Here is a 57288-nt window from a genome sequence, read left to right as displayed (position 1 = left end):
CGTAATCCCACATCAATATAATATTAGTTTAAAACATCAGTATCAATATTTTTACCTACAATTACGTACTTTAGAAGATGCAAGTTATATCCACAGAGCAACCAAAGACTCCTCAACCACCAACATTCACTTCCTTTGCAGATGAACGTCTTTATCGCCAGCAAAGGTTAGCAGCAGCATTGCGTCTATTTTCCCGCTATGGATTTGACGAAGGTATTGCTGGACATATTACTGCCCGCGATCCAGAACATCCAGAACATTTTTGGGTAAACCCTTTTGGGATGCACTTCGGTTTGATTCGAGTCAGTGACCTGATCTTAGTTAACCACCTGGGTGAGGTAATTGCAGGCGATCGCCCAGTCAATCAGGCAGCTTTTGCAATTCATTCCCAAGTTCATGCAGCTCGTCCGGATGTAGTAGCAGCAGCTCATGCCCATTCGGTCTACGGCAAAAGCTGGTCTAGTCTCGGCCGTCTGCTTGACCCCCTCACCCAAGATGCTTGTGCTTTTTACCAAGACCATAGTCTATTTAATGACTATACAGGTGTGGTTCTGGAACTAGAAGAAGGCAAACGTATTGCCCAAACCTTGGACAATAATAAAGCCATCATTCTGAAAAACCACGGTTTACTCACAGTGGGTCACTCAGTTGATGAGGCTGCTTGGTGGTTTGTTGCAATGGAGCGTTCTTGCCAAGCTCAATTAATGGCAGAGGCTGCTGGTAAACCTAGTCCAATCCAACCTGAATATGCTAGTTTGGCACACTCCCAAGTAGGGTCACATTATCTGGGTTGGTTTAGTTTTCAACCGTTGTATGAGATGATTGTGCGGCAAGAACCTGATTTATTGGAGTAAAATTAGACTTTTTTTGTTGGCGTTTTAGCACGCTTCCTGCACCCAAAGCCCCAAGTGCTAACATCCCTAATACAGCTGAAGGTTCGGGAATTGCCGCTAAAGCAGCATCTGCTATTAGACGATGAGCGCCTGTAGTTGGATGAACAGCATCAAAAAATAAAAAGTCGTTTGGATTATTACATATAGTAAAATTACCTGAATTAATGTCCTCGAAGCTACCTACTATACAGGGGGCATTAACATTTGTGAAACCAAATTCTTCTTGATTGTCCACTACCTTGTTAAACAGAGAGTACACGTCAACACTAATGATATTAATGTCAGGTATCGAGTTAAATTGATCCAAATTTTTTGCCAGTTCTGTATTGTGGCTTTTAGTCAAATCAGATAATTGATTGGAACTTCCACTAGCTATTGCAAATGGAGACTTGCCTAAATCTGGCAAGTTAAACACTATGATGTTTTTAGCTCCAGCTTCAGCTAGTAATGCAACTGAATTGGATAAATTACTAACTATTTGACTATAGTCAGAAACATTTTGACCAAATAAGTAATCATTTGCACCTCCCCAAATAGCATAGAGGGCGTTCGGGTCAGCCTGCTTCTGATTTGTTAACAAGCTTTGCCTGAACAGACCGACTTGCGCCAGTATTCCCGGTAATGGATCAGAGACTAAGGTATTACCTAATCCAGAGGAAGAACCTCCGATCGCATAGTTAATCCCTTGGTTAGGAATAGTTGTAGGACTTTGTATATTTGTAAACAAGGTCGGTGTTAAACCTAGTTTGTTTCCAAAATAGTCTACCCAGATTGAACCGTTGGAAAAACGTCCTGGAAAGTATGGCGGGCTAGGTGGGATGGCTGTATTAGGATTTACTAAACCATTAGTAAAGTTAAACACATTGCCATTATCAGATAGACTATCGCCAAACACATAAAGCCCTGTAAAAGCTTCAGCTTTCAGCGGCAGCACGAACGAGAAAAGAACAAATCCTGCCGCCATCAATTGCTTTTTCATACTTATCTAAACGTTGTATGACTTGTGCTGTATCAAAATTAGAAGCGAGGGATGATCAACCTACGAATTGTCTCGGTAAGCGATCGCAAAGCCAAGCACTCTTAATCAGTTTTATTTGCGTAATTTTATTTAATAGAGCTTGAAATATTAATAAGTACTATATAGGGTAAAATTGCTTAAAATCTATAAATTTACTTGATTTTTATTATTCACAACCCTCTTGCAAAGCAAATATAAAGTTTGAATGCCAGAAATACTGAGTAGGGTAGACAAGCAGCCTAACCTACCACTAGTGGTCTATATGAAGAAGGGAAAAGGCGAAGGGGGAAAGGGGAAAGGGAACCCCATATTTAAAAACAGGGGTTTCAAGCATAGACGTTGATTTAGAGAGAAAATAGAGTTAGTTTTGCGGAGTTTTCACCTTCAAAGCTTCAACAGCAGATATACCCTCACCTTGAGTCCCGAAATACCACAAAGCCGCTGCGGCTTCTGCACGAGTCACAGGTTTTTTGGGTTGAAACAATGTTGTGTAGCCGAACACCCGGCGAATATTCGATTGTTCACCATTTTGAAAATCTGCTAATACTGCGCGTAGAGCTTTGGGGTCAATTTTCCCCACATCCTGGAAACCCCAAGTTTGCTTGACAGCATCTAAGTTGGCGCTAGGTAAAGCTTGGCGAGTATCCAGCGGTACTTTCCACAAAATCAACTGCTCCCTTGTCAGGGGGGCATCGGGACGAAACAAAACTGTTGTAGAATCACCCGATAAAGAACTAGGAATTAACCCAGCTTCAGCTAAACCCTGAATTTCTGGAAAATCTGGATCTGTTTTTGACACATCACTAAAAGCAGGTTGAGTAGTTTCCGCAGCTAGACGAATCTGCTTGGCTGGATTACTAGCATACATGGCATTGTTAGTGGCAACTAGCCAACGAGCATATTCTCGGCGGGTAATAGTTTTAGCTGGCTCAAATTGGTTAGTTGGAACATTAGAGTTGCTCTTATTTGTCTGGGAATTTATAGAAAAAACACCTAAGCCTGTTAAGTCTTGGATATATTGCCGTAGCTCTTGCGGTGCTTTGTTCAGATCACTAAATTCTTGAGATGTAGATGTGGCTGTAGTAGTTGTTTGACCTTCAACTGTATTTTCTGACTGTGTGGCTAAATTTGTCTGCGGTATAGGGCCAATGAATTGTGGATCACCTGGTTGGGGAGGGTTATCAGTGGTTTCGCTAGGGCTAGTAGTTGGGTTAGGTTGTGTTGTTGTTGTATTAGGTGTGTACTCAATCAGTAATGTGGTAGCTGTTTGTGGTTGATTGGCTGTAGAGTTAGTGACTGATTGGGGTTGAATAGACACCTTTACCAGCAAATTATTCCGACGCGCCTCAAAAGCACCTCCCGCTTCATCTGGAGGCTGTTGCAAAACCTGCCAATTGTTTGTCTGAAACTGGTTACGATAAAAGCTAGTGATCAAATTACTGGGATCAAAACTCAGCCAGCGAGTGGATACCTTATTTTCTGAGCCGCTGGTAGGTGTCACTTCCTGGAGTTCAGCGTTGGGATATAACGGGATATCTTTGGGAAAATCTGCTGGTAATTGAAGTGTAGGTTGATTTTGTCCTGCTTGTGCTTCACCCTCTTGAGTTTCCGCAAAAATCGCAGGATTGTTTTGCAACCGAGGATCTGCCGCTAAAGACTGTTCTAAGTTTTTAGCGGTTGGAATGTTAGCACAGGCTGTTAAAGAAGAAAATAGAACAGCCAAACTCATTAAGATAGCTGGACGTTTATAGGGAAGCACAGGCAGTCAAAGAACGCGTGTCAATTCCTACCCTAGCGCAGACTGTCGATATTTTATGCAGTTAGATAATTTTTCGCAGAGAGTTGATCACATTTAGTATAAAGCTGTAATCCCTTGCTAGATGTCGTATTTGAAAGCGATCGCCAACCCTCAAAAGTGCTAAACTTAGATTAAATTCCCCCCTTAGCATCACCCAAAGGAGGGAAAAAAGCGCTCACTGACGCTAGATTGCAAACAATCTAAAAAAAATTCAGGGGACATTACTCAGATGGAGATAGCAATACCTGGAAAACTTCAGTGCCAGGCATCTCTACCTATTCAGCGTAAATCTACCATATTTGGGGATCAACGTTGTCAGCAAAGTGGTTGAGTTTTACAGCAGGTTTCCTAGAATTCCGTAAATCGAGTTTCCGAGGAAAATTTTACTTGGGCTGGTGTAAAACTGAAGGAAGTTTTAATAATTTCTGGCTAGAAGTATACAAATAGCAGTAAATTTGTGCTTGTAGCACAGTTAACTAGTCGGGTAAAGGGGAAACGTTTCTCGGTAAGCCTACTAATGTACTCTAAAGCTATACAAAGTTCTAGGACTTTTATACTGGCAGTTAAAAAAATCTTCTGTGGTTGTGGTTGGAACAGTTCATTGTCTACACACAACTTACATCTGATTAATATCTGGCTCAGTTAGTGTTTGTTTGCTATCCAAGTATAAAATCTTTCACCTGTTGACTTATAAACAAAGTTGTAGTTTAGGAAAGATTAGGACTTATATTCAAGAAACAAGGGGTTTTTTGAAGATGATCTGAGCAAAAAGCAAGTAAAAGGCTGAAAAAGATGTATCTCATGTTAAAAACGCAGATCTGATAAGAGTATGAAGAATCTAAAATAGATATTAAATTGAAAAAAAGAACGACCATCGACAACTGTCAGTCCATTTTACTTTCTGCAAAGCGTCGCCAGGTTGTTACCAGTGCTGAAACACGATTACATGCAAGTTTCCCAGGATCAGCCTATTTATTCTGAGGCTCCACTCCAACTGTTGCTGTTCATCGATGGACGGCCTAAGTCACGACAACAAGTACAGCGAATACGTGCTTACTTAAAAGAATTGCAGGCTGAGTATAATTTTGAACTTCAAATTATTGATGTCGGGCAACAACCATATTTGGCGGAACACTTTAAATTGGTAGCAACGCCAGCTTTAATTAAAATCCACCCAGAGCCTAGACAGGTTTTAGCTGGGAGTAATATTATTGCCCAATTGAAAAATTGGTGGCCGCGCTGGCAAACGGCTGTAGATGCCTACTTAAAATTGCAGGAAGATTTACAAGGGCGTATAGATGACAATAGTCGAGTCTCGTCTCCTAAATCAACAATCCGTTCTGTTGCTGTTTCTGCGGAACTCATGCGCCTGTCAGACGAAATTTTCCGTTTGAAACAGGAAAAAGATAAACTCCAAGAGCAGCTGCAATTTAAAGATAGAGTGATTGCTATGCTGGCACACGACCTCCGCAATCCTTTAACGGCTGCGGCGATCGCCATAGAAACTCTTCAATCTAATTACAGTATAGAAACGGGAAATTTTCAACGCTTAAAACCAGCAATGACAGCGCATTTATTAAAGCAAGCCCGTAACCAAACCAAGACAATTGATCGGATGATCGCCGATCTTTTACAAGTGGGTCGCGGCAACGATACAGAGCTTCCTATAATACCGCAAAAAATGGAACTAGGCCAACTCTGCTTTAGTGTACTTGAGGAATTACGCGATCGCTACACCGCTAAATCCCAAGAAATGGAGACAGATATCCCCCAAGACTTACCTTATGTATATGCCGATCAAGAACGTATACGCCAAGTGTTAGTCAATCTGTTAGATAATGCCATTAAATACACACCAGAAGGCGGCAAGATTAGCATTGCTGGTTTGCACCGCACCACCCAAAAAGTTCAGTTTAGTATTGGCGATAACGGCCCTGGTATTCCTATAGAAAATCGCGATCGCATCTTTGAAAACCACTTCCGTTTACAACGAGATGAAAAAACAGAAGGCTACGGTATTGGTCTTTGTTTATGTCAGCGTATTGTTAGGGCACACTACGGCCAAATTTGGGTAGACTCTGCCCCCAATGGCGGAGCATGGTTTCACTTCACCTTGCCAGTGTATCCCTCTTAGTCAGTGGTTAGTGGTCAATGGTCAGTGATCAGTGGTCAGTGGTCAGTGGTCAGTTGCAAAGAAAAAAGCAATTAACGAGACTTAGAGGAAAACTATCTTAAAAATACCTTCAAAAGCTTATGTAGTAAATGTTTAACGTCGATTAACCTGTTTTCTTGACATATCTAGGTTTCAGTAATTTTTAGCCTCCAAAATATCAAAGTCCCACTAACAACTGACAACACTTCGGCAAGCTCAGTGCATCGCTGACAACTAACAACTAACAACTAACAAACACTCAATTGAGAACAATGCGATCGCGCCCTTCTGCTTTAGCACGATAAAGTGCTTTGTCTGCTGCCAAAATCAAATCTGAAGGTGAAGATTCCCAGGTTGGAATAATACTAGATACTCCTATACTTAGAGTTACAGACTGATTTACCGCAGACCCACGGTGGGCAATTTGCAAATTTCTAACTCCAGCTTGTATCGCTTTGGCAACATGAATTGCACCGTTTGCATGGGTATGTGGCATAATCACCGCAAATTCTTCACCACCATAACGTGCTACTAAATCTTGATGTTTCTGTGCTTTATTGCTTAAGATAGTACCCACCTTTTGTAAGCAGAGATCACCTGCCGGATGACCATATTGATCGTTGTAAAATTTAAAGAAATCTATATCGCATAAAATCAACGACAGAGCAGACTCCTCCTGTGCCAAATTAATCCATTGTGTATTTAGATAATTGTCAAAACGGCGACGATTAGCCAACCCAGTTAAGCCATCAACATTGGCTAGTTGCTGTAAAGCCAAGTTTGCCTCTTCTAATTGTTTGTATACTTGCGCTTGCTGCAACAGTTGTCGTAAGCGCTGGCGCAACACCGCCCAGTGAATTGGCTTAGTTACATAGTCAGTCGCTCCTGCCTCAAAAGCACGGTCTACAGATTGTTCATCATCTAAGCTTGTAATCATCAATATTGGAGTACGCCCCCATAACTTTGAAATCACAGTATTGCCCAAGCCAGAATCAGTATCAAGGCTTGCAAGTGCCGACATCAAATTATTTCTAGCAATTTGGAGTAAGTGCTTGCAACAAGTAAAACCATCCATTACAGGCATGACAGCATCCAGCAAAACTATATCTGGTTTGACAGTCTCATAAGCATCTAAACACTGCTTACCATCAGTAACCTCGACCACACGATAGCCTTCTTGTTCCATAGCTTTACGCAACAGCACTCGGATGGCCTTGTCATCATCAGCCACCAGAATTAATGGAGGTTGTTTAGAAAGAGAAAATGGGCTTATGCCTGACATGAGTTGCGTTCCACAGAAAATGAAAGTATCGGGGAGAGACAAACCAGGAAAAACCTGGCGCTCATAGCCAAATTGCTTATAAAAAAGAGTTGTTTACAGTCAAAATCCTACTGAAAGCTCTATTTGCTAGAAAACAAATAGAACATTGTTTTTAAGTGAAAAAATTGCTCGTTTGTTACCAGACGGACACAAACAGGCAAAGTATCCCTCCAAAATTTACTGAGTTTTTGAGTGTTTGATAACACTAGTCTCTGGTTTAACAATTGATTAAACCAAGAAATTGCAGAAATATTTTGAGAATGGCCGATGATGCGATCGCGTAATAATAATTTCTCCCCTATCGAAGTTAGAATTTGTAACAAAGGTGTGTCTGCCTTCATACTCTTCTATTGTTGGACAACAGACTGATTAATTGTTCTGAGCCAAGAAAAAGATAGATAACTAAATTGCATAAACTATTTATTTAAAACTTAAAAGTAATGTTTACCTTTTTTCAGGTATGGTTTTGGTAGAAAATGTTACTCTTATATTTCCCTAGTAAACAAGTGTAATTGCAATTTTGAAGAAAACTGAGCAAAACTTTAAATGTATACCTCAATTCTTTACTTTATAGTTACTTTAGATATAGAAATTCTCACTTAGTTTAGGATATAAACTAATCATCAAACCTGGATACCAAGAGATTTCAACCCTATTCTTTGTTTTCTGTTACCTGTTATACATACTGAGGAGAATATAAGCAGTTAACAAACTGCAATCAGAAAATAACTAATACTCAATTTTGGCGTTACTCGACTGTAACTCATTTAAAGTAATTGCCAGCCTGGAACAGACTTCTGTTTGGGGATAATTACATAAATTGCATTAGGTTAATATTAAGGTGTGTGCAAAACTTTATTATCTAGTGACTGCTCATCCCATTTTTTTATGGCTTTAGACTGAAAGTGAATAAAGTCCAACTTCCCTGGCAATTTAACTTAAAATCTTTATTTTGACCTGATAAAATGCTCAAAATAGTCGCAATATCTCTCAGGTAAGCTGTCTTAGTCCTTGAATGTTTACCTTTAGAAGGTAAATAAATTTTTCTCACAAGCCCCTGTACTGCTTAAAATAAGATAAGAGTTTTAAATTAAGTTTAATCTGCTTCACTTTGTAAAGTACGATTTATTGGCTAGTCAAAACTAAGATTATATATTCTTATACCAAATAGCCAATAAATGATCTGAAATGATATTGGCTGGAATCAAACTATATTTAGATTAACCAAAAATGCCAGATTCATTAATGTACCAGCAGGATAATTTTGTTGTTCTAGAAACAAATCAACCAGAACAATTTTTGACAGCATCAGAATTATTAGAAAAACTAAAAATTGTTTTGCAAAAAATTAATTTTCAGGACTTACCACCAGATTTGCACAAATTTAATTCTGTGGAAGAGCAAGCACAATATTTAATAGATACAACTTGCGAATTGGATATTAGCCCTGGAGAATATTTGCAGTGGTATGCAGTACGTTTAGAAAAGTAGTTTTTAAATCAAAAGTCAATAGTGATTACAAAACTATTGACTTTTGACTAATTACTCTTGTTTAACAGTAATTAATGCTAATTCAATTTTATTTTCACTTGGTTGTGTTATTTGAACTTCCACTCCTGGGCCAAAATATTTAGTCATTTTTTCCTGTTTTTCCTGCCAATCATTAATTGGTATACACGGCGAATCAAATTCTAAAATTAAGGTATAAGCGCCATTAACTTCGATTTCTCGTAAACCTGTGACTATTGGTCGTTCTTCATCTGTCGGACTCAGATTCAGATAAGATAAGGCCATGTCTAAATGAGCCTCTTGACCATAGCAGTATCTGGTAATATCTTTGCGAATTTTATTTTGAGTCACAGTTGCTTGCTGCTTTCGCAAGAGTAATACCGACGGCGTTGTAGTTTGGCTGAAGGGTATAGGTTTCATTTCATTGGCTTTGAGTGCCAATCCTCCCAGCAATAGAGGAAAACCGTAAAAAAAGCCTACAAGGTTTAGTGTGGCATTATTGGCAGCGTAGGCAACAAAACCAACAATGGTTAATATACTGCCAACGGTTAAACCGAGTGTTCCCAAAGAAATTTGGCGTAACATGAGCTGAAAATAGTATGAACTTTTAATACATCAGTTCTACTATCATCGACTATAAGTAACAACTTAGGGAAGAGTAAGAACTCAGAACCTGAGATTTCTCAATGAAGTTACCTAGATTAAGCCAGGAGATACAAGCCTTACCTTTTTTGAGTTAACTTTAAACTTGAGGATATTTTAGGACTGGAAGAAAGAAATGGATTTACAGACTATAAAAGAACGAATCGCCGTAGTTCAAAGTAAACGCGAGTACCTGCTCAGCCTCTTAGAGCAACCTAATTTAGGAATTTTGAGAGTTGATGTAAATCAGGCTCTAGAAGAATTGGATGAGTTAATTGACGAATTTAAACGCACCATCCCGGAAACTGGAAATTAATTTCGTCATTACCAGTGATAGCGAGATAATCACCTAAAACTCTAGGATTACTTCTCACACTACATTCCGGTCGCAGTGACAAATTTTACTCGGCTTAATTCCTGTAATTAAGCGCAACTAAGTAACATCAAGGATAAAAAAACAAGTCGGTGAAATCGTCAATTGGCGGTTCCACCGATACATATTAACAATGCAATAATTTTCATTCTCCAGAGTGTAATTAACCCTGAGATAATCAACCAGCAACTTTGCAGCATGATTTACCCTGCCATAGAAGCATCTCCTGAACGCTTTCCTAGCTGCCTTACTAAAGCGATGAGTTCAGTGGTTGGGACATCTTTCTTGCAAACATCATCAAAACTAGGCATTGCTTTTGTCTGTGCAAAACTCACGTCTTCTACTGAAGAATAAGCTAATATTTGAGTCTGTGGAGAAATAGCTTTGATATGACTAGAAGCACTCCAGCCATCCATGACTGGCATCTGTAAATCTAAAACAATCACATCAGGGTGATGGCGTTTAACCATTTCGATAGCTTCTTGGCCATTACTTGCTAACCCTACTACTTGGATATTTTCCTGACAAGAAAAAGCTAATTGTAAGGTCAAACGAGTTAGCTCGTGATCATCTGCTACTAAAACACGCAAGGTAGAAAATTCACAGGACAACATTAACATTCAAGGAAAATAAAATAATAAAAACGATAGCTTTATATAGCTTACGAGAACAAGCACCAGCAATTACTCTATCCTATGGATGAATAAATCTGCTTCATCCATAGAGATTAATTAATAACTCGTGAAAAATTAAAATTTACTAAAAAAAATCAATTAAATGTTTAGTTGTCTGTATAAGAAGAATTTGTTTTGGCATCAATTAGATTTGAGACCATACCCGTTGAACGTAATGCCATATTCATGAGAGTTTTTTGCGAGTTAGTTTCTGGACAATCCTCACAGGGTTGACGTTGGACATAACTGCCATCAGATTGTAAATCCCAAGCTTGGCGGTTATCTGCTAACATAATTCCCATAATTTCTTGCAAATCTTTTGCAATGTCTGGGTCTTTAACTAAAGTAATTACTTCAACTCTGCGGTCTAGGTTGCGACGCATCCAGTCGGCACTGCCAATATAAATTTCTTCTTGTTCGTTGTTGTAAAAGTAAAAAATTCGTGAGTGTTCTAAAAATCGACCGATAATGCTAATGACACGAATATTTTCGCTGATGTCTTGAAGTCCAGGGCGCAAGCAGCAAATGCCTCGAATTATTAAATCAATTTGCACTCCGGCGCGGGAAGCTTCGTATAAAGTGGTAATAATTTGTGGATCAACCAAAGAGTTCATTTTGGCAACGATGCGCCCAGAAAACCCCTTTTGGACATTCTCTATTTCACGATGAATTAATGATAAAAAGCGATCGCGCATATTTACAGGTGCAACCAGCAATTCTCGATAAGACTTTTGCAAGGAATAGCCTGTTAAAAAATTAAATACATCTGTAATATCAGCACCCAATTCTTCCCGACAGCTAAATAACCCTAAGTCTGTATACAGTCGCGCTGTTTTGGGATTATAGTTGCCAGTGCCAATATGCACATAACGGCGCATCCGGTCTTTTTCCCGCCGCACCACCAAAACTATTTTGCTATGAGTTTTAAGACCCACTAAACCATAGACAACATGAACACCAACTCTCTCTAAACGCCTTGCCCAGTAAATATTATTCTCTTCATCAAACCGGGCTTTTAATTCGACTAATACAGACACTTGTTTTCCATTTTCGGCAGCGGCAATTAAGGCGTTAACTATGGGCGAATCTCCCGAAGTCCGATAAAGAGTCATTTTGATCGCCAATACATTCGGGTCGTGAGCAGCATGGGTAATAAACCGCACTACTGATGCTGAAAAAGATTGATAAGGATGGTGAACTAATAAATCCTTTTCCCGAATCACAGCAAAGAAGTCTTTGCCTTCTTCCACATCCAACGCATCTAGACTTAAACTCGGCTCTCTGAGGCGTTGTAGACGAGGAGGTACTACAGACTGGCGTGGTGGATCTTTGAGTTCTGGCAATGGTAATGCCATAAAATACATCAAATCTCGCAGTCCTAAAAGACCATCGACTTCATAAATATCGCTTTCTGTTAATTCCAAATCTTGCAATAATCTAGAACGGATGGCTTCAGGGGTCTGGGATTGAATTTCTAGCCGGACTGGAGTTCCACCCATGCGGCGTTTTCGCAGTTCTTGTTCGATCGCTAGCAATAAATCATCAGCTTCATCTTCTTCTAAAGCTAAATCGGCATCGCGGGTAATTCGGAAGGGATGATATTCCTGAATATTCATTCCCGGAAATAAAGACTCTAGGTTGTGAGCGATCGCCTGTTCTAAAGGTACACCTGTCCAGTTGGCAGGTTGTTCGTTTTCTTGGATTCCCAACTCTGGCGGTAAAGGCAAAAATCGCGGCAAAACACTGGGGACTTTGACTCTAGCAAAAAATTCTTCTTCGGTATCTGGGTTTTTGACCACAACTGCCAAATTCAGGCTGAGATTGGAAATGTAGGGAAAGGGATGGCTAGGGTCAACAGCCAGAGGAGTTAAAACCGGAAATATTTGGTCTTCATAGTAGTTATCCAAATAAGTCCGCTGTTTTTGAGACAAATTAATGTAATCCAGGATATGAATCCCGTGATTTGCTAGCAGCGGTTGCAACGCTTGGTCAAAGTGCTGGTGCTGTTTTGTGATCTGCGGAACCAGGGTAGACCTAATGTCATCTAGCTGTTGTTGTGGTGTCCGTCCATCGGGAGTTAACAGGCTAACTTTCGCTTCTACTTGTTGCTTCAAAGCCGCAACACGCACCATGAAAAACTCATCTAAGTTGGAACTGAAGATTGCCAAGAACTTAAGTCGTTCGAGTAGTGGCGTTCTGGGGTCACAGGCTTCATGTAATACCCGACCGTTGAACTCTAACCAGCTTAACTCTCGGTTAAGATAATATTGTGGATCGTTTAAATTGATGGGAGTAATGCTCTTTTTCGATTTCGGCATAACGATCGCAGGGTAGCCAGGTGTAGCCCATACAACTGGAGAACAATAAATATAGTAGATGAAATCGGGCGATCGCTTCTAGCCCTGGATTATACATATCTAAGGTTTTTGGGCTGGTTCATTTTCTTTAATTTCTTTAGCTGCGGCTGCGATGGGTAACTTGAGATTTTGGTCGTAGACGAAATCTTTGTTAATCGCTACTTGGAGGTTAGGCAGACTTATGCCATTGGTGATGCCTTCTTGAGCCGGAACCCGTAATGTGTAGTTACCAACAGGAACGCCATCTAGGCGATAAAGACCAAATTGGTCAGTCATGGTTGTAGAAACTCGTTTGCCTTCAGCATTAATTAGTTCTACTTCTACTTCTGACATTGGCTGACCAGTCACATCAGTGATTTTACCTGCCATACCATACTCTAATCTGACGGGGAAATCTAACTTGGTTACAGCTGCACCTGCTACTTCCGCAACTATGGAGGTTTTCCGTAAGGCAATTTCAATAGGTAACTCGTCTGGGTCAAGTTGAACTACATAGTTACCTTCGCGCAAGTTACCAACAAAGAAGTTACCTTGAGCGTCTATTCTTGCACTACCAACATTGCGACCACGGTTATTGTAAACGTGGACTAGACCGCCACTAAGATCTGCACCATTGCTGCCACCTTCAACCATCATTCGCCCAGCGATCGCTCCTCTGTCTTTGCCAACTGAACTATACTCAGCTGGTGATATTCTGCCCCCAGCAAATGATAAATCTGACACTAAGGATATAGTTAGGCGATCGTCCCCAATCCCACCAATAATGTTTCTGTTTCTAGAGGGAATGCCTTGATAGTCAACTCTAGCAAATAGACCTGGTAGAACTCGCATACTAGCACCAACAACCGGCCCAATTTCTCCATCTCGGTATCCTAATCCTAACCGCCAACTCAGCCCTGAAAGGCTAGGAGAGCTATAATTTAGCCCCAAAGTGAAACGAGTTGCTAAATCACCACCAGATTCAGTCCCAAAGGATAGTAGATAATCACGGTTGAGGTTATAGCCAAAATCTGTTGTATAAACATTACCAAAAGAGTTAAAAGATAGCCTGCTGTTGCTTGTTGGTTGATAGAAAGCGTTTAATGAATAGTTACCAAGATAATCAGGTGTACCTCTCAAAGACAAGTTAGACAATGGGCGGAATGAAAAAGTTGGCAAAATGTAAGTGCTTGATTCATTTTGATTTTGATAACTGCGGGCAATAAAACCCAGATTAAAGTTATTACTGAATTTATATCTGACATCTAAAGCATTGTTTGTGCGATCGCGTAATTGATTGTTGTTAATGCTGTTAAAATAGCCTGTTGGATATAATTCAGAAACGCCCAAAATTTGTAACCGATCCAACTGAATATCCAAATTAGCTGCATAACCTAATTCACCGCGAGAAGTACCGACATTCGCTGATAAAATTACAGGATTTGCCAAACGCCAAGCAAAACCTGCTTGTGCCTGTGTTGTTTCAGGTAATAGTTGTACAGAACTTTCTAAGGTTAAGTTATCAGAAATACCCTGACGTACCTGATAAAATCCAGTGAACCGACCTGATTGAGTCGAACTAAAATCGTCTAATAAATTATTTTGGATATAGTTACCAGTTACACCTATACCTGCTAACTGCACATTACCGCCCGATGGTAACAATAAATCGGAAGCATTAAGCCTTAAAGAACGAATTTCCGCAGGTACGCTGAAATTATTACGGTCAAATATGAACAATTCAATTTCATTACTTTGACCAGTAGGCAAATTGATATCTAGAAATTCATATTCTCCACTTAGCCCTACCTGCTGTTGAGCAACCGCAATGCCGCCAACTCTTAACTGCACAAAACTGGCCGGGGGAACTAGACCACGAAATGTTTGTACAGCTTGGGAACGTCTTGGTAAAAGCTCAGTCGCACTGTAATTTGTATTGAACCTATCAGCGGGTAGATTAGTATAACCGATCTGCGCTCCTGTGAAATTGAGGCTAGTAGCTAAAGGATTGAACCCAATTTGTTGGCGACCTATTTGATAAAGCAATTGCCCTGAGCGCTTAAAGTAAAAGTATTCACTGAGCTGGGGCTGGTTAACAAAATCATTCTCTAAACGTAGCCGCCACGCACCACCTGCTAAACGCCCGCCCAAAAGCGTAGAACTACGCCAGTTTGTATTACCAGAATTACTGTAATAATTTAACTCTTGCCGTAAATTTGAAAAACCACTGCTAGGTGGTCTAACTTCAGGCTTGAGGTCAATAGCTTGATTGCTCGATTCTCCACTACCTCTACGCCAAGGTAAATTAACATTCAAGGCTAAATCTGAAGTTTTTAGCTCTATATCAGTGAGTAGTTTTTCTTTTAATAAGATATCGCTAATATAAGTGATACCATTAATTTTTCTCAAGTCTGACTCTATAAGAGTTACTACGCCTAAAGGTGTTTTAAGTTGGGTTTTGCTGCCATCAATACTTTCAACTGTAAATCCAGCAATTTGAGCAAATTCAGACAGGGGAATTAATAAATTTCCGCCTTCTGGAATAACTTGTAAACTACCAACTTCCTGTTGGTTGATGAATACTCCGACTAATAAATTCTTGGCTTCAGCTAATATATTATTAATTGGAGTATTTGGATTAGGATTATTCTTATCTGCTGAAGTTTTTAACGCATCACTGCTAGTAGAGTCTGGAGTAACTACATTTTTAAACTTCTGTTCCTTGTCAGCAAATAGCGTATTTTTTGCATCATTATTATGAGCAGCATCCCTGATATTTCTGAGAGTACTTTTTATATCACTACTCGCTGAATCTTTGGAGACTATTGGTAGTGTCGTACTTTGAGCCACAAGTTGTTTTGTGTAATAATCTAGAGCATTTTCAGTAGTTAAGTTACCAGCCGTGATGTTTTCATTATCTACTTTGCAAGAATGCGCTGAGTCATCCGTAGCAAATTCAGGTGGTAATGTTTCTGGTGGTGAAGGAGTTGCGATCGCCTTGGCAACTGCTTTATGTTCTTGACTAACGCTGGTATCTAACTGCGTTTTACAAGAACTATTCTCTGACTGTATAATTGTGATTGCTGGGGGAGATGTTGAAGGTTGGTAGATCATAAAACTGAAGTACAAAAATTTGTATAGGTAGCCTAAGAAACTTCCCGGCTACAAATTATTGCTGGGAAGATAAAAAACATAGCTAGCGAAATTTCAGCCTTTGTAAATCCAAAAGCTAAAACACATTTAATTTGCACATCTAAATTCCATCAAACTAGTAGGCATATTGCTCAGCCCAGTTAACGCAATTTAGATGTGGAATAGCTTACCTGCGGCGCTGAGGATTTTTGAGAGAATCTCTCAGTTTGTTAGCAGCAGGTTGAGTTTGAGTGCTGACCTTATTCGCTAATGGAGCATCCACTGGTACAGTAAAAGGTATGCCTTTTTTAATCGCTACACCATTCAATTGACCATTGATATCTAAAACGTAGTTCCCAGGGGGTAAGGTTTTAGTGATTGGTAGCAAAACTCGACGACGGGTATCAGGTAAAACTAGTGTTGTAGGTAAAACTCCTGCATCAGCTACAGGTTCGGTAATTTTTGCTTCTGGCTTGTTTAAATTAGCTATTGGTTTTGTCGCTTCCACACCTGGATACTTAGCAGCCGGCCAAATAGCATATTGACCTTGCATATTTACAGATGCGTTACCTTGACTAGAAATATCAAAAACAGCATTCAGAGTATCTTTTTTAGTGTCTACATTTACAGCATTTAAGACACCAATTCTTTTGATATCGCCTACATAACCGTATATTGCAACTCCTAGTTTGCCAACTAAAGTTACACCTTTGGAGCGTGAAATAGTCTTGGGTATTTCTTCAAAATAAAGTACTGCCCGATGTTCTCCTGACTGGGGCTTAACTCTAGGACGAATAGCAAAACGAACGGTTTGTGAACCACCAGGGGGAATAATAAATCTAGAAGGAGTAAAAACCACCCACTGCTCTAAAGATTGCTCTTTAGGAGGAACTATTTGCACTTTATTTTCTTCATTCATCACCCATGATTGTACATAAACCTTAAGTTCAACTGGTTGAGAATCAAGGTTTAAAACACGAATAGCTTGAGAACGTGTTTTATTGCTGTTCATATCTATGTGAAATCTGGGCGGACTCACACCAACATTAATTGCTATTGCAGGAGGCATACTTAGAGCTAATGCTCCCATTACACCCAAGGCAATATTTATTGATTTTGGCAATGTAGGGATTAAATTTTTCACTTTAAAACACACCATAAAGCAACTATTTTCTCAGTCCAAGTAGAGAAATTAACGGCGGTCTACTATTACCGCTAATTCCCCAGTATATTGACCTGCAACTTGGGAACCAGAAACATCCATTTTTAATCGGAATCCACCTTGTACCAAAGCTGTATTAGTATTGGAATCGCGAGAAATTTCTATGATGGGCAATGGCTCTAGAACAACTTGAACCACAGAACTAGACCGCTGTTCACTACTAATTACATTACTCCTGCCATTTTCGGCTTTCATTTCATAAGTGGCATAAAGTAAATTCACTTGGTCAACAGGAACACGCATCTGCCAAATATTAGGAAATTCCCGAACAATCAAAGTATTAAATTGGGGAGGTGCTAATAAATCTCCTGGATTAGTCACTGACTCACTCTTGGCAGTGACAGAAATTTCTGATTGTGCGATGGGAGGAATTTTCAGTCTTTGAGGAGTCGCTAACTGGTAAATCTCTGTGGGTTCAACTGTAGGGATGAATTGTGCCACAGTGCGTGTTTGTGGATACGCTAATATAGCTATACTGATAGCTATGGGGCTGAGCAGGTAACGTTTCCAACTTTTAGTTAGATGCCATAACATATTGCTAAATTGTTCACATTTAAATCATGTACACAGATCAAATCTTTACTAATCTTCGTTGCTAATAGGTTTAATATGGGGAATATCTCCCCAGGTTCTAGGGAATTGGAGAGATATTTAAAAAGTTAACCAGTTGACTAAATTACATCAGCAGAAAGAGAGCAATCTGTCTTTTGCTTGTCAGGTTTGAGTCAGATTTCTCCTTTCACTGTCACCCAGAGAAGAGTTAGTTAGGTCTGAAGGCATCAACTGTCAAAGTACCTGTGTAAGTTCCAGCCTTTCCAGCAGCATCTAATGTTACATCCAAAACAATATCTTTTGCAGTAGCAGTAACTAACCCTTCAGCAGCTATTGCGGCAGTACTAACATCACTACCATTAATAGCAACTGTCAGATTATTAGTGCCGTTTACAAAAGCACTAGGTGTAATATTTACCTCATAAGTTCCTGTGGGACTGTTAGACCAAACGATGTAGGCATCGTCAATGGTTTTGGCTACAGCTGTTGCGCCCACTGAAAAGGGAGATACAGTATCAACAGTAGTACCAGTAGACTTATCACTGCCTGTGTAAGCGGGGGGAGTACTACCAGTAACGGCAGTTAGTGATGCTGCTCCTGCTCCACCAACTAAATCAGTGGGAGTAATGGCTACATTAGCAGTTGTAATAGTTCTTAAGAAGAGAATCTCTGGGACAGTGACATTGACGTTAATGGTCTCTGTTTCAGTATTTGGAGCAATTTGAGCGTTAGCAGGGGCAGAAAGAATCGCACCACCTAGAACAGCAGTACCAAAAGCAACAAGAGCTAAAAATTTGTTCTTCATATTGGAAAACATCTCCCTCTTTTTTGTGTTTGTGTCAATTTATGTTGACGGTTAGCAAATCTCTTGAAATCAATGGGGCAAACAATTTGTTGCTTTGCCTACAAACGGTTGAAAGTTTAGTGAAACTACAACCCATTAAATTTAGTTGATTGTTTAGATAGACTTTGTTTTTATCAATCACCTCCTGTTTAAAGCACGTATAACTCTGTACCGTTAGTCCCGTTGTTGGCGATGAAGAACAGCTGTGTACCAACGACAGTCAGCCTACCGGGGTTAGCAAGTCCTGTAGCGTTAATGTTGCTAACCTTCCGAGTATTGGCAGTTGTGCCGTCACTTAACCACACCTCCCTATTTGTGCCATCAGAAGCAGCAAAAGCCAGGGTGCCATTGAAATTAACGAGACTAGTGGGAATACTGTTATTAGGCTGGGTATTTACGTTTGTACCAGTCCAAATATCTTTTACTAATACTGTATTGGCATCTGTACCATCAGTTTTCCATAATTCCAGACCTGTTGTTTGGTCGTTGCCAATAAAGTAGAGACTATCAGCAATAGCAGTTAAAGAAAAAGGCCCTAAACCAACATTGGGTGCTTGCCCATCATTTTTAATTCTTACGGTTCCGTTAGCTGTACCGTCACTCTTCCACAGTTCCAAGTTGAAATCATTGTTGCTATCTGTGACAAAGTACAGAGTATTACCAACACCTGTTAAATATGTTGGCGCATAGCCATTGTTACCAGGAGTAATATCTTTTACTAAACTAGCTGTTGTACCACTTTGATACTTCCAGACCTCAAAGCCGCTTGTACCATCGTTGGCAGTGAAATAGAGTGTACTACCAACTACTCTCAAGTGTGCAGGATATGATTTAGTAGTTCCTCCCACACTAATAACCTGCGTACCGCCTACAGTGCCATCAGTTGACCAAAGTTCACTATTATTTTTGGCTGTAAAAAATAGCTTGCTGTTAAACGTAGTGAAAGTGGGTGATTGAGAACTACTGAAACCAGGGTTAATATCTACTAAACTGACGTTTGTACTGTTATAAACCCATAGTTTTCTGGTATTGCTACTATCAACTGCTGTAAAGAAAAGTTTGTTACCAACGACTGTGAGATTACTGGGGTTAGAACTGCCAGCATTTAGATTAATGTCACTAATTCTATTTACAGAATTGCCGTCATATTGCCAAAGTTCTTTACCGAACGTGCTATTAGTAGCCGTGAAGTATAACTTGTTATTAAAAACAATCAGATCATCAGGATTGAAACCACTAGCATTAGTAATGCGGGTGTTTGTAGTTCCATTACTCCTCCATAGTTGAATACCCGTACTACCATCATTAGCAGTAAAGTATAAAGTGTTATTCCAATTGGTCAAGTTATCAGGATCAGAACTACTAGACCCAGGATTTATTTCTAGTTGTTGGGCTTGTGGTTCTACCGTTATATCCAAGTTGTAGAAAGTTTCGGCTGAACCAGAGGGATAGACACAAATGTAGTATGTACCTGCACTTAGGGAAAGATTGTTGATGGTTTCATTAGTAGTCCCCGTTTGGTTAGTATATGGTATTGTTTGACCATTGCTTCTAATTAGTTGGATATCTGCATTATCACTTAAACCAGAAAGGGTGAGATTGAAGGAACTTGCGGTATTAAGATTGAATTTATAGTAATCATTAGTATCTATGCTACCCACAAACTCACTGCGCGAAATAGAACCGTTTAAAGTACCTAAATTCTGGGCATTTGTTGTGTTGTTAAGAGCTTGATCTGGGTTTATGGTTTGGGCAACTACACTCAGAGTATAGTTAGCTGCTGTTGTACCAGCAGCACGAGTTACTAGGATGTTATAAGTACCAGGGTTTAAGCTGCGGTGAATTACATCTAGGGTTGTTCCTGACTGAGTAGTAGTGGGAACAATGGCACTACCATTTTGGTTTTGGAGTGTTAAATTAGCATCTGCTGAGAGTGATGTAAACCTGATATCAACTAAAGCAGTTGAGGCGAGAGTGAACTTGTAATAGTCTTGAGGATCAGTAGTATTAACTAAATCTGAGATAGTAGCAGGAAGACTGATACTAGTTGCAGTTGCTAAAGTATTTCCTCCTTGATCTGGGGCATCTGCGGTAAAATTAACCTGCAAATTATAGTTAGTCGAGTCTGCACTTCCATAAACCTGGAGATAGTAAGTACCTGCGGCCAGAGAACGATTTATGGAATCTGGGTTTGTACCTGTTTGAGTACTAGTGGCCGCAGGTTGAAGAGACTGTCCAGAACTATTCAACAACTGTATATCAGCATTACCACTTGAAGGATTGAGATTAATACCAATAGTGCCGTTGTTATTTAAGGTGAATTTATAGTAGTCGCTAGCATCTTTAACAAAGCCCCTACTGGCGACAAAATCAGTTGCACTGTAACTGCCAGTATTGACCGCTGCACTAATATCTCTGTTAGCGTTTGCCTCTGTAATTGTATTGTCAGCGATGCCACTATCTAGAATGGTCTCGGCTGACAAAGTGAGATTATAGGCTGTGCTAACTCCCGCAGTAACTAAATAAATCCGGGCATAATAAGTGTTGGGAGGTTGGTTATTAAGGGTAAAACGTATATTTTCTGAGGCATTACCAGGTAAGTTAGGAGCAGTAATAGTGTTATTATTACTGTCTGTCAAGATTAAATTGGCATCACTATTTGCTGCTAATCCATCTAGACTCAAGGTAACGATACTAGAACTACTAAGAGTAAATTTGTAGTAATCGTCTCTATCAAGACTGCTGAGAGAGTCTTGAAAAATGTTGCTTGTACTGGTAAGAGAACCACCGATATAAGTTGCAGTATTTAAGGCTGTGGCTGTATTATTTCCTGGGTCGGAAAATCCTGAATAAGTTGCCATAATATTTAGTATTTTCTATAAAAATTCAACATCTAACTATTAGCTACAAATAATTTGTAGCCATGCAATACAACTTCATTACTGTTCATCAACCAATCACTATTGTTACTGCTGCCAAATTCCTGGCTTGTTTTGTGAAGATGCAACCCGCTTAGAAGTAGGATTTTTGCTTTCGTAACTAAGTCTTTGTGTGAAGCTTGCTTGGTAGATGTAAAAGTTTGAAATTTTGAGTTTTAGCAAGTGAATAAAAACTTGGGATTGTAACTCAAATATTTTTGTTACAAATTTATGAAGTTCTGCACGAAGTAATTTGTGTATTATGTGTGTCTCTCTTAGATTTTCGTTGTTTTTAGGCTATTTCCTTTTGGGTTCACTGCAACTAGAATTTAACCCCTACAGAAAATGCATAACATCAGTAAATTCACTTAAAATTTAAAATCTAAGTAATTTATAGTTGAAAAATTTATGGTAAAAAATGTCATGTACTGATAAGAAACATTAAGATGACATCTTTTCCAGAGTTATATAACCCTGTTTTGTCACTCTGGCAGTAGTATAATAAGGTACAAATGCTAGAACCAAGACACAGAGTATGGTACAGCCCCGTCCAGCCGCACCAACAGTCAAATTCGTGGACGAATATTGCCAGTGGTATAAAAGCCTGTTTCCAGATGTTAGGAGTTTTGAGGCTTTTAAATATCTGCATGTAGGCTGCATTTCTGATCTAAAGCGTAAAACCCTACCAGAAATAGCAAAAATTGTCGGATTGGATAACCAGCAAGGGTTGCATCATTTTTTAACTAAATCACCTTGGGATATAGAAAAGTTAAGAATCTTGCGATTAGAGCTAATTTTACAAGTACTAAAAGGCAGACCAATCATTCTAATTATTGATGAAACAGGAGACAGAAAGAAAGGGAATAAAACGGATTATGTCAAACGACAGTATATAGGGAACTTAGGAAAAGTAGATCAGGGAATTGTAGCAGTAACAGCGTATGGTGTATTCTGCGGAATGACCTTCCCATTACTGTTTGAAGTATACAAACCCCGTGAAAGATTAAAGCCAGAGGATAAGTATCTAACCAAGCCACAAATAGCTGCAATGATGAGGCGGAAGCTCAAGTCAATGGGCTTTAAATTTAACTTAGTTCTGGCAGATAGTTTGTATGGAGAAAGTGGAACTAACTTCATATCTGTGTTAGATGAGATGAATCTAAATTATATAGTAGCGATTCGCTCAAACCACTCTGTAGAGCTACTTCCAAGACAATATACCCAATATTTAGAGTGGCAGAGATTCAAAAGAGTATTCTCTGATATAAGCAGCGAAAATCGGTTTATTAGAGAAATAATTCACGGCAAACGTCAAGAAAAAAGATATTGGCAGATTACTACAGACCGTGAAAATTTACCTGGTAACTCTACTTGGTATGTGATGACCAAATATCCAGATATTACCCCAAGAGAAGTTGGTAATTTCTATGGATTAAGGACTTGGGTAGAATATGGCTTAAAACAAAGTAAGAATGAATTAGGTTGGGCAGATTACCGTTTGACTCGCTACTGTGATATCGAACGTTGGTGGGAAATTGTATGTAGTAGCTACTTAATGGTTAGCCTTCATTCTGAACAACTACAATCTTCTGCACCAAAATCACCATCAAAATTAGCTGAACATCCTTGGTGGAATGATGAAAAAGGCTGGAAAAATCTTCTGAACAATCTCCGCTTAATTGCCCAACCTTTTATCCTATTTAACCTGATATACCCCTGGTTAACAGTTTTTCCTATTCCCCAATTATCCTTGGGTTTTTCTAAACTTCAATCTATTATTTATAACCTCACCAGTTCAATTTTCATTTTCCTGACTCACCCTGATTTCTACTTTTCCTCTGCCTAGAGTGACAAATGAGGGATAAACAGGACTTACGCAAAATTATGGAAAAACGTAGACGCGTCAGCGGCTTCCCGAAGGGTACCGCAAAGGACGCAGAGGACACGAAGTTAAGAGGGTTTCAGAGAGTTCTTGCGTAAGTCCTAATAAAGAGGAAAATAATTAGTAAAGCTGTTTCAGTCTGAATTGTCTAACTCGCTTATCTAACTACGGACAATATGCAATCTAATCGCTTTCGGTCGATTTGCTTGATCAGGAAAATGGCAGCGCACCGCATCACGTAACATTTCTTTTAAGCTAGCAATATTATCAGTTTGAGTAAATATTGATTCACCCAAAGCCTTTGCTGTATAACCACCCTCTGGGTCTTCTTCAATTAAAAATACTATTTCAGTCACTGTATTTTTCATTATGGTTATGCTACCTCATTTAAGCATCACCGGAAAAATTAGGGCGACTGACCATCAATAACATTTAGAAAATCTTCAGCCGTGATAATCGGGCAAGAAAAATTATCTTTTAAACTGAGTAAATCGCGATCGCCCGTCACGAGATAATCCGCCTCACTGACCACAGCCAAAAGTAAAAAAGGCACATCAAACAAGTCACGACATTCAAGAATTACAGGCAAGCGATCGGGCATCGCTACAGCTTCACAAAAGAGTATGTAATCCGATAGTAAATCTTCTTGCTCAGTTGGCGTGAGCTGAAACTTTGGATAAGCCAGCACTCTGATTAATTCAGTCGCTGTCGCTTTAGAAACCAGGGGAGTGAAGAGATTGTCCTGCCATGCCAAACGAAGCCTAGATACTCTGCCCCCAAATATCAGCGCCGAGATGATGATATTAGTATCAATTACCACCCGTGGACAAGCCATTACGACTGACGCGCCCAAGCCACTGCATCAGCCACATCCTGTTCACTCAGCCCTAAATCCGCCAGCTTAGATCGAACCGCATCAGCCCGCTGAATTTTTACAGGAGTCAGAATAATTTGCCCCCTCTCCACCTTTACCTCAAAATACTCAGCCTCCCCGATTTCACGGGTAATACTTTTAGGCAGCGTTAGTTGATTTTTAGAAGTTAACTTGGCGAGCATGACTTGCCTCCTAGCCTTTGCTATCAAATGTAAGGAATCCTTACTTGAGTATATAGATCGATTTACTTTGATACCATTAAATTTTCTCTGCATTGTCTTATGTTCCAGGCTACTCGTCGCCGTCTTGCTATTTGGTACACTGCTGTCACTGCTGTATTACTCCTTTTATTTGCCAGTGGAGTATATTTATATGTCCGCAGTACATTGGTGGAGCGAGTTGACGATACCCTCAATCATGTAGTGGAAATTGTAGAGCGTTCTTTGGTCATTGAACCAGTTAACGATAAGCCTGAGCAATTTCGCATTAATGTAGAAGCCAGTTTTCGAGATAATGCCGACACCGTTGAAGATGACCACATAGATCTAGAATGGTTCAGTCCTACTGGTAAGTTAATTTGGTCAACTTTATCAGAACCCCTAAATATTCCCATTCATGGCGATCGCACTGGTGAAACAGTCCGTGTAGTAAAGTCAGATAGGGAAATAGAAAGATGGGGCGATTCTGCACTTTTATTGCGACAAGTAACGCAGCGTGTCGAAGTCGGACGGCAAGTTTTAGGATATCTGCGTGTAAGTCATCCTTGGTTTGAAGTTACTAAACCTAGTCGTCAATTGATGATTGATTTGGCATTAGGTATTTGGTTAATGATCATTTCTGTAGCTGCAAGTGGTTGGTTTCTTTCGGGTAAAGCGATGGAACCTGTAGGTGAATCTTATCAACGCCTGAAACAATTTACCGCTGATGCTTCCCACGAACTTAGAAGTCCCATTGCTTTGATTCAAACTAATGTGCAAGTTGCCTTAGCTGATTTGGAGTTAGCACCAACAGAAACAACTACTTCTGTAAACTATTGTCAACAGTTAAAGATAGTGGAACGGCTAACCCAGCGTTTGGGTAAATTAGTCAATGATTTGCTATTTTTAGCACGACAAGATAGTGGTATTACTAAAGATAGTTGTTCACCTTGTCCTCTGGATGCTTTGTTAATGGAAGTAGTAGAAGAACAACAATTGTTAGCTAGTGAAAAAAAAATCATTCTCACTTTAGACTTAGTTGACCCTCCCGCTTCAGTAACTAGCCCTGAATTGTTAGAAAATTGGTTCACACTTGTAGGCAAATGGGATCAGCTTGTGCGGTTGTTTACAAATTTGATCGGCAATGCCTTGCAATATACGCCAACAGGTGGAAGAGTAAATGTAGAATTAATGCGTTTAGAAGCCAATAATCGCGTTTCTAAAATTCGTCACAGCACCGACCAGTTGCAAATTAAGGTGAATGACACAGGGATTGGGATTCCAGCAGAAGCACTCCCACGCTTATTTGACCGCTTTTATCGAGTAGATCCAGCACGTACCCATAAAGCCAGGACTACAGCTACAGACAGCACCACAGGTTCAGGATTAGGACTAGCGATCGCTCAAGCTATTGTCGAACATCACCAAGGTCAAATTCAAGTAGAAAGCAATATTGGCAAAGGCACTACTTTTATTGTCACTTTACCAATAACCCTTGAGTCTTAGTTTTATAATTGGCATTTGTTTCCTGTGACAGATGAAGATAAATAACCTTACATCTTAACTTAGATCACAAAGCTTGCAATATTGAGTCATAAATTGAACTGCTAATAGTTTGATATTGCTATCCATGCCGATAGAGTAAGAGGTTGTTTGAAAAGTGTTTCGCTGTGACTTTAGGCGCTTTTAGATCCCCTATAACCCACGCCAGTCGCTTCAATTAGGGAAACCCGCCCCCAGCGCTGGCTTCCTTTAACAAAGGGGGAACCGGAATCAAAGTCTCCCTTTTTAAGGGAGATTTAGAGGGATCTAAAACTTTTGATACTGACAACAGGAATTTTCAAACATCCTCTAAAACAAACTATGACTTTTGGTTTGGCGAAATGCATCTACGACAGAATTTTGGAGGATTAGATGCCAATAAGTATAAGAAAAGATGTAGCTTACATTTTACTCAAAAAAATTAATGAAACTGGGCAAGGAATGCACGAGCTTGAGTTTAATGAAGCTGACTTATTAGGTAAAAAATTAACACCAGCAGAATTCTTGGGACATTTAGATTACTTGAATCAACAGCACTACATTAATGCTGAGTTTACAGGTAATGCTTATGGAAAACAAGAAGATGTTCCTGATTTCATTAATCCCCAAGAGTTTGACATGAGAATTGCCAATACTTATGCGTCAAAAGATGGGCCTCTGCCTCACTTGATTACCTTTAAAAGAGCAGAACTCACAGAGAAAGGACGCAAATGGCTAGAAGAGATGGAAACTAATCCACCCGAAAGTTTAAAGAAAGGATCATCGGTTCCCATCGCTACAAAAGATATGCCTTTTTTAGAAAAGGTGATGCTAAAGAGTGGTCTACCCGACCTTTATGACACTAGGGATATCACAGAAGTCGTATATCGGGTAATGCGCGACTTAATGACTACAGAAGCCGCTGACAGAGTTGAAAGTGAACTGCACAAACCAGCTGAGATCACTGATGATAAATCAGTGCAAATGGAAATCGCTGACTTATGGCATGATACAAATCCAATTGTGGGATTTTTGAGTCGGGTACGTCCACCTTGGCAAGGCCCTGGTATTTTTAAGATTGATAGCGATCGCTTCTTATTCAGAGTGGCAAATGAAGGCGGTATGCCACCAAGTGTAGACCGCGAACAAGTAGTTAAAGCGGTATTTTCTGCCACTAAAGATGAATTATCTTCAGAAAGAATTCAAGAAATAGCAAGTTGGTTGCCTGATAAAGTTCGTCAAATGTGGGAAGAAGCTTAAGCTCTGCTACAAGTCTTAGTTACGTATATTATGAAACGCTTAGGCGACATTTATTATCGTAAGTTCGCCTAGGTGAACTTGGAACTATTTATTTGTAATAATTAATTTATTTTGTTCATACTTAAGAATGAAATTATTGTTTAAATTAATATTATTTCCAAGTCTATAGTTAGAGAAAAACAAAAAATGTAATTGTTAGAATTAACGTAATAATTAAAAAAGATGCTTATTAATTAATAAGGCGTTGCATAAATGCGGAATGAATTGCTTCACGCACAGGCGTACAGAGAATAAGGAGTTTTAGATTTAAATACATAAATTTCATCCATTGATTGATTCAGTAACGCCAGAAATAAAAATAAACTTTAAAATCTACACTTACATTTAAATAAATTAAAAATTTTTAAGAAAAAAGCCGATATATCCCCAGGAGTAAACTAATGAATAATAATTTCCCAACTTTTCGCAAATATGCTGGGTTATTGGGGGCTGTTTGTGGAGGATTACTAATTGGTACGCCAGTAATTCCTAAAGCAGCAGTAGCACAACAGACTACTCGCCAAGTTAATCCTTGTCCTAGTATTTACTACGAAGAACCACACAACAATCGGGTTTTAACGCCACGCGGATGCCCTCCCAACGCCCTAACTCGCAGACTAGCTGCTCAAGGAACTCTTCCCATGACTCCCGCGCCTGCGCCTACATCCTCATCACCATACCAAGGAGGAATGAGTGTAGGTGGCGAAACACCCCAGTCAACCACTCCTGGAATTAACCCTTGTCCTCGTATTTACTACGAAGAACCATTCAACACTAGAAATGTAGTACCTCAAGGATGTCCGCCCAATGCTCTTACCCAACAACTACAAACACAAGGATTTACTCCTGGTGTAGTTGTTCCTGTTCGTCCAGAGGTTTCTGTACCTCAGCCACCCCTGCCAAGTCAGCGACAAGCCCCCAGCACTAAGCTCGCATTGGCCAATGGTAAGGTCAATATCAAATTGATCAATAATACTGGGGCCAACGTAACTTACCAAGCAATTGGTGATACGCAACCCAGAACCCTAGAAGGCCAGTCAAATGTGATGCTGCAAGGTTTAAATGCACCAACAACATTGACTTTTTACCGTAATGACCGGGGACTGTTGCAAGTAATTCCCCAGTCTACTTCCACACCAGGAATGTTAGAAGTTACACTGGACGCAACGACTGACCCAGGTATGGATAAAGGTACTGTTAGGGTTCAAGAAGATGGTACAGTTTTCGTTAATTAATAGTCCTTTAACTGGGGACTATGAGCTATTTGACAGGCTGCTTCAGCATTTGAGTTAATCTATCTACCAATAGCACTTCTTTTTTGCTGTCTTCTAATGTGCGTGACAATACAATCGCTCTTTCGTAAAAATTACGGGCAGTTGGGTAGTTACCTAGCTGCTCGTAAATTTGAGCATAAGATTCAAAAGATTTCAATTCTTCACGCAGATTTTGTAATTCTTGAGCGAGGATGAGGCGCTGTTCCAATAAATCAAAAGCACGTTCATAGCGGCCTACAGCACTATGAGCTGTTACTAGACCATCAATTGCCCGTAGTTGGTTAGTGCGATCGCGGTTGATTTTAGCAATCCGCATTGCTGCCCCATAAGTACCAATTGTATCTGAATAGTTTCCCGCTGCTAGATAAGCATCACCTAAGTTATTTAAAGTATTCGCCTCACCCACGATATCGCCAGTTTGGCGGCGGAAAGTTAAAGCAGTTTCATAAAGCTTAATCGCTTTATTGTAATCTCCTAGCCTGGTTGTTACTAATCCTAAGTTACTTAAAGACAGTCCTTCACCTTCAATGTTTTTGACATTGTGAGCAATTGTCAGTGCTTCTTGGACTGTTTTACCAGCAGCAACAGGTTCTCCTTGTTGTAGTAGTAAGGTAGCAAGGTTATTAAGGGCAAAAATCTGAGATTGAAAATCTTTAGTGTCACGAGCAATACCTAACTGTCGCCGTAATGCATTTTCTCCTTCTTTAAAACGACTCAGTTGGATGTAAGCCCTAGCCAGCAAACTATAAGTCAGTCCTTGAGCTTTAATATCGCCAATCGAGTGATAAATATCGAGTGCTTGTAAGGAAGAGTCAATTGTTTTATCAGCATAGCCAGAAGCGTACTGTTGTTCCCCAATCCGCAATAAGCTATCTGCTTCATCTCTAGATTGTCGCCAACTAGAATTACTTAAAGATTGGTGGAGTTGTTGGGTAATATCAGCAGCACCTGCTGCTACGGGAGTAAGCAAAAAAGTAAAAAGTAAAAAATAAAAAGTGAGCCGTCCAGTGAGTCCAGCACTACGGCGAGAATTTACCAAGTGTTCGGTACGAAGGATAAGAGCTAATGAAAATAAATGCCGTTGTTTCATAAAAATTAACCCGTGAAATTTCGGCTTTAAGTAGAAGGTTTAAGAGAAGTTTTATTTTTCTTAATTAACACTACTGGTATACGCGTATATACCTAAACTAAGATTGGACTAAATCTTCGCCCAAGTAGATGGTGCGGATGTCTGTAGGTAATTTGTCCTCTAGCATACGATAGCCTTCCTGGAGAAAATTGGCTACTTCGAGAGGCGATATTTTTTCTCCTTCAGCTTGGAGATAGGCAGCAATTCTAGTTTCGCTCCAATGGAAAGTCTGAGCCATTAAGACCATGAGTCGCAAAATGGGTGGTAGTTGATCTAATGCCTTTTCTACATAACACCATAAGGGTGGCGAAGTTGCTTGCAGAGAATAATGAATTGCTTCTGTGGGAGGTACTTTCAGCTCATTGATACAGAAAGCTGTAATATTAATTAGCCAATTTTGTAGAGTTAAAGCTTCCTGTCCTGGTTGGGGTTCAGTTAAATTGAGTCCGCCAAGTTCGTAATAGATATGTCGCCAAGTGAGGGTAAACAGATAATCTGCTTGCACAGGCGATCGCGCTGAATGCTGAATTAGGGTGTAAACTATGGGGCTGTAGCGGCAAAAAATCACCGTAAAGTACTTTCCAGCATCCGGATAGCTTTGAAACAGATTCAGCAATTCTTGGTCACTGTGATGGAACAGCGACTTGATTAACGGGTGATTAGCTTCGGGAAAATGAGGAATTTGCATAAGCCATTCGGTTGATAGTGGTTAAAATAATATTGGAAATAGCAGTCTTGTAGCTCACCCAGTACTATATTTGGTGTGTTTGTAGTCATTGCTAAGACTCAGACTACTTTAGTATTGATAAACTAGAAACAAGGACTTAATTTTTAGTCTTTATCGACAATAATAAAAGCGGCTCCCTTATACAATCTTTAATTTGTTCATGGTTATAGCAGTCAGTGCGATGAATTTTCTGCTCGCTCCCTTGACTTTAGGCTCGTTTTTGCCTTCTCTGCCCTTGGATAGTCTATTCTCCACCCAAGGCATTATGGTGATGCTACTGGCAGCTTATGCAGGCGCTATGTGGATGTTTCTCACCAGTGCCCCCAAAGTACACACAGTTATGGTGTCTGATTTGGAGATTGCACGACAGTTGTACGAAGGGCTGCTAGACTTGCCAGCAGCTGAAGTGCCTTTGCACTACTACTACAACTACGAACAAACTATGGGCGCAACCGGGATCGATCCACTGTATATGTCCACTAGTCCTAGTTTGTCTGGCAGGATGATGAATAATGCGAATGATGGACTGTGGTATCAACTAAAGAAAAATACTCAGTTACACGTCATTACTGGAGCGAGTTTGGGTACTAAAAATCAGCAACGTCACGTTTGCTTTGACCGCGATTGTCTAGATATGATTTTAATGCGAGTAGAAACGCGCGGTTTAAAGTTTAAGATTCGCAATCAGAAGCCTCTAAATTTTCTAGTTAAAGACTATGAAGGACGCATTATTGAAGTAGCTGAAGTAGCAAATTAGTAGTAATTTATGGGATTTTAGTTTGGGTAGTGCGTAGCTTGCCGCTGTAGGCATCGCACTACCCAATATTTATTTAAGTAAGGAGCTATAAAAAAGAAGATCCAGAAAAATTTGCTAAACACCATCGTAAGCTAAAAATCCAAATTCAAAGGCTAAGCGAAAAGCTAACAAGTCAAATTCCCAAAGGTCGAGATTTAACTAATGCTAGATCGTTGGAGACACTGCTCACTGCTACAACCACTGTTCCAGAAGACAATGCTGAAGCCAAACGCTGGCAGGATATTCTCTTAACCCGATCTAGTTCTGTCCCTTTTCCTCTGGTTTATGAAACGAACAAAGACCTAGTTTACGGCAGATTGTCCAAAGCGAAAATTTGTCACAACGACAAATCATTAGTCACTCTACAGATTTATGGCAAACTTGAACTTATACAACAAATTTTAAAGCCGATGGCGGGATTTGAACCCGCGACCGCTCGATTACGAATCGAGTGCTCTACCACTGAGCCACATCGGCGCACACGGCTAACGATTATAGCATTATTTACTTATGGTAGAACCAAATCCTAAAACTCGTCTGAGTCCTGAACAATATGCCCAGCTGAAAGCAGAAATGGTAACTCCCTATCGCGGCTTGCGACAATTCATCTATCTCGGTTGCGCTGCTTCTGGTTCAATTGGTGCATTTGTCTTTTTTTTTCAGGTGCTTGCTGGACGGAATATCGATAATGCTTTACCTAACTTGGCTTTGCAAGTGGGAATAGTTGCTCTGATGGTATTTCTATGGCGTTGGGAACAACGGCCAAAAGCAGGCTCGTAGGTAATTACAATTACTGATATCCCAAGCAAGAAATAATTTTCCTAAAAGTTTTAACTGGGCTTTGTATATCTTTATATTCTTCAAGATAATTAACTCTTCTATAAGTTGTGAAATATAAAGAGAGGAAAAATAAAAAAAATATTAGGAAATCCGAAAATGCAAAAATTTCTGAGAAACTGGAAATTGTTCAAACGGGGTCAGCCAATATAAAGACCCTGAATATAAGCCCACAACATTTAAATGGGGTCAGCTAAATTTATAGACCAAACAGTTAAGAAAACTCATAATGTTTGAAGCGCCAAGACTACGCTGTTAATCTCGGCGCTTTTAATTTGCCAGTTAGAACCTCATCTGAAAAATCACACAATGAGAAGCATGAAAATATGTTTCTTTTGCGGCTCTAGACAGAGGAAGAATAAAAATAGTTTGAACTTCTGCAAACAGGTCTCGGTAGATTTCGTAACATTCGTCAAATGTATGAACCGTTTTATGAATTTCTTCGGCAGTTTTTGCCTGAATTTAAAATTGACGCGACCCTTGTTGAGCCATTGCTAGAGTCAAGAAAGGTTTACAAGGGAGAATTTTTGTTTCAGGAGGGCGATGTCTGTGATTTTGTCGGTTTGACGCTCTCTGGTTGCCTGAGAACGTTTTTCCTCAAAGACACAAAAGAGTTTACTCTGTTCTTCCACCCTGAACATCAATTATTAGGTGACTACGAAAGTTTCCGCAAGCAACGATCCGCATGTTTTTCCTGTCAGGCAATTGAGGACTCTGAGGTACTGCTCATCAGCCATCAGGTATTTCACGTTTTTGAAGTAGTGCCAGATGGTCAAAAGTTACTTCAACTCCATGCTGAAAGCCTTGCGTTTATGTTACGGGATAAATTGCTTTCTCTTTTTAGGGATGCACCTGAACAGCGTTATCTCAACCTGATTCAAAATGAACCTTCACTCTTGCAGCGCATTCCTCAATACTATCTAGCATCATATCTTGGTATCGAGCCAGAATCCCTGAGTCGATTAAAACGCAGAGTTCATGGCCATAAGGTTTCTTAACTCAAGTCAATGCAGGTAAGGGGCTTAAGAGGTAGATTCGCAATGAAGCACTTTAAACACAAAAACCTGCAATGTTGTTAGAACAAAATAAATCCATTGTCCTGCAAGCCTACAGAGCCTTTGATTTAGGAGACATCGAAAAAGGTAGAGCGTTTGTTGCTCACGACATAGAAGGCTGTGTAATGGGAAGCAATAAACTCAAAGGAGCTGATGCCTTCTTTGAGTATGCCATGATGATGCGTGCTGCTTTCGCAGATGGCGGCTACACTTTTGAAGATGTGATTGCTGAAAGCGATCAAGTCGTCACCCGTGGAACGTTTAGTGGTACTCATTCTAGAGAATTTATGGGTATTCCCCCGACAGGAAAGCAGGTCACGTTTTCAGTTATTCATATTGATCGTGTCATGGATGGCAAAATAGTAGAGCATTGGGGGCAAGGTGACACAATGGAGTTAATGCAGCAGTTAGGCATAAGTATATAAACCTTCTAGCCCCTAGCCCCCTAGCCCCTAATTCCTACGGAACCGTTACTAAATAGGGTGAAGAAATTGGCTGGGCACGCCCAGCATTTACTAGTGCTTGGTAAACAAAAGCAGCAACTTCTGCTCTAGTAGCCTCGCGATTCGGATTGAGTTGTTTAACTGTAGGATAGTTGACTACTATTTGTCGTGTAGTCGCCGCTGCTACTGGAGCAGTTGCATAATTAGGAATTTGGGCAGTATCAGTATAAAAAGAAATGGCACCTGCATTACTCGCTGTTAAGCCCAGACCATTGGCTAACGAAACTAGAGCCTGCACCCTAGGAATTTGCTGCTGTGGTTTAAATGTACCACCAGGATAGCCAGAGAGAAATTCACTTTGGTAAGCAGATTGAATTGCAGCATAAGCCCAGAAATCGCTTTTCACATCCTTAAAATCAATCACTGAGCGTTTAGCTGGTGGTTTCAAGGCTTTGGTGACAATTGTGGCAAATTGGGCACGAGTCACAGGTTCATTGGGTTTAAATGTACCATCAGGAAAACCAGCAATAATGTTTTGGGAAGCTAAAGCTTCGATGTAGTTTTTTGCCCAGTAACCTGCGGGTACATCTTTAAAGGCTACAGAACCTGAAGGTGGCTCAACAGTGGCTGCAACAAAATCTACTTGACCAAAAATCTTTTTTTGATCGATATCGTTACCAACAGCAACAATAGTATTAGTCTTGGTAGCGTTGTTTAGGTCATAACGAGTGTTAGTGCGGATTAGATTACCACCAGGGTCTTCATTAGTACCAAGGTTGGGCAGAGCATTAACAGTTGCGACAATACCATCCTGAGTATTGTTCTGAATTACATTCTTACGCAGTAAAGGTTGAGCAGATTCTGAAATATAAATCCCGACTTTGTTTTGGATGATCTGGTTTTCGGCAATTAAAGGTGTAGAAAGACCACCAATTGCCAAACCAAAACCAGTATCTTGAAACAAATTGTTGCGAATTTGCCCTTGGGCAGATTTAGCTATTGAAACCCCATTACCTTTGTTTTGTACAAAGAGGTTATTTTCAATTCTGGGATTCCCTGTACCTGTTACAAAAACACCTTCTCTACCATTATTAGTAAAAGTACTGTTTTTGATAGTAGGATTAGTTGATTCTACCCATACACCTGTACCTCGCTGAGTCGGATTAGTGACTGTAACGCCTGCGACAGTGGTATCTTGATCGCCAAGAATGGTAATATCCTGTCTGGCAAATGTTCGACTGGTGTAAAAACCACTACCTGTAATTAATACTGCTTGACCTTTAGTAGATTCATCACCTTGCAGTGTCAATCCTGGTTTAAGCAAAAGTGGGAATTGTTCTCCACTTTCACTGTTATAAGTGCCAGGTGCGAGTTGAATAACTGTACCTGGTTGGGCTTGGTTAATGGCGAAGGTAATAGTTTTGTAAGGTGCTGCTTGCGTTGTCCCAGCGCCAGCAGTATCTGCACCAGTGGTTGGGTTCACATAAATCACTGTTGCTGTTGCGGGAACTTGCACCATTAAAGTTGAGACGATTACTTTTTGGTTAGTGGTACCAGCATTCACTTCCCTAGACAGTAGTGTAGACCCAGTAGAAATCAGTAACAAAGCAGTGAGCCCGGCTCGCAAGGGGAACTTCGATCCGATAAAAATACTCGAAAGAGGGCGAAGATTTTTTGCTGAAGAACAGTGAAAACCCCAGTATTTCATTTTTGTGTATGTGATGTGCTGAATAACAGTTGGTTAAACAGGGTTGTATAAAACAGCTGTCAAACTGTAAAACCCATGCAAAACTATACCGGATGACCAGCATTTAATCAGCTATGTTTCGCAAGAAAATACATAAATGATTTTATTCTGCTCACAAAATTTTACCAGAGGCAGCTACGAGATCAGGCGATTGCTCTATCAATGCCTAATTTGCAACATAGCTACGCACTAGCCCAAGCCGCACATGTATATTGCTAAAATTTTTTACAAATTTTATTAAATCAATAGACACACAGGTTTTATGGTAATCAATGCCTATAGTCAGATGCTGTAACCGATGTGTTGAAATATCATTACAGCAAAAGCAAAGTTTCTAAAAAGGAGAAAAATGTATTGCCAATTTTTATCCTTGCATCAGGTCTTGATTTTAGTATTCGCTAGCTCTATTCTGTTGTTCAGCAATCCTGCCTTTGCTGCTGAACGAGTAGTACTGAAGTACGGTATATTCCGTGAATCACTGGCTGTAAAGGAGCTATCTACTTTTGGCGAAACTGGCGAACTTTCACGTCCATTACGAGTTAATTTAGCTTTGGCGCGACAAAACCCCAGAGCCATTCGTCAATATTTAACGACACCAGTGAAGGTAAGCCCAGTCTTTTTAGATAAAGTTTTGAATAGCCAAATTGGTAACGTTATACTTGATGAACTTAGTCAAGTTATTCATACGCCATCCCGTAAAGCAGACAGACAAGCTTTGCGCTCGGCTTTGGTACTTTCTGCTAGTAAAGATGAACAGGTGACGCTGTTAGAAATAATTGAAAATTATCCTACGGCAGATGTAGAAGTTGAAGGAGAACGCTTAGAAAATGCTTATCGTCTACTCCGCCGCTTGCAAGGTAGTGTCGAGAACTTACTCGGTTTTTAGTAAGCTAAAGTTTCTAAGGTTTCTCGTAAATAATGCTGTACCTGCTGTTCGAGGCGTAGCTCTTGTAATTGAGCATTGCTTTCCATCTGCCAGCGCTGAAAACCGGAACTAGCAGCGATCGCATGTTTGAGATTGTGCCATATTTCGGTATCACGAGAAAATTGGCGATCGCTAGAAGCTTTAATTTTAGCCATAGTTTCTCATTCCTCAGTTTCAACTTTAACAGTCTGCTGGGGCAAGATTTGATTAACTCGTACCCCTAAAATTGTGAAATCTTGCTTAATCTTTTCTAAAGATAATGGTTCTATGGCAGCAAATTCTGTGTCATTAGTCACTAAAATTCGTGCCACACTCACAGGAATTTGTAAAAACAGATTGCTTGCTAAAAAGCTTAAAGCAGCTAATAGTAAACCTAAGCTCCGCCATTGAGGTAAAAAACTACCTATATTTATGACTTGTGGGGCCATTTGATAGAGCTGCCACAGCACGCCAATTAATAATATAGCTGCCACGAGGGACAGAACACGATTAAGCTTTGTATTAATTAAACAGAGAATTTTGCGTTGCTGCTCAGTCAGGTTTTCTGGCTTGAGAGCTACTCCTAAAATAGCAAATATATAAAAGGGACGACGCAATTGCATCCACAACAGAGGTAAAACACCAATTGCCCCGACTAGACATAGTTCCATCCATACTGGCAAAAGTGGCTTACCTATAGACAGAAACAATAAACACATTATTAACAGAATGGGTAATGTCGCTAATCCAGCGACATGAATCCACAAGATAGGTTCAGAGCGAAATGACCGCATATAACACTTGGGAGTGAGTAATCAGGAGTTAGGAGTTACGAGTATTTAACTCCTAACTTAATAACTCCTAATTTTTAAGCATTTGACCCTCAGCACTATTTCGTCAATGTCAGGGTACGACGCTTAGTTACCATCTGGTAGGCTTCAATGATGTCACCTTCAACCCAGTCATGGAACTTATCAACGCCAATACCGCATTCATAACCGGCATTGACTTCGCGCGCGTCTTCTTTCATCCGTTTTAGGGAATCAAGGACACCTTCGTAAATCACCTTACCGCCGCGACGCACCCGCACTTTGCAGTTGCGAACCAGCTTGCCAGATTGAACGTAGCAGCCAGCAACGGCACCACGACCAACAGGGAAGACAGCACGGACTTCGGTTTGTCCCAAAGGTTCTTCCACCAACTCTGGCTCCAGGAGACCTTCTAAGGCACCTTGGATATCTTCTAAGAGTTTGTAGATGATATTGTATTCACGCACATCCACACCAGCTTCATCAGCAGCTTGTCTGGCTCCACTGGCGTAGGTAGTGTTGAAACCAATGATGACAGCGTTACTAGCAGCAGCTAAGTCGATATCTGTCTCTGTGATTTCTCCAGCAGTCGCTAACAACATCCGAATTTGGACTTCGTTTTGTGGAATTTGTCTGAGAGATCCCACAATAGCTTCCACTGAACCTTGTACGTCTCCCTTCAAGATCAAGTTGAGTTCTTTCAACTCGCCTTCTTGTGCTTGAGCCGAGAGAGTTGTTAAGGTAACACGTCCTTGCAGGAGACGAGATAGGCGCTGTTTGTCGGCGCGATCACCAGCCAGAGTGCGTGCTTCTTTTTCGTTAAAGAAGACCTCGAAATCATCCCCAGCTGCTGGCACATCACTGAGACCCAGCACCTCGACAGCAAAAGAAGGACTAGCAACGTCCACTCTTTTACCTCTGTCATCCACCATCGCTCGGACTTTACCAAATGCCGAGCCAGCTACCAACATATCGCCCACATGCAAAGTACCATTCTGAATCAGCAAGGTCGCAACTGCTCCCTTAGCCTTGTCCAGATGTGCTTCAATCACAGTACCTTTAGCTGCACGATCTGGGTTAGCAGACAGTTCTCCTACTTCTGCTACCAGCAGAATCATCTCTAAGAGCGTATCTAAATTTTCACCCTTGATGGCACTCACTGGAACCATAATTGTTTCACCGCCCCAGTCTTCTGCTGTCAGGCCATACTGGGTCAGTTCTTGTTTTACCCGTTCTGGTTGTGCCCCTTCTTTGTCAATCTTGTTGATTGCTACAACAATTGGCACTTCGGCAGCTTGAGCATGGCTAATGGCTTCAATTGTTTGAGGACGAACACCGTCATCAGCAGCCACTACCAAAACAGCAATATCTGTCACCCTAGCTCCCCGTGCCCGCATGGCTGTGAAAGCTTCGTGACCAGGGGTATCTAAGAAGACTATTTGCTGCTTCTTGCCCTCATGTTCTATATCCACATGGTATGCACCAATGTGCTGGGTAATACCACCAGCTTCGCCAGCAGCGACTTTGGTTTTGCGAATCGAGTCGAGCAGGGTAGTTTTGCCGTGGTCTACGTGACCCATAATTGTTACAACCGGTGGGCGACGATGGAGGTTTTCCAAATCTTCCACGTCGATCATTTCAGTGATTTTGCGGGCTTCTGCTTCAGGTTCAGCAGTTTCGACTTCTACTTCTAGCTCTTTGCCTACCAAAGTAATTGTCGGAATATCTAGATTTTGGGTGATACTCACCGCCATGCCTTTGAGGAACAGGATTTTGACGATCTCTGTATCGGCAACAGCCAAGACATCAGCTAGTTCTTGTACTGTCATCGGCCCCGTTACCACCACTTTTTCAGGGCGATCGCGCTTGGTCTCAACTTCTTGGCGACGGTTATGATCTCGGTTGGAACTTCCCCTTCTGTTTCTAGTGGTAGGTATACTAGCCAGCGTTGCGCCAGCGGATTGCGCTGGTCGAGCTGCCTTAGGTTTGGGAGGACGAGCGATAGAAAGACTAACCTGAACGGTTGCTGGTGCGTCTAGATCTTCATCATCCAGCAGATCTTCTTCTTCAAAATCCTCCTCAAGTATCGGCTTGACCCGCTTGCCTTTAACAGCTCCTTTGCCAGCCTTTTCTTTAACTTCGTCTATAATTTCCTCTTCTTGCCACTTCTTCCCACCTTTTGCTAAACGAGGTGGTGTTGGGCGTTTCAAGTCGAGGAGATCTGGTGCAACTACATCATCACCAATCTCCGCCTTGCCTGGTGCGCCTGGCATTGCTCTTGGCGGAGTAGCAGTTGGCATTGCTCCTACAACTTCAGATGGTCGTACTGGTCTAGTAGGTCGTTGCCCATCTCCTAGAGGTGCTGGCCCAGGTGGTCTGTTACCTCTCTGCTCCGGTTTTACTGGTGACGGTGTAGGTCGAGCCTGTTTTTGAACTGGAACCTGTGGTGTTTCTGTCTGCGTCGTCGGCTTAGCTACTCTTGGCTTAGCTTGCTCACGTTCTTCTTCGACACGCCGTGGGCGTTCGCGTTTGAGGATTGGTTTTTCTGCTTGACTTGACTGATCAATTACAGATACAGAAGATTTTTCTCCACTAGGTCTTGCAGGCGGACTAACCAGTTGTGGTTTTTGGGGTTTATCTGCCTTTGGTCTTTGTGGTGCTATTTTTTCGGTTTTTTCTGCTGCTACTGTTTCCGGCATATTTTCCGGTTCTTGGGTATCAAGCGTTTGTTCTGCTTCTGTAATAGCAGGTTCTGGTATGGTCTCAGATTGATTCCGGGGTACAGGTCGAGTTGGTGCCGTCGGCTTCATGGGTGAGACAGGTGTAGCGAAGGGTCGTGGAGGTGAAGGAGAATTAACTTCAGACGAAGCAACTTGGTTATTGGTAGCGGCTGACGCCTCTGAGGCGTTGGAGGTAGGATTTCTCAATATTTTGGGCTTGCGAATTTCCAAAATTTGCTGTTTGTGAGATTGAGCAGGTCGGTTGCGGGAGCCACTTTGTGGTGAATTTGGTTTATGGCTAGTTGTACCTAGTTCCTTTTTGGGCACCACATTCGTAGCTACCAGTTTTTCGGCAGCCGTCCGGATGCGTTCTGCCTCTGATTCTGAAATTGTGCTGCTATGGCTTTTGACCGCAATATTGAGCTGGTCGCAAATTGCTAATAGCTCTTTGTTATCCAAATTCAATTCCTTTGATAATTCGTAGATTCTAACTTTGCCGTTGTTCATCCACTCTTCCCCTTTAATTTACAGTTTTTTAGCGGATGGTTGCCTGGGAGTGCGACATCTCCATCCTTTGATTACTGTTTTTAGGTTGCCGTTAAAATTTTGCCGGTGCCTCCAATCAGGAAAGAGAGATGTTTCGGTTTAATGTTGGCATCTCCACCAGGAATGGTGGTTAATGGAAACCCATAAAATTTTTTCAAGAAAAAAGTTTTTATGGGCATCGTTAATGCCGAACTGCGCCTGAGCGCTACCAGGTTGCCATTCTGTAGTTTTTTGTTTTGCTGATTCTGAGTCTTCCACAACACAATCTAGTAAAACTTGTTGGGAGTATTGCTTTGCCTCTCTTTTTGATCAGAGAGTTACTTGCTACTACACCCATTTACTATTTTGGCACTAACCCCAACAATTGCAAAAGGTGTGATGAGAGCGCGACTATTTCGGCTTTCGGCACAAATCCTCTGGGGATTACCACCACAAAGTTGTTCAACTTAAACTTGATTTTGGGGATTGCTTTGGGCTAGACGTTGCCACAATGTTTGATACAGCGTTTCTGGCACTGATGCATGTAGCGATCGCCCTAGTCTATTTTTTTTTTGAGCCGCTTGCAAGCAGCCCGCTTGCGGACAAATATAGGCAGAACGCCCCATGCCCTGATCTAATTGTACCTTCCCCGATGGAAAGACGCGGACAATCCGCCAAAAGTCTTCTCTTAAGCCGACTTTGCGGCAGCTTATACAACGCCGATAATTCGGTTTCATTTGGTCTTTATTGACTTTAGGCTAGCATTCTAGTTTTGAAAATAAAGTTGGAACCCCAATTTTTATTTATACTAAGTCGCTTTTACCCAAGTAATCATTAAGACTAGTATTAAGGTTAATCTTAACAGAACTCCACAAAACTAATAAATTACTCGTCATCGTTAGTGTCAAAAGATTCATCATCATTTAATTCTTCTTGATTTTCATCCTCTGGCTCCTCCAGTTCCATGTCATCTTCCTCTGGTTCATATCTGGCACGTACAGCAGCAAATTTGGCATCTTCTCCGGCATAATCATATTTGGCTTTGTCTTTGATATCAATTTTCCATCCAGTGAGACGGGCGGCCAAGCGGACATTTTGTCCTTCTTTACCAATGGCTAAACTCAGCTGATCTTCTGCCACTAATACATGAGTTTGTCTACTTTCAGGATCCATGAGCCGTACTTCATCAACCCGTGCTGGACTCAAGGCATTAGCAATATATGTTGCTGGATCTGGAGACCAGCGAATTACATCTATTTTTTCCCCACGTAATTCGTTGACTACTACTTGAATTCGCGATCCCCTAGCTCCGATACAAGCACCAACGGGGTCTACATCGCGATCAAGGGTGTCTACAGCAATTTTAGTTCGAGGGCCTACATAACGCGAGGGAGGGTTAGCCTCCCTGGCTACGGCAACAATCCGTACCACTTCATCTTCAATTTCTGGTACTTCGTTGGCAAATAGATAAACCACCAAACCAGCATCAGCTCTGGATACTAGCAACTGTGGCCCTCGTTGCTGACCTTGGGATACTTTCTTGAGATATACCTTGAATGTAGCATTTGCCCGATAATTATCATTGGGCAGTTGTTCCCGTTTTGGTAATTCAGCTTCGACTTCTGGCTGACCGAAGTTACTGGTTACTGCCAAAATTACTGATTGTCTCTCAAAACGTAGAACTCTGGCTTGGAGTACGGTGCTTTCCAAATCTTGGAACTCTTCTTGCACCATTTGGCGTTGCTGATCCCGTAGCTTTTGTGCCAATACTTGCTTGGTTTGCATTGCTGCCATGCGACCGAATTCTCCTTGATCCGGTGTCACATCTAAGACCACAGAATCTCCCAGTTGTGCTTCGGGAGCGACTTGTTGTACTTCTTCTAAAGAAATTTGATGGTCGGAGTTGTCAACTTCTTCGACGATACTTTTGGTAGAAAGAACCCGAAACCCTTCACTTTCAATATCAAGTTCTACTTCAAAATTATCAAAGTACTCTTCATCAAACTGTTTTCGCTCCAAGTTTTGGGCACGACGATAACGTTCATAACCTTTAAGTAGTGCTTCTCTAATAGCTGATTGAACCGCTAGACGAGGTAAATTACGTTCACGACTTATACTTTCAATTAATTCTTTTAATCCTGGTAAACTAACCATTGACATAAATATTCTCCTTTAAAATCAGGGACTAAAGATTAGGGACTAGGAACTAGGTGCTAGTAAAAAAAGTAGAAACTCAGCATTAAAGAATAGGGATTTAGAGAAAAGTTTTACTCTAGTCCCCAATCTCTAATCTTTAACCTCTAGCCTCTAGCCTCTAGTCCTTAGCCCCTAATCCCTTGTTTATCGGCGCTCATCTAGCTGCACCCTCGTTATTAGTGAACGAGGGATTTCGACTACACGACCTTTTTGGTTTAAGTAAACTGCTGTTTCATCTCGGCGAATTAACTGACCGTTCCACTCTTGCTGTCCATCGTAGGGTTGGGAAGTGGAGATGATTACAGGAAATCCTTTGAAGGAAATAAACTCCCTGTCGGTGATTAATTGCCGCGAAATACCAGGACTGGATACTTCTAAGACATAAGCATCTGGAATGATCTCCGCCGCATCTAAGGAGGCTTCCAAAGCACGGCTCATTCGTTCGCAATCATCCAAACCAGTGTCTTGCTGGGGGTTGCGGATGTCTACCCGCAATACTGGAGGACGCTGGTTCGTGTGAAAAACGATGCCAACGACTTCCAAGTCCAGTTCTTCTGCTACTGGTGTCGCCAAATCTATAATTTGTGGGACTAAGGGATGAGTCATGCGAGAATTCAATAAAAAAAGTGGGCGTTGACCCACTTCCTGCGATAGGGATATCTTCCAAGAAGTCTTGTGACGAACCAAATATGGTTCGCCTCTATTTTGAGTTTAGCGCATTTCTTTAATAGTCAATAGTTATTGGGGCATGGGGCATTGAGAAGAAGGGGTAAGGGGGGAAGGGTTAAAGGGTTTGTTTCTTCATCCTTTACCCTTTAACCCCTTGAGGGTGACGCTCCTGCGTCGCTCTAAGCGTAGCTATGCCGCAGGCTTTACGCTGCGAAGATCGCCAGTCGCTCATGGGGAGCCACTGCGGTGGACGGGTTCCCAAGGCACTCCGTTGGGCGGCTATGCCGACTTGAAGGAAGTGCCGCCGGCATAAAGCAAGTGGCGTGGTTTCCACGCCAGTTCCTTCAACGGGGGAAACCCCCGCAACGGACTGGCTCCCCAAGACCCACAAGGGGTGCGGCAGTCGCTCCTGGGGGAAACCCCCAAGACCGCGCTGCCTTACCGCGCTGGCTCACCTTTTCCCCCCTCTTCTTCCTTGCTCCCTGCTTTTCTGCTACATTTTTCTGGTTTGTGAAAGAGCAGCACCTCGATCTACTAATGGCTGGACGGATGCTTGTGTTTTGATCTGTCTGGTTTGCTCCAAAATTTGGTCTATATCCTCTTGGGATAAACGTTGGACGTAGTTGAGCTTGACTTCCTCTAAAAAGTCAAAAAGTAAGCTTTGAATTTCTGAAAGCACGTGTTTGTTTTGCACTTCTGCTCCTAAAGCTTCGCTGAAGTGCTGCACAAGTTGGCCAGAAAGTTTTGCACCTACGGGATCTTCGACAGCGCTGACTAGAGCATTGTATAAGTTGGTGGCTATTTGAGTTGCCAATTGTTCACTGAACTGGGTTGCTGCTTCCCCTACACCAGGTAGGTTCTGGAGATTGCGATAGACAGGTACTTGATGGAAGGCGGTTGCAATGTTGTGGTGCAAAATGGCAACAATATCTGGTTGAATTTTGGGTAGCACTTGGTAAACGATGGTTTGCACGAAAATACCTGCGATCGCTTCCACTTCATTAATATTATTAATGTCTATATAAGGACGCAGGTTTTCTTGTTGCGACAGCCAACGTGTTAATTCACCTCGCTGAATCGAACCCTGGATTTGATTAATTACTCTGATCACGACAATTTCTGTGAGTTCTTCAGCAAAATTGGCGACAATCCCTTGATTAATTTGTTGACGCAACGGTTGAAGATTCAATATCCGCGCTTGGTCGAGGCGAATTAAAACAGGTATGATTCGTAACCATCGCCAAAATGGTAGCAGTAAGAATAGGTCGTACCAACGCCACAATATTGCATTTAACCAGCTAAAACTTGGATGGCGACGCTGGAGATAAAAGGAACGCGCCAGCAACTCTACACCAAATAAAATCACAAATGGTAAGTCAATCAGCCAAAATTCATCAATAAACTCGCCATTTTCTCCAATTGCTCGGTAGTAGTTAGTGGCAATCAATGGACGAATTTTTTGATTGAAAAAATTAATTTCTGATACCCAGCCATTTTGCGTTAAGTAAGCCTGACTCCAAAAAGTAGCAAAGGCAGTTTTCGCAGATTCTTGCCTAGTGCGATCGCGCATTCGGTTTTTGATTTTTTCCAGAGTACCACTTTTATCTATTGCCGCAAATGGATTACTGTCAATTATCTCTGTGCTAAGACGGTCGAGATCCTCCAGTTTAGTTTTTACTTCTGGTGATTGTAATCCTGTCTGGCTGACTTGTTCTTCGAGTGAGTTGACTGTTTCTAGATAGTTTTTTGTTTCTCTATGGGATTCAATGCCCTTAATGGGATCATAAATCCGAGTAATTTGAGGAAGTCTTCGCCAGTAAAAATCCCGCCAGGGTATGTAACTCAAATTAAACAAAACTAAGCATAGGTTGACTGTAGCAATAATTGCCATCAACCTTTCAAAATAAAGGTTTCGCAATTTTAGAGATTTTCGATTAGTCATTTTTAGTTTTGAATTATACAGCAGTTATTATAGGTTCCTATCTTTCTTTACTCTTTCTATTAGTAAAACTAAATACCTCTATAGATAGATAGCAAAAATCTTTCTTTAAATGCTATTTGAACTTAACTAATAGACATCCAATTAATCAAAAATCATAAATAACAGAGAAAAAAACTTTAAAGAAACGTAAAATGCACCTGTGAACGTTTATATAATGCTGATTTAAGTCAAAGTAAGGAGCTTTCAACTATGTGGTGTGGGTTTGGAAAACCAAGTACGATTATTGCTACTACCTGCTTGATAACTGCTAGCGTAGTAATTTCAGATACAACTTTTGCTGTTCTTCAGCGCAATTATACGCCACAAGAATTCCGTAGCGTGTTGCGGGGATTAGGCTATAACGTTAAGGTAACGAACGGGCCTCTCACAGATGAGGCAACTCAAAAGGCCATCCGCGAATTTCAGAAGGGTTATAAACTTGGTGTTGATGGAATAGTAGGGCCAAAAACTCAAGATTTTGCTGGAAGTATCGTCAAAATTCTGGAAGCAAATTTGAATGCGGTGCTTCAACCAAATTCTCCTTTGCCCACTGATCAATTTTATGATTCTCGGACAGAAGAGTTAGTCAAGCAGTATCAGAAAAAAAATCAACTACAGGAAACTGGAATTGCTAATTTAGCACTCCGCCAGCAGTTGAATGAAGAGGCAAAGAAAGTAATTACTCAGCCTAATACTAAGCCGTCGCCCCAACCAACGGTGACACCAACCCCAACGGCAACACCAACTCCAACGGCGACACCAACTCCAACGGTGACACCAACTCCAACGGTGACACCAACTCCAACGGCGACACCAACTCCGACAGCAACGCCAACTCCAACGGTGACACCAACTCCAACGGCGACACCAACTCCAATGGTGACACCAACTCCAATGGTGACACCAACTCCAATGGCGACACCAACTCCAATGGCGACACCAACTCCAACGGTGACACCAACCCCTTAAGCATCAGCAAAAAATTATTACCCCAAAGTCTCAAATCTGCTGATTTGGTTCTTCCATAGGTCGCCCTTTGGGTGTGGGTAAAATTGGACGACGGTCATCGTAAGGCATAGGAATGTATTGGACGGTGGGCCGTCCTCCTTGGGGTTGGGGATACAAATCCATAAGATTGTAAATTGAACGGGGCAGTCCGACGGTTACGGGCAGCCCCATTTCTGTTGCTTCCTCAACAGTGATGGGGTAGTCGTGGGTAACGCGTCCGGTTGTCAAGGCTTCGATAATCGATTCGATATTTTCAGGTAAAACTTTTTGTTTAGGTATACTATCTTTCAGCAAAGTCCGCACAAAGCGCTGTACCTGCTGAATAGCTTTGCGTGAGAGGTCTGCCATAATTAGGGTTTGGTCATCAACCTCACCGATGGGTTTATCTTCAACTACTTTCAGAATACTTGCCGCTGGATAGTTGCCTAACTGGGGATCAACTGGCCCCAAGACAGCGTTAGCATCCATAATAATTTCATCAGAGGCGAGGGCTAGCATTGTACCGCCACTCATAGCATAGTGTGGTACAAAGACACTAACTTTTGACGGGTGGCGAATTAGCGCTCTAGCGATTTGTTCGGTAGCTAAAACTAAACCACCGGGAGTGTGCAAAATTAAGTCAATTGGAACATCTGGCGGGGTGAGGCGAATTGCCCGCAATATCTGTTCTGAGTCTTCGATAGTAATATAACGCGATAGAGGAATTCCCAGTAAGCTAATAGACTCTTGGCGGTGAATTAATAAAATTACCCGACTTTTGCGTTCTTGCTGGAATCCTTGTAGGGCGCGTAAGCGCCGATATTCCATTTGCCGCTTTTGCCAGATTGGTTGCAGTGAAGAAAGAAGGAGGAAAATCCAGAATAAGTCACCTATACCAAAGCCCATAATGTTAGTTGTGCATAATAACGGTTGTCGTCATTATTGTGACAAGTTTTGGGCGATCGCAGGTCTATCTGGAGGTCTATAAGGATACCTGGGGTTGGAATAATTAATCCAGTTCATCAGGATTTACACCAAGCTGACGCAAACGTTCTGCTAATTGTTCAGCTTTTCTTTTTGCTTGTTCAGCTTCTTGTTTAGCTTCTGTAGCTTCTTGTTCAGCAATAATAGCTCTCTCGGTAGCAGCAGCAACTTCTTCTGTGGGTTCACAAATCAATTCTCCTGCTAAAGTGAACCACCTTAACCACAATCTTTCAATATCCCTAAAAGACCCTTGCCACAAACCTAAACTTAAATTTATCTCTGGCATTAGTAAGCGTCCATCAGTTAAACTCATCGGTTCATAGTGACCACCTACTAACTGAAATGCTCTAAGTTCATTGGTGTAGCGACTAAAAACAATATAGTAAGGAATTCGCAAAATTCGTTCATAAACTTCCCATTTGCTAGGAGGTTTATCTACTACACTTTCTCTTTTTGTGCCTAAATCTTCGTCTTCTGTACCTGAAGATAATAACTCAACAACCACAAAAGGATTTGCTGGTTCTTGCCAAGTTACATAACTTAGCCGTAAGTCCTGCCCTTTGTAGAGTTTTTGCACTCCTACTACACCAAACCAATCTGGGCGTTTGTACCATAAAGGATGCTGGAGGTCATAGTAAAGATTGAGGTCAGCCGCACTATAAACTAGTTCGGGGTTCCAGTTAATTGGTTGAAAAGTTAAATATAAAAGTAAGGGTTGTAAAAAGTGAAAATCGTCTGGCAAGCCTGGTTCCTCTGGGTTGTCGCTGGGTAAATCATACATCGTTGGTAGGGTTTCCCAAGGAGGAAGCGGTGGGTCAGATTGAGGGATGTAATGGGGAGAAGAAGTCATATCTTTTATTCTTCAAGGAAAGACCATATTTGCTGGATGCGTTGACGCACTTTTTCTCAATCATTTGAGCAAAATAACTGCGCCAGGTTGATAATTTTGCATCGCTTAAATCGTGTCGTAGATAGCATCATCTTCGCTGTAGCCTTTTAATAATTGTTCGGCTGCACGACGATGCCAAGCTACTTTCTCTTGTTCTTCTTCTGTGGGTTCAATAACGAGAATAATTACTTTTACCTGCTGGTTATTTTCTAACTGTTGCAAAATCACATTTGGTAATTCTATTTTGCCTTCAATGGTGACATTCGCGGCAAATTCGTATGCTTTCATGTTGTGTTTATTGTTCGCTAGTTCTAATACTATTATCTCTAAATGCTGGGTTTCCTTGGGTCAAACGCCACTCGCCTCCAGTCAAGAAACTTGCTCAAGGCTGGTAATTAGCGAAATATAATCTATTTAAATGTATAAAAAAATTCTTAATTGCTTACAAGTAACTATGATTGCCTAACTGACTTGGGGAATACTGAAATTAATCACTATATAAAGTGTATGAAAAATGGCAGAACTTAAAATCAGTGCAAAACTTTCCCCAGTAGACCGAGAAGCCGTGATGCAAGCAATTACTACTATCCGCGAAAAGTTACCATTCTTGGTAGATTTGACAACCGAGGAGCGTAAATCTTTACCTAAGCTGGGTGATAAGAGTCGAGCGTTTGTGAGTAAGGCGTTGGAAATAGCCACACAAAACCCTGACTTCTTACCTCGTTCTTTTGACTTGGATGAAATGCGCCGAGATATCGAATTATTTGAAGCCTTGTATCCGATTTTGCTGTCGTTGACGCAATTACAAGAGTTGGTAGATGATACATCTGTAGCTGTTGGCAGTGAAGCTTATGCAGCGGGGCTGATGGTTTATAACTATGCCAAAGCTAGTGGTAAAGGCGCTGGTTTAGATTCGATGGTTGATGATTTAGGGCGAAGATTTGCACGTAAATCGAAAAAAGTCCAACCACAAGCCTTATAAGTCGAGAAATTAACTCGACACTTGTACATCGAAAACTTAAAACTTTTAGCTCTGATCTGGGATGTTTCTGTTTAAAGTGAAAAACTCCGAGTTCAGAGCTTCAATTTTGCTGTTGTAAGTGAGAACGTTCTTGTTTGAAACGAAAACTTTCCGGTTTGAAGTGAGAATGTTTGCGGTTGAAACAAGAACATTTTAGTTTTCAGTCAGAATGTTCTTGTTTTCAATGAGAACACTTTAGTTTGAAGTTAAAAGCTTTTCGTTTAATTTTCAACAGTAGAAGTTTGGCAGGCTATCACCGCTAATTATAGCGGTTATTACTTAGCCAATAAACAAAAATAACCCCAAATTTTCTCAAAAGTTAAGTATCTGAGCCTTTCGTTTTTGCAAACATTAAGGATTAAATCTTTGTAAATCCGAAATGGGGAATGCATACTTAGTAGTTATCTTGTATGTATTAGAGTTTACAACTGAATCTTGTAATGAACCCGCTAAATAAGCCCAAGAGTTTACAGGATATTCTCAAACAACGTCAACAATCAGGGTTTGTTGGTCGTGAGGAACAAGTTAATGTATTTCGCCAAAATCTAAAACTACCCTTAGAAGACTCTCGCCGTCACTTTTTATTTAATGTTTGGGGTCAAGGGAGAGTTGGTAAAACGACACTGCTGCGTCAGTTTCGCCAAATTGCGGAAAGCTATAAAGTTAGTCCCTGATGAAGCTGAATATCTATCAGACAGGGGTGAAACTTACCGTTTAATGAAGCGTTATCAAGAAGCACTGCAAGATTACGACTGTGCAATTGAACTTAATTCTAAACTTGACTGGGTGATCGCACAACGTGGTCAAACCTACAGAGCAATAGAGCGTTATCAAGAAGCACTGCAAGATTATGACTGCGCCATTGAACTTAATCCTAAATCCGACTGGGCGATCGCACAGAGAGGCGAAACTTACCGCTTAATGAAGCGTTATCAAGAAGCACTGCAAGATTTTGACCGCGCCATTGAGCTTAATCCTAAATCTGACTGGGCGATCGCACATCGTGGTCAAACTTACCGTTTAATGGAGCGTTATGAAGAAGCACTGCAAGATTTCGACTGTGCAATTGAACTTAATCCCAAATCCGACTGGGCGATCGCACATCGTGGACAAACTTACAGAGCAATGGAGCGTTATCAGGAAGCACTGCAAGATTTTGACTGTGCTATTGAACTTAATCCCAAATATGATTGGGCGATCGCACATCGTGGTCAAACTTACCGTTTAATGGAGCGTTATCCCGAAGCACTGCAAGATTTCGACTGTGCTATTGAACTTAATCCCAAATCCGACTGGGCGATCGCACAACGTGGTAAAACTTATCTGTTAATGCAGCGTTATCAGGAAGCACTGCAAGATTTTGATATCGCCATAAATTTAGATGTTAATAATGATTGGCCTTTATATACCCGTGCTTTAGCATATCAAGCCCTTCAGCAAACAGAAAAAGCACAGGCTGACTTAACACTTTCCATCAAGCTTGCTAAACAAAGTTACGAAAAAGATGCTAAAAACTGGCGTAATACTTTTAATTTAGCTATTTACTACTTAGCTGTTGAATATCCAAAACCAGCAGAAGATTTATATAAGTATGCGCTATCTCAAGGTGCTTCCTTGGAAAGTAAATGGGAAGCAATTCAAGACTTGAATGATTTTTTAACAATTTTACCTAATCATGTACAAGCCCAATCTATGCGTCAGTTATTACAATCTTCCTTAATATGAATATTTAGTAATTGTTCTCAGAATTTGTACAAAACCCGCTTCAGTAAAATAGTGAGATTACGGAAAAATTTTATAAATATCTTTACGATGTGCGACTCGTTGACAAATTAATGTTTGTGTTTCTTTGTCAACAGTTATACCTATTCTGTAATTACCTACGCGAATCTTATATTTCTCATCATAACCCTTCATTTTTTGTAAATATCCTAATTCAAAGGGATTTTCGGACTCTAGTTCTTGAAAGACAATGGGTTCTATCCGGCTTTGAACATCTTCTGGTAAATCTGCCAATTCTTTTAGAAATTTTTTAGCATATTCAGCTTTCCATATTCTTGTTCTTCAAATATTGGTAATACTTCCAAGCTTCATGTTTAGAGAGGCGTTCTTCATTTTCCGATTCTTTCATTAGCTGTACCAAACCATAATTTTCTAATATTTCTTCAATTTTTTCAAAGTCAGCTATGGGAATTTGTACAGCAATAGGTTGTTGATTTTCATCCATGACGTAATTTTTGGTTATTTCTAAGTTAATTAATAGCAATTCGTGTCGATATAAAAGGTTATAAATATTTTTTGAACTTGATATTTCTCAAAAAAAATTGCTAGATTGAACTAATTTTTAGCCAATCTAGCAAACCTGTAATTATTTACAGAAAGTCTAATTTTGTGGTTCAATACCTGCTGCTCGCAATTGTGCAGCTAGGCGTTCAGCACGTTGTTTTTCTTGTTCAGCACGTTGACGTTCTTGCTCGACTAATTCAGAACCCCACAGTAGTAGTCTGCTTTCATCCCACCAGCGCAGCCATTTTCCTGTGCGATTTTCACGCGTACCTTGCCACACCCCAAGGTAAAGATTCATTTCGGCTATCCAATAATGTTGATTGTTATTAGGAGTTTGTAAGCTATATCTACCTGTATTTTGATCTAGGCGATAAACTTCTAAATTGCCGCTAGCTGGTTCAAAAATGGCGTAATTTGGTACTTTTAAGATGCACTCATAAAAAAACCATTTACCAGGGGGATAAGTTGGTTTGCTGGAATATTCACTGCCATCTTTATCAGAAAGAAATTCCATGACAATTACGGGGATATCTCCCTCTAATTTGGGGGTGTAACTGCGGATTACTTCTTCTCTATTAACGGTAATTTTGGGAATGTATGCCCAGTCTGGGGCTTTTATAACTATTCTGTTGTTGAGGGTGGCACAAATGCCGTAATTTGTTGGTGTCAGCGCATCAGGTGCGAGTTGTCCAGACAGTTCTAGGCTTTCTGTGAGGGCTGCGGCTAAGGCTGGTTGGTTGATGTTGTCCACTGGATCATCTGGCAGTTTGTAATCATCGGGTAGTTTTTCCCAAGTGATTTGATAGTCTTGGGTGAGGGCTGTCATGGCAGTTTTTCCTTTAGGTGTTCTGCTAAGCACTTGTGATTAGAAGAGAGAAGTTTCTAATCTTCATTTTCATCCATCTCTAAATCGATATCTTCTAGCGTCTGGTGTGGTATCGCTGCAATAATCGCATCTATTACTTTGGCAACTGGTAAAATTTCGATATCAAGATCGGGGAATTTTGTCCCTTTTGGCACGATCGCTCGTTTAAATCCCAACTTAGCAGCTTCTTTCAACCGTAGTTCCATTTGAGAAACTGATCGCACCTGTCCGCCTAATCCGACTTCGCCAATTAAAACAGTACCTGGATCGACAATGCGATCGCGGAAACTGGCAACAATAGCGATCGCTATTCCTAAATCTACTGCTGGTTCTTCTACATTCAACCCACCCGCAGAAGCGACATAAGAATCTAACTTGGACATGGGAATGCCTACGCGTTTTTCTAACACTGCCAGAATTTGCACTAAGCGGTTATAGTCTATCCCAGTGGCAGCACGACGGGGGGATGGGTAGCTTGTGGGACTAACAAGAGCTTGCAATTCCACGACAATAGGACGAGTACCCTCACAAGCTACTACAATCGCCGTACCTGGCGCTGGATCGTCACGGTTGCCTAAAAATAGCTCTGAAGGGTTGGCAACTTCCCGCAATCCTTGAGCTACCATTTCAAAGATGCCAATTTCGTGAGTTGCACCAAAGCGATTTTTGACTGTTCTTAATAGTCGATGAGAGGCAAAGCGATCGCCTTCAAAATACAATACTGTATCTACTAAGTGTTCTAAAACTTTCGGCCCCGCGATCGCTCCTTCTTTGGTGACATGTCCCACAATTAACATGGTAATATCTTCGTGCTTTGCCACCTTCATTAAGGCCGCCGTACATTCTCTAACTTGTGCTACAGAACCAGGCGCAGAAGTTAGGGCTGGAAAAAACACTGTTTGAATACTATCGATTACTGCCAAATTTGGTCTGAGGGAATCTATTTCTCGTAAAATTTCTTCTAAATCTGTTTCTGGCAATATATATAAATCTGCACTTACATTCTCATCAGCAATTGCTGCTGCTTGGCCATTCTCATGGGATGTTTTAGAATCAGCAGTTTCTACTGCTTTACCATCTTCATCACTTAGTTCATCTTGAGAATTGGAGACTCCTAAACGAGAAGCGCGTAATTTCACCTGTTGCCCTGATTCTTCTCCGGTTACGTAGAGAATACGGTATCTCTGCGCTAGCTGATTTGATACTTGTAATAGTAAAGTAGATTTGCCAATTCCTGGATCACCGCCGATTAGCACCATTGAGCCGGGAACAACTCCACCACCAAGCACCCGATCTAGTTCACCATAACCAGATTCCCAGCGAGCAATTTGGCGATCGCTAATTTGGTCAAATGTCAGAGAAGATCTAGGTTTTGCTGGCTTAACAGCAGGTTTTCCATTGTTTTGGTTTGCCTGCCAACCACTCACTCCTCCTCTACTGGGTATATCTACTGAAGATTGGATCGAAATTTGTTCTTCTAGAGAATTGTAAGTACCACAAGCTGGACACTTACCAAACCATTGGGAAGATTCTGCTCCACACTCGTTGCAAGTGAAAAAAGTTTTAGGCTTTGCCATTCTTAAATCTTAAATCTTAAATATTATTAATTAATCTTAATTTTTCCTTAAGGTTTGAGCAAAATTAAAATCCAATTAATAGTAGTAGTTACAGCTTTTTCTCAATCAATTGATGGAATGATATCTTAATATTATGGTATTAAAAATTAATCATGAGAAATTTTAGTTAAGGAGCATAGTGAAACTTGGAAAGTCATAAAGAAAAAATCCTGGTGGTAGACGACGAAGCCAGCATTCGCCGGATTTTGGAAACGCGCCTTTCCATGATTGGCTACGATGTAGTGACGGCTGGCGACGGGGAAGAAGCTTTGGAAACTTTTCGCAAATCTGAGCCTGACCTAGTGGTTTTGGATGTGATGATGCCAAAGCTTGATGGCTACGGTGTGTGTCAAGAATTACGTAAAGAATCAGATGTCCCCATCATTATGCTAACAGCATTAGGTGATGTTGCCGATCGCATCACCGGTTTAGAATTGGGTGCTGACGATTATGTAGTTAAACCATTTTCCCCCAAAGAGTTAGAAGCACGGATTCGCTCAGTTCTACGTCGAGTAGACAAAACAGGGGCTTCTGGTATTCCTAGCTCTGGTGTAATCCACGTTGGGAACATCAAAATTGATACGAATAAGCGACAAGTCTACAAAGGCGATGAACGTATTCGGTTGACGGGAATGGAATTTAGCTTGTTAGAGTTGCTAGTAAGTCGCTCTGGAGAAGCTTTTTCTCGTTCGGAAATTTTGCAGGAGGTCTGGGGTTACACACCAGAACGCCATGTTGATACTCGTGTAGTAGATGTGCATATCTCCCGGTTGCGGGCAAAATTGGAAGACGATCCCAGCAACCCAGAATTGATTCTCACAGCGCGAGGTACTGGTTATCTGTTTCAGCGAATTATCGAACCAGGGGAAGAGTAAAGAGTGAAGAGAGCAGGGGAAGCAGGGGAGCAGAGGGGCAGGGGAAGCAAGCAGAATAACAACTGACAACTAACCACTGACAACTGACAACTGACTAATGACTAAATCTGATCCCAATTTAATTTTGCGGCGTTTACCCATTGCTGTCGGGGGGGTAGGCGCTGTACTTTTGTTGATTAATCGTTTATTGACAACAGAACTCACCGAGTCCCAATCGCGTGGAGATGTGCTTGGTGTCATTCTAAGTGCAGTGTTGATTTTAACGGGTTTAATTTGGCAGCAAGTACAGCCGCGATCGCCTGAATCTGTAAAACTAATTGGGGAAGAAGGTTTTGTATTAGCAGCAGATTTGCCAGAAGCCGTGAAAACAGAATTAGCCTGGGCATCCCATTTATTATTAACTAATACAGTGACGCGATCGCTGGTAGTTTTTTATCAAGGCAAAGTTTTGTTACGTCGCGGTATTCTGGCTGCCAAATCTGAAGTAATACCAGGGCCAATCTTAAAACGGGTACTAGAAAAACATCAGCCAGTTTATTTAGTTAATCTAAATATATATCCTGGCAAAATCGAATTTGACTACTTGCCAGAAAATACTCAAGGGGTAATTTGTCAACCAATTGGTAATCAAGGTGTATTAATTTTGGGTGCAAATGCTCCTCGCAGTTACACTAAACAAGATGAAAATTGGATTGCTGGTATTGCAGATAAATTAGCAGTGACTCTTCAAGAATTAGAAGTTAAAAGTTAGTGATTATGAATTACGAAACTATGCAAATAATTTATTGGCTATTATTAGCTTTAATGGTTGTAGGTATCATTGGTGCTGTAGTTCCCGCCATCCCCGGTAGCAGTTTAATTTTAATTGGGATAATTATTTGGGGAATAGTTAGTAATTCTTTTGCAGCAATAAAAATACCACTTATTGTTACAGTTATTGTTTTACTTTTGAGTGTTGGAGTAGATTTTTTAGCTAGCTATTTGGGAGCAAAACAAGCAGGGGCTAGTAAATGGGGGCAAATTGGTGCGATCGTTGGTTTAATTGTGGGATTTTTAGGATTATTACCAACTTTACCTTTTGGCGGGCCGCTACTAGGAATTTTATTAGGGCCACTCTTAGGAGCAATTATTGGTGAATTTATTTTCCGACGTGATTTATGGTTAGCAATTAAGGCTGGTATCGGAATTGTAGTAGGTTCATTAATAGGAAATTTAATTCAAGGGTTATTGGCGATCGCAGCAGTTATAGTTTTTGTCGTGACAACTTGGCCACAAGTATTTGGAACATAGCACTATCTGAAGATTGGTTGAGGCGCACACCAAATATTTGCAGCTACCTATGCAACTTCCAAAGATTTTTCTAGCGTCTTAGGCTCTGGTAGAGTTTCACCGTCAGCCAAAGATGACTCAATCAGCATTTCTAAAACTTCCTGAGCATTTTTAAAAGCTTTTTCGTAAGTCTCTCCGTGAGTGTGACAAAATTCTCCCCATTCAGGAAGACTGACAACAAAACACTCATCTTCATCAGACCACTGAATCACGATTGTATATTTCATTCTTTTGAAACATAATTACGAATTACGTTAGCGCAGCGTTAGCGACGCAGGAGCGTCACTTGTACTGAGCGTAGCCGAAGTATTACGAATTATTAGTCTCCAATTTTTTACCCGATCTTCAGCAATATCTTTTTTACCTTCTTCAAAGGATTCAGTAAATCCAGGGATATCAAGCAACTCTTGGGTAGCATCTTCACTCTCTTTATCTGCCAGATATGCTAAAAAGTCAGCAACCAGTTCTAGGCGTTCTGAAGATAATACATCTAAATATTGGTTGATTTGCTGACGAACTTCTGTGTTATTCATAATTTTTAGCCGATCTTTTATTCTTAACTTTGAGAATCTTGCTTGCTTTGATTTGCTTGCTCAATGCGTTGTCTAATTGCTTCTTCTGCAATACGAATATTTTCTTCTATTGGCGTACCGTCTTCAGCTACCATTGGCCCGTACCATGTTGCTTCCGAGTCAGGAGTGCGGCGGCTATACAAAATACGCAAAGGCTCTACATCTTCCCGGTGTGCAAGTGCATAAGCTATTAATTCTTTGTTAGTCATTGCTTCAAAGTTCGGTCGCATTTAAAAACCTCCAGTTTCCATTAGCGGGTACAATGATTTGGAGTTCTTCATTGACAAAAATAAATACAACTCCGGTTTGGTCATCAAAGCGAAATAGCTCAATACTCCGGTAGGTGTTTGACAACATCTGACAGACACGTAGACAGGCTATAGCTTGTGCGTATGTTGGGTAAATCGTCTGTTCCTCAATTGTGACATAGATAATAGTAAGCCTTTCTTTTGCGGTTTCTGCTGTGAATAGTAAATCAGCTTACATTTACCCTTTCAACTGCTTTAACTTCTTCTGAGCAAATTCCCGCACTTGCTCATCTGGGTCATTTTTGGCTCTGTCGCCCAACAGTGGTAAAGTCTGGGGATGCTGAGGAAATTGCTTGATAATTATCTCCAGTGCAATGCGCCGAGGGTTGGTTTCATAATCTTGCTTGCACTCAAAGGGGTCATTAACAGCGCATTGGTGGTAAATTTCAAACAACTCAGGCTGATATTTAAAGTATTTAGCTAATCCTTGGACTGCTGCACCTCGCACAATCCAGTCATTATCCTTGGTAGCGCGTTCTTTGAGGATGGATTTAGTTTCAGGGTCATCTTTGAAGTGATTTGCTAATTCTTCGACTGCTGCACCTCGCACAATCCAGTCATTATCCTTGGTAGCGCGTTCTTTGAGG

General features: G+C 40.9%; 58 protein-coding genes and 1 tRNA gene (1 of these 59 cut by a window edge). 21 read left to right on the top strand and 38 right to left on the bottom strand.

Translation table 11 applies throughout. The features are described 5' to 3' along the window. Positions 1-13 carry the 5' end (the start) of a M42 family metallopeptidase gene (locus tag I8751_RS08830; RefSeq protein WP_214438795.1) on the bottom strand. Its footprint begins 1031 nt before the window's first position, so the window shows 13 of its 1044 coding nt (coding positions 1-13); its start codon is at positions 11-13; the stop codon falls past the left edge of the window. A gap of 64 nt (positions 14-77) precedes the next feature. On the opposite strand from I8751_RS08830, the gene I8751_RS08825 reads away from it, so the two are divergent. Next, entirely contained in the window at positions 78-854 is a 777-nt protein-coding gene (locus I8751_RS08825; RefSeq protein ID WP_214438794.1) for a class II aldolase/adducin family protein, read from the top strand. Here the strand turns inward: I8751_RS08825 and I8751_RS08820 are convergent. Both I8751_RS08820 and I8751_RS08815 read right to left on the bottom strand, forming a co-directional pair. Continuing rightward, positions 796-1872: an SGNH/GDSL hydrolase family protein gene (locus tag I8751_RS08820; protein WP_214438793.1), complete on the bottom strand. Its 1077-nt coding sequence runs from the start codon at positions 1870-1872 to the stop codon at positions 796-798. The genes I8751_RS08825 and I8751_RS08820 overlap by 59 nt on opposite strands. 400 nt (positions 1873-2272) lie before the next feature. After that, positions 2273-3670, bottom strand: coding sequence for an S-layer homology domain-containing protein (locus tag I8751_RS08815; protein ID WP_214438792.1), 1398 nt, complete (start codon positions 3668-3670; stop codon positions 2273-2275). A gap of 967 nt (positions 3671-4637) precedes the next feature. Between I8751_RS08815 and I8751_RS08810 the strand changes: the two genes are divergently transcribed. Further along, a complete protein-coding gene (locus I8751_RS08810; protein WP_214438791.1) occupies positions 4638-5843 on the top strand; it encodes a histidine kinase in 1206 nt (401 codons plus the stop codon). Positions 5844-6120: 277 nt separating this feature from the next. Here the strand turns inward: I8751_RS08810 and I8751_RS08805 are convergent, their stop codons facing one another. Beyond that, positions 6121-7143 (bottom strand): response regulator, encoded by a 1023-nt coding sequence (locus tag I8751_RS08805; RefSeq protein WP_214438790.1) that lies wholly within the window; start codon positions 7141-7143, stop codon positions 6121-6123. A gap of 1269 nt (positions 7144-8412) precedes the next feature. Between I8751_RS08805 and I8751_RS08800 the strand changes: the two genes are divergently transcribed. Further along, positions 8413-8673, top strand: coding sequence for a chlororespiratory reduction protein 7 (locus I8751_RS08800; RefSeq protein WP_214438789.1), 261 nt, complete (start codon positions 8413-8415; stop codon positions 8671-8673). A 51-nt stretch (positions 8674-8724) separates the two neighbouring features. Here the strand turns inward: I8751_RS08800 and I8751_RS08795 are convergent, their stop codons facing one another. Then, the gene (locus I8751_RS08795; protein WP_214438788.1) at positions 8725-9276 is read right to left on the bottom strand and encodes a DUF2854 domain-containing protein; all 552 of its coding nucleotides are present in this window, start codon (positions 9274-9276) and stop codon (positions 8725-8727) included. 193 nt (positions 9277-9469) lie between these two features. Here I8751_RS08795 and I8751_RS08790 point away from each other — a divergent pair, with 193 nt between their 5' ends. Further along, positions 9470-9649 carry a hypothetical protein gene (locus I8751_RS08790; protein ID WP_214438787.1) on the top strand — a complete coding sequence of 60 codons (180 nt, stop codon included), beginning with the start codon at positions 9470-9472 and terminating at the stop codon, positions 9647-9649. A 260-nt stretch (positions 9650-9909) separates the two neighbouring features. On the opposite strand, the gene I8751_RS08785 is transcribed toward I8751_RS08790, so the two are convergent. The 7 genes from I8751_RS08785 to I8751_RS08755 all read right to left on the bottom strand — a co-directional run bounded on the left by I8751_RS08785 (position 9910) and on the right by I8751_RS08755 (position 21327). After that, positions 9910-10326 carry a response regulator gene (locus tag I8751_RS08785; RefSeq protein WP_214438786.1) on the bottom strand — a complete coding sequence of 139 codons (417 nt, stop codon included), beginning with the start codon at positions 10324-10326 and terminating at the stop codon, positions 9910-9912. A gap of 161 nt (positions 10327-10487) precedes the next feature. Next, a complete protein-coding gene (gene ppk1, locus I8751_RS08780; RefSeq protein ID WP_214438785.1) occupies positions 10488-12698 on the bottom strand; it encodes a polyphosphate kinase 1 in 2211 nt (736 codons plus the stop codon). Positions 12699-12797: 99 nt separating this feature from the next. Continuing rightward, complete coding sequence (locus tag I8751_RS08775) at positions 12798-15830, bottom strand: carboxypeptidase regulatory-like domain-containing protein (protein ID WP_214438784.1); 3033 nt, start codon at positions 15828-15830, stop codon at positions 12798-12800. A 205-nt stretch (positions 15831-16035) separates the two neighbouring features. Beyond that, positions 16036-17007, bottom strand: a complete 972-nt coding sequence (locus tag I8751_RS08770; RefSeq protein WP_214438783.1) for a fimbrial biogenesis chaperone — start codon at positions 17005-17007, stop codon at positions 16036-16038. A 33-nt stretch (positions 17008-17040) separates the two neighbouring features. Further along, positions 17041-17604 carry a hypothetical protein gene (locus I8751_RS08765; protein ID WP_214438782.1) on the bottom strand — a complete coding sequence of 188 codons (564 nt, stop codon included), beginning with the start codon at positions 17602-17604 and terminating at the stop codon, positions 17041-17043. Positions 17605-17830: 226 nt separating this feature from the next. After that, entirely contained in the window at positions 17831-18427 is a 597-nt protein-coding gene (locus I8751_RS08760; RefSeq protein WP_214438781.1) for a hypothetical protein, read from the bottom strand. Between the two features lie 188 nt (positions 18428-18615). Then, complete coding sequence (locus tag I8751_RS08755) at positions 18616-21327, bottom strand: pre-peptidase C-terminal domain-containing protein (RefSeq protein WP_214438780.1); 2712 nt, start codon at positions 21325-21327, stop codon at positions 18616-18618. A 592-nt stretch (positions 21328-21919) separates the two neighbouring features. Here I8751_RS08755 and I8751_RS08750 point away from each other — a divergent pair. After that, positions 21920-23230 carry an IS701 family transposase gene (locus I8751_RS08750; protein WP_214438779.1) on the top strand — a complete coding sequence of 437 codons (1311 nt, stop codon included), beginning with the start codon at positions 21920-21922 and terminating at the stop codon, positions 23228-23230. A gap of 197 nt (positions 23231-23427) precedes the next feature. On the opposite strand, the gene I8751_RS08745 is transcribed toward I8751_RS08750, so the two are convergent. The 3 genes from I8751_RS08745 to I8751_RS08735 are packed head-to-tail and all read right to left on the bottom strand — an operon-like array spanning position 23428 to position 24322. Then, complete coding sequence (locus I8751_RS08745) at positions 23428-23634, bottom strand: 2-oxoisovalerate dehydrogenase E1 subunit beta (protein ID WP_214438778.1); 207 nt, start codon at positions 23632-23634, stop codon at positions 23428-23430. A gap of 38 nt (positions 23635-23672) precedes the next feature. Next, on the bottom strand, positions 23673-24101 hold the full coding sequence (locus tag I8751_RS08740) for a putative toxin-antitoxin system toxin component, PIN family (protein WP_214438777.1): 429 nt from the start codon (positions 24099-24101) through the stop codon (positions 23673-23675). After that, positions 24101-24322: an AbrB/MazE/SpoVT family DNA-binding domain-containing protein gene (locus I8751_RS08735; protein ID WP_196518744.1), complete on the bottom strand. Its 222-nt coding sequence runs from the start codon at positions 24320-24322 to the stop codon at positions 24101-24103. The genes I8751_RS08740 and I8751_RS08735 overlap by 1 nt, the downstream gene beginning before the upstream one ends. A 99-nt stretch (positions 24323-24421) precedes the next feature. Here I8751_RS08735 and I8751_RS08730 point away from each other — a divergent pair, with 99 nt between their 5' ends. From I8751_RS08730 to I8751_RS08720, 3 genes are all read left to right on the top strand, one after another. Beyond that, complete coding sequence (locus I8751_RS08730) at positions 24422-25843, top strand: sensor histidine kinase (RefSeq protein WP_214438776.1); 1422 nt, start codon at positions 24422-24424, stop codon at positions 25841-25843. Between the two features lie 822 nt (positions 25844-26665). After that, positions 26666-27118, top strand: a complete 453-nt coding sequence (locus I8751_RS30235; RefSeq protein WP_318780306.1) for a DUF2267 domain-containing protein — start codon at positions 26666-26668, stop codon at positions 27116-27118. A gap of 440 nt (positions 27119-27558) precedes the next feature. Continuing rightward, positions 27559-28392, top strand: a complete 834-nt coding sequence (locus I8751_RS08720) for a hypothetical protein (RefSeq protein ID WP_214438775.1) — start codon at positions 27559-27561, stop codon at positions 28390-28392. Positions 28393-28417: 25 nt separating this feature from the next. On the opposite strand, the gene I8751_RS08715 is transcribed toward I8751_RS08720, so the two are convergent. Together I8751_RS08715 and I8751_RS08710 are read right to left on the bottom strand one after the other, a co-directional pair. Further along, positions 28418-29521: a tetratricopeptide repeat protein gene (locus I8751_RS08715; protein ID WP_214438774.1), complete on the bottom strand. Its 1104-nt coding sequence runs from the start codon at positions 29519-29521 to the stop codon at positions 28418-28420. A 97-nt stretch (positions 29522-29618) separates the two neighbouring features. After that, entirely contained in the window at positions 29619-30248 is a 630-nt protein-coding gene (locus I8751_RS08710) for a sigma-70 family RNA polymerase sigma factor (protein ID WP_214438773.1), read from the bottom strand. A gap of 199 nt (positions 30249-30447) precedes the next feature. Between I8751_RS08710 and I8751_RS08705 the strand changes: the two genes are divergently transcribed. Beyond that, positions 30448-31044, top strand: a complete 597-nt coding sequence (locus I8751_RS08705; RefSeq protein ID WP_214438772.1) for a glyoxalase-like domain protein — start codon at positions 30448-30450, stop codon at positions 31042-31044. 444 nt (positions 31045-31488) lie between these two features. Here the strand turns inward: I8751_RS08705 and I8751_RS08700 are convergent. After that, positions 31489-31560: transfer RNA gene (locus I8751_RS08700), tRNA-Thr, on the bottom strand. A gap of 33 nt (positions 31561-31593) precedes the next feature. Between I8751_RS08700 and I8751_RS08695 the strand changes: the two genes are divergently transcribed. The 3 genes from I8751_RS08695 (at position 31594) to I8751_RS08685 (ending at position 33400) form a co-directional block, all read left to right on the top strand. Beyond that, positions 31594-31863 carry a DUF3493 domain-containing protein gene (locus I8751_RS08695; RefSeq protein WP_214438771.1) on the top strand — a complete coding sequence of 90 codons (270 nt, stop codon included), beginning with the start codon at positions 31594-31596 and terminating at the stop codon, positions 31861-31863. Between the two features lie 473 nt (positions 31864-32336). Beyond that, positions 32337-32918 (top strand): Crp/Fnr family transcriptional regulator, encoded by a 582-nt coding sequence (locus I8751_RS08690; protein WP_214438770.1) that lies wholly within the window; start codon positions 32337-32339, stop codon positions 32916-32918. Positions 32919-32989: 71 nt separating this feature from the next. Beyond that, positions 32990-33400: an ester cyclase gene (locus I8751_RS08685; protein WP_214438769.1), complete on the top strand. Its 411-nt coding sequence runs from the start codon at positions 32990-32992 to the stop codon at positions 33398-33400. Positions 33401-33434: 34 nt separating this feature from the next. Here I8751_RS08685 and I8751_RS08680 read toward each other — a convergent pair whose 3' ends face one another. Beyond that, entirely contained in the window at positions 33435-35126 is a 1692-nt protein-coding gene (locus I8751_RS08680) for a DUF1565 domain-containing protein (RefSeq protein WP_214438768.1), read from the bottom strand. Positions 35127-35514: 388 nt separating this feature from the next. Here I8751_RS08680 and I8751_RS08675 point away from each other — a divergent pair, with 388 nt between their 5' ends. Beyond that, entirely contained in the window at positions 35515-36051 is a 537-nt protein-coding gene (locus tag I8751_RS08675) for an alpha/beta hydrolase (protein ID WP_214438767.1), read from the top strand. Here the strand turns inward: I8751_RS08675 and I8751_RS08670 are convergent. The 6 genes from I8751_RS08670 to rimP form a co-directional block, all read right to left on the bottom strand. After that, a complete protein-coding gene (locus I8751_RS08670) occupies positions 36048-36245 on the bottom strand; it encodes a hypothetical protein (protein ID WP_214438766.1) in 198 nt (65 codons plus the stop codon). The genes I8751_RS08675 and I8751_RS08670 overlap by 4 nt on opposite strands. Before the next feature lie 6 nt (positions 36246-36251). Then, a complete protein-coding gene (locus tag I8751_RS08665) occupies positions 36252-36863 on the bottom strand; it encodes a low-complexity tail membrane protein (protein WP_214438765.1) in 612 nt (203 codons plus the stop codon). Positions 36864-36958: 95 nt separating this feature from the next. Next, positions 36959-40105, bottom strand: coding sequence for a translation initiation factor IF-2 (infB, locus tag I8751_RS08660; RefSeq protein ID WP_214438764.1), 3147 nt, complete (start codon positions 40103-40105; stop codon positions 36959-36961). A 485-nt stretch (positions 40106-40590) separates the two neighbouring features. Continuing rightward, a complete protein-coding gene (locus tag I8751_RS08655) occupies positions 40591-40860 on the bottom strand; it encodes a YlxR family protein (protein WP_214438763.1) in 270 nt (89 codons plus the stop codon). A gap of 148 nt (positions 40861-41008) precedes the next feature. Further along, the gene (nusA, locus tag I8751_RS08650; RefSeq protein ID WP_214438762.1) at positions 41009-42283 is read right to left on the bottom strand and encodes a transcription termination factor NusA; all 1275 of its coding nucleotides are present in this window, start codon (positions 42281-42283) and stop codon (positions 41009-41011) included. 180 nt (positions 42284-42463) lie between these two features. Next, the gene (gene rimP, locus I8751_RS08645) at positions 42464-42925 is read right to left on the bottom strand and encodes a ribosome maturation factor RimP (protein WP_214438761.1); all 462 of its coding nucleotides are present in this window, start codon (positions 42923-42925) and stop codon (positions 42464-42466) included. A 187-nt stretch (positions 42926-43112) separates the two neighbouring features. On the opposite strand from rimP, the gene I8751_RS08640 reads away from it, so the two are divergent. Continuing rightward, positions 43113-43301: a hypothetical protein gene (locus tag I8751_RS08640; protein ID WP_214438760.1), complete on the top strand. Its 189-nt coding sequence runs from the start codon at positions 43113-43115 to the stop codon at positions 43299-43301. Positions 43302-43481: 180 nt separating this feature from the next. Here the strand turns inward: I8751_RS08640 and I8751_RS08635 are convergent, their stop codons facing one another. Next, positions 43482-44930 (bottom strand): hypothetical protein, encoded by a 1449-nt coding sequence (locus I8751_RS08635; protein WP_214438759.1) that lies wholly within the window; start codon positions 44928-44930, stop codon positions 43482-43484. Between the two features lie 249 nt (positions 44931-45179). On the opposite strand from I8751_RS08635, the gene I8751_RS08630 reads away from it, so the two are divergent. Then, entirely contained in the window at positions 45180-45938 is a 759-nt protein-coding gene (locus tag I8751_RS08630) for a peptidoglycan-binding domain-containing protein (protein WP_214438758.1), read from the top strand. 30 nt (positions 45939-45968) lie between these two features. Here I8751_RS08630 and I8751_RS08625 read toward each other — a convergent pair whose 3' ends face one another. The 3 genes from I8751_RS08625 to I8751_RS08615 form a co-directional block, all read right to left on the bottom strand. Continuing rightward, entirely contained in the window at positions 45969-46862 is an 894-nt protein-coding gene (locus I8751_RS08625) for an SDH family Clp fold serine proteinase (RefSeq protein WP_214438757.1), read from the bottom strand. Between the two features lie 103 nt (positions 46863-46965). Continuing rightward, positions 46966-47790, bottom strand: coding sequence for a Uma2 family endonuclease (locus tag I8751_RS08620; protein WP_214438756.1), 825 nt, complete (start codon positions 47788-47790; stop codon positions 46966-46968). 105 nt (positions 47791-47895) lie between these two features. Beyond that, positions 47896-48117: a hypothetical protein gene (locus I8751_RS08615; protein ID WP_214438755.1), complete on the bottom strand. Its 222-nt coding sequence runs from the start codon at positions 48115-48117 to the stop codon at positions 47896-47898. Positions 48118-48343: 226 nt separating this feature from the next. Between I8751_RS08615 and I8751_RS08610 the strand changes: the two genes are divergently transcribed. The 3 genes from I8751_RS08610 to I8751_RS08600 all read left to right on the top strand — a co-directional run bounded on the left by I8751_RS08610 (position 48344) and on the right by I8751_RS08600 (position 50575). After that, a complete protein-coding gene (locus I8751_RS08610) occupies positions 48344-48811 on the top strand; it encodes a hypothetical protein (RefSeq protein WP_214438754.1) in 468 nt (155 codons plus the stop codon). A gap of 479 nt (positions 48812-49290) precedes the next feature. Then, positions 49291-49524, top strand: coding sequence for an ATP-binding protein (locus I8751_RS08605; protein ID WP_214438753.1), 234 nt, complete (start codon positions 49291-49293; stop codon positions 49522-49524). Beyond that, positions 49496-50575, top strand: a complete 1080-nt coding sequence (locus I8751_RS08600; RefSeq protein WP_225894040.1) for a tetratricopeptide repeat protein — start codon at positions 49496-49498, stop codon at positions 50573-50575. Before I8751_RS08605 ends, I8751_RS08600 begins: the two co-directional genes overlap by 29 nt. Positions 50576-50632: 57 nt before the next feature. Here I8751_RS08600 and I8751_RS08595 read toward each other — a convergent pair whose 3' ends face one another. The 4 genes from I8751_RS08595 to radA all read right to left on the bottom strand — a co-directional run bounded on the left by I8751_RS08595 (position 50633) and on the right by radA (position 53578). After that, entirely contained in the window at positions 50633-50905 is a 273-nt protein-coding gene (locus tag I8751_RS08595; RefSeq protein WP_214438810.1) for a type II toxin-antitoxin system RelE family toxin, read from the bottom strand. Beyond that, positions 50892-51116, bottom strand: coding sequence for a hypothetical protein (locus I8751_RS08590; RefSeq protein WP_449658058.1), 225 nt, complete (start codon positions 51114-51116; stop codon positions 50892-50894). Before I8751_RS08590 ends, I8751_RS08595 begins: the two co-directional genes overlap by 14 nt. 117 nt (positions 51117-51233) lie before the next feature. Next, entirely contained in the window at positions 51234-51962 is a 729-nt protein-coding gene (locus I8751_RS08585; RefSeq protein ID WP_214438751.1) for a Uma2 family endonuclease, read from the bottom strand. A 56-nt stretch (positions 51963-52018) separates the two neighbouring features. Then, positions 52019-53578 carry a DNA repair protein RadA gene (radA, locus tag I8751_RS08580; RefSeq protein WP_214438750.1) on the bottom strand — a complete coding sequence of 520 codons (1560 nt, stop codon included), beginning with the start codon at positions 53576-53578 and terminating at the stop codon, positions 52019-52021. Positions 53579-53763: 185 nt separating this feature from the next. Here radA and rpaB point away from each other — a divergent pair, with 185 nt between their 5' ends. From rpaB to I8751_RS08565, 3 genes are all read left to right on the top strand, one after another. Continuing rightward, on the top strand, positions 53764-54492 hold the full coding sequence (gene rpaB, locus I8751_RS08575; protein WP_006196591.1) for a response regulator transcription factor RpaB: 729 nt from the start codon (positions 53764-53766) through the stop codon (positions 54490-54492). 97 nt (positions 54493-54589) lie between these two features. Beyond that, positions 54590-55243 (top strand): cofactor assembly of complex C subunit B, encoded by a 654-nt coding sequence (locus I8751_RS08570; RefSeq protein ID WP_214438749.1) that lies wholly within the window; start codon positions 54590-54592, stop codon positions 55241-55243. 20 nt (positions 55244-55263) lie between these two features. Then, positions 55264-55782, top strand: coding sequence for a DUF456 domain-containing protein (locus I8751_RS08565; RefSeq protein WP_214438809.1), 519 nt, complete (start codon positions 55264-55266; stop codon positions 55780-55782). Between the two features lie 47 nt (positions 55783-55829). Here I8751_RS08565 and I8751_RS08560 read toward each other — a convergent pair whose 3' ends face one another. The 5 genes from I8751_RS08560 to I8751_RS08545 all read right to left on the bottom strand — a co-directional run. Then, positions 55830-56048 carry a type II toxin-antitoxin system HicB family antitoxin gene (locus I8751_RS08560; protein WP_214438748.1) on the bottom strand — a complete coding sequence of 73 codons (219 nt, stop codon included), beginning with the start codon at positions 56046-56048 and terminating at the stop codon, positions 55830-55832. A gap of 27 nt (positions 56049-56075) precedes the next feature. Next, positions 56076-56354, bottom strand: a complete 279-nt coding sequence (locus I8751_RS08555; RefSeq protein WP_225894038.1) for a hypothetical protein — start codon at positions 56352-56354, stop codon at positions 56076-56078. A 23-nt stretch (positions 56355-56377) separates the two neighbouring features. Further along, positions 56378-56623, bottom strand: coding sequence for a DUF6887 family protein (locus tag I8751_RS08550; RefSeq protein ID WP_214438747.1), 246 nt, complete (start codon positions 56621-56623; stop codon positions 56378-56380). Continuing rightward, positions 56607-56798 (bottom strand): DUF6888 family protein, encoded by a 192-nt coding sequence (locus I8751_RS30360; RefSeq protein ID WP_449658059.1) that lies wholly within the window; start codon positions 56796-56798, stop codon positions 56607-56609. The genes I8751_RS08550 and I8751_RS30360 overlap by 17 nt, the downstream gene beginning before the upstream one ends. An 81-nt stretch (positions 56799-56879) precedes the next feature. Continuing rightward, on the bottom strand, positions 56880-57288 hold a 409-nt coding region (locus tag I8751_RS08545), incomplete at its 5' end, for a HEAT repeat domain-containing protein (RefSeq protein WP_214438746.1).

The organism is Atlanticothrix silvestris CENA357, from assembly GCF_016056295.1.
Lineage (GTDB): Bacteria > Cyanobacteriota > Cyanobacteriia > Cyanobacteriales > Nostocaceae > Atlanticothrix > Atlanticothrix silvestris.
Note: the sequence above shows the minus strand (reverse complement) of the source record. Positions and strands in the feature narration are given on the sequence as shown.

What these genes read in the sequence shown, in the direction of transcription:
- ppk1 (WP_214438785.1), bottom strand. Translation starts at nt 12,698, where the DNA reads ATGCCGAAATCGAAAAAGAGCATTACTCCCATCAATTTAAACGATCCA.
- I8751_RS08800 (WP_214438789.1), top strand. Translation starts at nt 8,413, where the DNA reads ATGCCAGATTCATTAATGTACCAGCAGGATAATTTTGTTGTTCTAGAA.
- I8751_RS08740 (WP_214438777.1), bottom strand. Translation starts at nt 24,101, where the DNA reads ATGGCTTGTCCACGGGTGGTAATTGATACTAATATCATCATCTCGGCG.
- I8751_RS08615 (WP_214438755.1), bottom strand. Translation starts at nt 48,117, where the DNA reads ATGAAAGCATACGAATTTGCCGCGAATGTCACCATTGAAGGCAAAATA.
- I8751_RS08680 (WP_214438768.1), bottom strand. Translation starts at nt 35,126, where the DNA reads ATGAAATACTGGGGTTTTCACTGTTCTTCAGCAAAAAATCTTCGCCCT.
- I8751_RS08760 (WP_214438781.1), bottom strand. Translation starts at nt 18,427, where the DNA reads ATGAAGAACAAATTTTTAGCTCTTGTTGCTTTTGGTACTGCTGTTCTA.
- I8751_RS08755 (WP_214438780.1), bottom strand. Translation starts at nt 21,327, where the DNA reads ATGGCAACTTATTCAGGATTTTCCGACCCAGGAAATAATACAGCCACA.
- I8751_RS08820 (WP_214438793.1), bottom strand. Translation starts at nt 1,872, where the DNA reads ATGAAAAAGCAATTGATGGCGGCAGGATTTGTTCTTTTCTCGTTCGTG.
- I8751_RS08745 (WP_214438778.1), bottom strand. Translation starts at nt 23,634, where the DNA reads ATGAAAAATACAGTGACTGAAATAGTATTTTTAATTGAAGAAGACCCA.
- I8751_RS08655 (WP_214438763.1), bottom strand. Translation starts at nt 40,860, where the DNA reads ATGAAACCGAATTATCGGCGTTGTATAAGCTGCCGCAAAGTCGGCTTA.
- radA (WP_214438750.1), bottom strand. Translation starts at nt 53,578, where the DNA reads ATGGCAAAGCCTAAAACTTTTTTCACTTGCAACGAGTGTGGAGCAGAA.
- I8751_RS08610 (WP_214438754.1), top strand. Translation starts at nt 48,344, where the DNA reads ATGGCAGAACTTAAAATCAGTGCAAAACTTTCCCCAGTAGACCGAGAA.
- I8751_RS08665 (WP_214438765.1), bottom strand. Translation starts at nt 36,863, where the DNA reads ATGCGGTCATTTCGCTCTGAACCTATCTTGTGGATTCATGTCGCTGGA.
- I8751_RS08730 (WP_214438776.1), top strand. Translation starts at nt 24,422, where the DNA reads ATGTTCCAGGCTACTCGTCGCCGTCTTGCTATTTGGTACACTGCTGTC.
- I8751_RS08630 (WP_214438758.1), top strand. Translation starts at nt 45,180, where the DNA reads ATGTGGTGTGGGTTTGGAAAACCAAGTACGATTATTGCTACTACCTGC.
- I8751_RS08710 (WP_214438773.1), bottom strand. Translation starts at nt 30,248, where the DNA reads ATGCAAATTCCTCATTTTCCCGAAGCTAATCACCCGTTAATCAAGTCG.
- I8751_RS08685 (WP_214438769.1), top strand. Translation starts at nt 32,990, where the DNA reads ATGTTGTTAGAACAAAATAAATCCATTGTCCTGCAAGCCTACAGAGCC.
- rimP (WP_214438761.1), bottom strand. Translation starts at nt 42,925, where the DNA reads ATGACTCATCCCTTAGTCCCACAAATTATAGATTTGGCGACACCAGTA.
- I8751_RS08770 (WP_214438783.1), bottom strand. Translation starts at nt 17,007, where the DNA reads ATGGTGTGTTTTAAAGTGAAAAATTTAATCCCTACATTGCCAAAATCA.
- I8751_RS08805 (WP_214438790.1), bottom strand. Translation starts at nt 7,143, where the DNA reads ATGTCAGGCATAAGCCCATTTTCTCTTTCTAAACAACCTCCATTAATT.
- I8751_RS08560 (WP_214438748.1), bottom strand. Translation starts at nt 56,048, where the DNA reads ATGAAATATACAATCGTGATTCAGTGGTCTGATGAAGATGAGTGTTTT.
- I8751_RS08555 (WP_225894038.1), bottom strand. Translation starts at nt 56,354, where the DNA reads ATGAATAACACAGAAGTTCGTCAGCAAATCAACCAATATTTAGATGTA.
- I8751_RS08720 (WP_214438775.1), top strand. Translation starts at nt 27,559, where the DNA reads ATGAATAATAATTTCCCAACTTTTCGCAAATATGCTGGGTTATTGGGG.
- I8751_RS08585 (WP_214438751.1), bottom strand. Translation starts at nt 51,962, where the DNA reads ATGACAGCCCTCACCCAAGACTATCAAATCACTTGGGAAAAACTACCC.
- I8751_RS08825 (WP_214438794.1), top strand. Translation starts at nt 78, where the DNA reads ATGCAAGTTATATCCACAGAGCAACCAAAGACTCCTCAACCACCAACA.
- I8751_RS08750 (WP_214438779.1), top strand. Translation starts at nt 21,920, where the DNA reads ATGGTACAGCCCCGTCCAGCCGCACCAACAGTCAAATTCGTGGACGAA.
- I8751_RS08795 (WP_214438788.1), bottom strand. Translation starts at nt 9,276, where the DNA reads ATGTTACGCCAAATTTCTTTGGGAACACTCGGTTTAACCGTTGGCAGT.
- I8751_RS08790 (WP_214438787.1), top strand. Translation starts at nt 9,470, where the DNA reads ATGGATTTACAGACTATAAAAGAACGAATCGCCGTAGTTCAAAGTAAA.
- I8751_RS08785 (WP_214438786.1), bottom strand. Translation starts at nt 10,326, where the DNA reads ATGTTAATGTTGTCCTGTGAATTTTCTACCTTGCGTGTTTTAGTAGCA.
- I8751_RS30235 (WP_318780306.1), top strand. Translation starts at nt 26,666, where the DNA reads ATGCCTTTTTTAGAAAAGGTGATGCTAAAGAGTGGTCTACCCGACCTT.
- I8751_RS08670 (WP_214438766.1), bottom strand. Translation starts at nt 36,245, where the DNA reads ATGGCTAAAATTAAAGCTTCTAGCGATCGCCAATTTTCTCGTGATACC.
- I8751_RS08620 (WP_214438756.1), bottom strand. Translation starts at nt 47,790, where the DNA reads ATGACTTCTTCTCCCCATTACATCCCTCAATCTGACCCACCGCTTCCT.
- I8751_RS08625 (WP_214438757.1), bottom strand. Translation starts at nt 46,862, where the DNA reads ATGGGCTTTGGTATAGGTGACTTATTCTGGATTTTCCTCCTTCTTTCT.
- I8751_RS08735 (WP_196518744.1), bottom strand. Translation starts at nt 24,322, where the DNA reads ATGCTCGCCAAGTTAACTTCTAAAAATCAACTAACGCTGCCTAAAAGT.
- I8751_RS08690 (WP_214438770.1), top strand. Translation starts at nt 32,337, where the DNA reads ATGTATGAACCGTTTTATGAATTTCTTCGGCAGTTTTTGCCTGAATTT.
- I8751_RS08705 (WP_214438772.1), top strand. Translation starts at nt 30,448, where the DNA reads ATGGTTATAGCAGTCAGTGCGATGAATTTTCTGCTCGCTCCCTTGACT.
- I8751_RS08570 (WP_214438749.1), top strand. Translation starts at nt 54,590, where the DNA reads ATGACTAAATCTGATCCCAATTTAATTTTGCGGCGTTTACCCATTGCT.
- nusA (WP_214438762.1), bottom strand. Translation starts at nt 42,283, where the DNA reads ATGTCAATGGTTAGTTTACCAGGATTAAAAGAATTAATTGAAAGTATA.
- I8751_RS08565 (WP_214438809.1), top strand. Translation starts at nt 55,264, where the DNA reads ATGCAAATAATTTATTGGCTATTATTAGCTTTAATGGTTGTAGGTATC.
- I8751_RS08715 (WP_214438774.1), bottom strand. Translation starts at nt 29,521, where the DNA reads ATGAAACAACGGCATTTATTTTCATTAGCTCTTATCCTTCGTACCGAA.
- I8751_RS08605 (WP_214438753.1), top strand. Translation starts at nt 49,291, where the DNA reads ATGAACCCGCTAAATAAGCCCAAGAGTTTACAGGATATTCTCAAACAA.
- I8751_RS08550 (WP_214438747.1), bottom strand. Translation starts at nt 56,623, where the DNA reads ATGCGACCGAACTTTGAAGCAATGACTAACAAAGAATTAATAGCTTAT.
- I8751_RS08675 (WP_214438767.1), top strand. Translation starts at nt 35,515, where the DNA reads ATGTATTGCCAATTTTTATCCTTGCATCAGGTCTTGATTTTAGTATTC.
- infB (WP_214438764.1), bottom strand. Translation starts at nt 40,105, where the DNA reads ATGAACAACGGCAAAGTTAGAATCTACGAATTATCAAAGGAATTGAAT.
- I8751_RS08775 (WP_214438784.1), bottom strand. Translation starts at nt 15,830, where the DNA reads ATGATCTACCAACCTTCAACATCTCCCCCAGCAATCACAATTATACAG.
- I8751_RS08695 (WP_214438771.1), top strand. Translation starts at nt 31,594, where the DNA reads ATGGTAGAACCAAATCCTAAAACTCGTCTGAGTCCTGAACAATATGCC.
- I8751_RS08635 (WP_214438759.1), bottom strand. Translation starts at nt 44,930, where the DNA reads ATGACTAATCGAAAATCTCTAAAATTGCGAAACCTTTATTTTGAAAGG.
- I8751_RS08765 (WP_214438782.1), bottom strand. Translation starts at nt 17,604, where the DNA reads ATGTTATGGCATCTAACTAAAAGTTGGAAACGTTACCTGCTCAGCCCC.